Source organism: Gloeothece verrucosa PCC 7822 (assembly GCF_000147335.1).
GTDB classification, from domain to species: Bacteria; Cyanobacteriota; Cyanobacteriia; order Cyanobacteriales; family Microcystaceae; genus Gloeothece; species Gloeothece verrucosa.
Genome location: NC_014501.1, coordinates 4,757,843 through 4,815,513, shown reverse-complemented (window position 1 = coordinate 4,815,513; position 57,671 = coordinate 4,757,843). Strand labels below are relative to the sequence as shown.

The following is a 57,671-nucleotide window of genomic DNA, read 5'->3' as shown; positions in this document are numbered from 1 at the left end:
TTAGGCTACCTTTTCTTCAGAAGCCGAAATTTTATAAAACTCCCGTCCTTCTTTTGAGGGTAAAGGTAACTCATGACTCTGATGAAAATCTTTTTGAACTTTTAAGGTCAGACGAGGAGAAATCTGGCGCACAATTTCCGTTAAAACCCGATCACCCGTTTTTTGAATCACAGACACAGGTAACTTATAAATAAACTTAGGAAATCTCACGGAAACTTTTAAATGAAGCTGCCATTTTACCCGGGTGATGACTTGTGGAACTTCACTCATGCCCTGTTTTTTAAAAATCTGTTCTATTCCCTTAGCCGCTTGATCCACAGAAATTTCATCGAGTCGCATCGACGCTTGATAATCTACCTCATAGCCCATATAAGGCTCATCAGGAATAGCCACACTATACATATCATAAGTGTTATCCACCGCAGGCGCTAAAATAACCGCCATTTTCGGCTCCACATCAAAACCAAAAGCCCCATACCGCCCTATCGCTAAAATATAACCATTCTCTCCAAAAGATTGAGTCTTCATCGGTTCAGCGCAGCGACAAAACCATCCTTCGTGAGCGGCTAAATAGTGAGCTACCGTTTGAGCATCGCTATACATCTCCATACAACCGGCAAAATGGGTTTGAAAATCCACAGGAGTTGCAGATGCTAGTTCCAATTGTTCTGTAGACTCGTCAATAACTGAATACATTGAGGATGATTCAGACAAATCTAGAGCTTGTTGGTTAAAGTAATGGGACTGCATAATCTCCTCCCCAAACAAAATTGACGGTAAACTTTTATTAAGCACTGTTTTATATTTTAAAGACGAATCTAGTTTTTAGATGTTCAGATAGTGATAAGTCGCTCAAAAATCACTCTTAAGGAGAAATCGATGAAAGCATTTGTAGCAGGAAGCACGGGGCAGACCGGACAAAGAATCGTCAAAGAATTACTCAGTAGAAATATTCCTGTGCGGGCCCTAGTGAGAGACTTAGAACCCGCAAAAAAGATCTTGCCTCCCGAAACAGAATTGGTAGTTGGTGATGTTCTCAACTCAGAAGGACTAAAAGGAGCCATTGGAAACAGCACCGTACTACTTTGCGCGACAGGAGCTAGACCAAGTTTTGATCCTACCGGGCCTTACCAAGTGGATTATTTAGGAACGAAAAATTTAGTAGACGCAGCCAAAGCCAAAGGAATAGAGCATTTTGTGTTAGTGACCTCTTTATGCGTTTCTCAATTTTTCCATCCCTTAAACCTGTTTTGGTTAATCCTCTATTGGAAGAAACAGGCGGAAATCTATCTGACCAACAGTGGCCTAACTTATACAATTGTCCGTCCAGGTGGTCTTAATAATGAAGATAACCGAGATTCCCTAGTGATGTCATCCGCAGATACCCTGTTTGAAGGCAGAATTCCTCGCGAGCAAGTGGCCCAAGTTTGCGTAGAATCTCTGTTTTATCCCGAATCTCGTAATAAAATCTTAGAAATTGTTACAAACAGTGAGGCAACTCCCAAAAGTTGGCAAGAGCTATTTGCTAGAATTGCTTAAGATACTGCTTGTGATTGAGTTAATCAAACAGGAGTGAACAATTGCCGCGCTCTACTCGCTCTCGCACTCGCCAAAAACTCAAACCGTTTAAAATTCTTAGTTTATTGAGTTTTTCGGTTCTGGCGATTTTATTGCTCAATTTATTGACTACAGAGCTTAAAAAGTCATCGTCACTGACTCGCTTTTTTAATAACTACGAACCTCAACCCCTAGTGATGACTGGAGGTGATCCCTATATTCGCGCTTTGATGCGAACCATTACCGCCAGTGAGTCTAATGTCGAACAACCCTATAATGTGCTTTATGGGGGCCAATATGTGTCAGATTTAAGTCAACATCCGAGTGAATGTGTTCCGATTGTGACAGGGCCTAATGTGGGTAATTGTAGTACCGCAGCCGGACGTTATCAATTTCTCAACACCACTTGGTATGAAAAAGCCCAACGCTATCACCCTCATCCTTCTGGCTTTTTGTGGTGGAAATCCTACAGTTTTGAACCTGAGTATCAAGACCGGGTGATTTACGCTTGGTTAAATGACCCGTTAGCTTGGGGTGTGAATATTTCTCAGTTGTTAAAAGAGGGCAAAATAGAAGAGGTTTTGCGTCTGTTGTCGGGAACTTGGACGAGTTTAGGCTATGGCATAGAAAATAATTCTATGAGTCCTCATTTACCGAAAATTTACGAGAAAATGTTACAAGAAGAATTAGGCCATCACGTGGGATAAAATTGATTTTTTCTTGGCTATGAACAAGGGCTGGATTTATGAGGAACAAGTCAGCAAAACTGAGGCGGGATTGACGCTTATAGAATACTATACACAAAAATATTCTCATTCAGGTCCATCTGAGTGGCTTGAGAGAATTCAATCAGGGCAAATCTTGATTGACGGATGTTCTCAAGACCCTCAAACCCTCTTGCAACCTGGGCAAAAGCTCACTTATCATCGTCCTCCTTGGGAAGAACCGGAGGTTCCTTTGTCTTTTGAGGTTTTCTATGAAGATGATGAGGTGTTAGTGGTGGCTAAACCCTCTTTATTGCCTGTATTACCCGGTGGGGGTTTTCTAGAACATACTTTGCTATCTTTACTGCAACAGCAATACCCACAGCGCACTCCTATACCGGTTCATCGTTTGGGTAGAGGGACATCGGGGTTAGTTTTATTAGCTCGTTCACCCCATGCTAGAGCAAATCTCACTGAGCAAATGCGCTCTCATCAAGTGGGGAAAATTTACCGCGCTTTGGTGGGGAGCGGCAATATACCTGACCATTTCGTGATTACTCATCCCATCGGTAAAATTCCTCATCCAGTTTTGGGCTATGTCTTCGGTGCGACTGCTGACGGAATGAAAGCTTATAGCGAGTGTCATGTTTTAAAACGTAATCCTACCACGACCTTAGTGGAAGTTAAAATTCTGACCGGACGACCTCATCAAATCCGCATTCATTTAGCTGTGGCGGGATATCCTTTAATTGGCGACCCTCTTTATCAAATTGGTGGGGTTCCTCGTATTCCGGAGCCAATAGCAGGGGAAAAATTACCGGTTCCAGGGGATGGCGGCTATCATCTGCACGCTTATGGTTTATCTTTTTTTCATCCAGTAACCGGTAAATTAATAGAATTAATTTGTCCTCCTCCAACGCCATTAATTTAACAGTTCCGAGCGGGAAATCCCCGAACGAAACGTAGTGGAGTTCGAGGGATGAGAGCGAGGGCAGGATTTAGGACGGAGTTGATTGATTCTGGATATACTTCTTGAGAACTTCTAATGGCGCACCTCCTGCCGAAATAACGCTGCGGAGAACTAGACCATAATACCGGCTTCGAGTAGGTCTTAGATAATTCTAGCTCAAATTCTTTGCGGAGTAAGCGAGAAGAAGATGATTTTAGGTTTTTGACAAACACCGATATATTGTTGTTTGGGTGCACGGAACTATCATAGATAATCCTAAATTTCTAGCTAAAAACCAAGAAAAATCAAAAAAGCTTCTAAGCAATTAAGACGCAAGCGTTGCCCTAACTGGAAGAAAAAGATTAAAGCCTCAAAAAGATGGCGCAAAGCCAAGAAAAAGGTCAGTAAACTCCAAACCAAAGTGGCTAATCAGAGAAGAGATTGGCAACATAAAATAGCTGCACGTGCGACCCGTTCTCCAGAGGTCAAAATCTGGAGGTTAGAATCAAGTATCCTAGAAAGATTCTTAATAACTGATTGGATGATGGGGGTTAAATTCCCTCCTATATGTGGCTATATGAAAGCATCCTAGGCGGGCATGAGACTGGTTATCAAGTGTCCGAAGCCCTAGGAAATACACCCAAGCTCCAAAGCCCTAAGCGAGTGTAAGTGTTAGCAAAGTTACCCAAGACCAAGAACATGAATCCTATTAAAATCTCGTGAATTTTAAGCTGCGAAACAGGGCTGATTAGCAGCAGACAAATAGTCAGCAATTGGAAGGTTATGAATGTGTGCGGGTTCATAACGCCACCAAACGAAACCAATTCGGGATATTTAGGAGGTCTAAAGGTAACGTGAAATCACCAATCGGAACGGGGAAAGCCTCATAAGATTCTTAAAGGCAGGTCGAGCCAATAAGTAGTAACCAGCGCAAGTCTTATGAGGCAAGGATGTTAACCGAAGCAAACGTCTTAACGTAACGTTAAGGATAAGCCCAAAGTTAACCGATTACTCGAAAGGTATAGTCTTAAGTAGCAGACGAATAAAGCATGAACAAGGAACAAACCGAGTATAGCGACTGGCAGTCTATCAACTGGAAACAGATTGAGAAAACTGTCTGGAAGCTGCAAAAGAGAATATACCGAGCCAAAGTAGAGGGAAACCAAAAGCTAGTCAAGAAACTGCAACGGTTGTTAGTTAATAGTCGTAGTGCCAAAGCCCTAGCAATCAGAAAGGTAACACAAGATAACAGAGGGAAGCGAACAGCAGGAATAGACGGCAAAAAAGCCCTAAAACCCAAAGAACGCTTTACACTACTTAGTGAACTTAAAATCTCCGGGAAATCTAAACCATTAAGAAGGATATACATCCCAAAACCCAACGGAGAAAAACGCCCTCTGTCAATACCAACCATTAAAGATAGAGCAACACAAATGCTCGTCACACTGGCTTTAGAGCCAGAATGGGAGGCAGTCTTTGAACCAAATTCCTACGGATTCCGAAAAGGTCGGTCATGTCACGACGCAATATCAGCTATCTTTAATCAAATAAGATTTAAAAACAAATGGGTTTTAGATGCTGATATAGCCAAATGTTTTGACAAAATAAACCACAATTACCTATTAGAAAAACTAGGAGACACACTAATAGGTTTCAAACGTCAAATCAGGGCATGGTTAAAATCGGGATATAGGGAAGGAAAAGAACTATTTCCAAGTACCGAAGGAACGCCACAAGGAGGCGTAATCAGTCCTCTATTGGCTAATATAACATTACATGGAATAGAAAACTACTTAAACGAATGGGTCAAAACCTGGAAAGGAAGTAAAGGTAGAGGAAAAAGAGACAATCTTAGGTCATTCGCCTTTATCAGATACGCAGATGATTTTGTCTGCATCCACGAGTCAAAAGAGGTTATAGAAAAAGCTAAAGAATTAATTAGCCAATACCTCAAACCAATCGGACTCGAACTCAAACCCGAAAAAACCCAAGTAGTACACACGCTAGAAGGCTTTGATTTCTTAGGATGCAACATCAGACATTACCCAAAAGGCAAACACCATTGTGGAAAACACAACAACAAGCTAATAGGGTTCAAAACACTTATCAAACCGTCTGATAAAGCAATCAAAAGGCACTACGACACAATAGCCAACCAAATCCGAGAAAATAAAAGTATAAGTCAAGAAGGACTTATAGGATTATTAAACCCAATTATCAGAGGATGGTGTAACTACTACCAACCCTATGTTAGTAAAAAAATCTTTAGCCACTTCAACGACCTAATATACCGAATACTAAAAAGATGGATGTTAAGGAGGCATCCTAACAAAAGTTTAAAGTGGATAAAAGAAAAATACTACAAAAAGGTTGAACTAAGAAACTGGGTATTCAAATCCGCCAAAGGACACGAACTAATCCAGCATAACCACACCAAAATTAGAAGACACATCAAAGTACAAGATGTAAAATCACCTTACGACGGAGATGTGGTCTATTGGGGAGAAAGGCTATCCAAATCATTAGAACTAACAACACGAGAACAAAAACTACTCAAAAAACAAAAGGGCGATTGTCCTATCTGTGGAGAAAAATTCAAAGCAGGGGATTTATGGGAGGTTGACCACATCATCCCAAAAAGCCTCGGTGGGAAAGACCGTTATGAAAATTTACAACTCATACACGCCCACTGTCACGACAAAAAGACTAGAACCGATGGAAGCCTAAAAACGAGGTATTCATGACAAGAATCGAGTAGTTGAGGAGCCGTATGAGGGGAAACCTTCAAGTACGGTTTTGAAGACGAGCCGAGGCGGTAACAAATCGGCTTAGTTTAACAGATAGTAAGCGATAATAGCATGGTAGCTACGGAAAAACTGAACTTAAAAGGGATGACTCGTAAAGCGAAGACGGGTAAAATAAAGCGACAAAAAACGGGGATGAATCGTAATTTGTTAGATGTAGGAATTGGGAATCTAATCTCTCTCATCAAATATAAATTAGATGAAGCTGACGGTCTTTTTGTCTATGTTCCCTTGTCGATTGCTCCTTCACAAACTTGCCCAAAATGTGGCAACAAAAAGAAAAAAGAGTTATCCGAGCGAGTGCATAATTGTGAATGTGGGCTAGTCGGTGACCGCGATGTGGCAGCAGCCCGTGTGATGCTCAATTATGCCCGCAAGGGGCTAGGAACTAGCCTCTCAAACGCCGATGCTGAGTCACTACCTAAAACCCCGCAGCATTGCGGAGGATTTAGGCAAATTCAGCAGAAGAAGCGTCAGAAACCCCGCCAATCGCGACAGCGAAAATCGAGGGTAGTTCATATATCCATCAGCTTACGAGGTGAGGTCATAAGTTGCTGAGTATTGTTCGTCGGTTGGGATAATAGCGAAAAGAAGAGTTTATCCAGAGAGATAGGCTTGACAAACATTCCATTTAAAGCCAAATAGAAATACAGTCCTAAAGTAATTGTGGCGGCTCCGAAAAATCGTTGAAACATTTGTTTTTCCCTCCCGAGACATTTCTGTATCGTTTGCGACTTTCTTTTTGATATAAGTTTCTTCATCAGTCTTATTGAAGATTCCGCAAACGCCGCTTAATTTTTTTCCCTACCCCCCACACCCCGTCAACTGCCTCCCCGATTTTGTATCCTAATGAACATTTTTTCCTTCTATGCCGAAAGGTCCATTGACTTTTTTCATCCATTGACGAGTGCCAAAAAATTGACAGGAATAAGCCGCCACTTCCGAAGCTTTTAAGAGGGCATTGGGAAAATTTTCTGATAGAATATAATGGCAAAATGCCCCATGAAAAATATCTCCTGCCCCAAGAGTATCTACAGCTTTAATACTAGGAACTAAAATTTCCTTAACTTGATTTTCAGAGCCATAAATAATCGGTTTTTCTCCTTGAGTAATGGCGATAAAAGGAATAGTAAAATCTTGTAAAAATTTTAAAATTTTCTCGACAGGTTGACAATCTGGGGGATAAAAATTAGCTGAACAAATGGCATAATCAACATAAGGTAAAACCTTTTCTAGACCGGTTTTCCAACTTCCACAATCAATAACTACAGGGATATGGCGGCTTTTAGCTTGTTGGGCGATAACTTCACTAATTGGCATCTGATGTCCATCAATTAAAACAATATCAACCCCTTCTAAAATATTCTCCGGTACTTGTTCGGGAGAAACTTGTATTTTACTGGCATTAATGGCAACCACTGCTCGATCGGCGCTCTTTTGGGTGACAATAATAGAAGAAACTGAGGGACTTTCTTGGTAGTTGGGATATAAATCTATTAACGTGAGGTTTTTTAAATCAGCGCGAATCAGTTCACTAATAGGATGTTGTCCCATCACACTGAGTAAAATGCTTTCATTGCCTAAATAATTGAACGTGACAGCCGCATTAGTAGCCGGACCCCCCGCCGCTATGGTTTGATCGAGAGCAACGATTTTTTGATTGGGAGATGGGATACTAGAAGTAAGGTAAATACAATCTAGGGTGGATAAACCGATAAAGAGTCCTTTCATGGCAAAAGTCCACAAAATGTAGCAGATGAACACAGATCAGTTGAAACGGGGATGTCTTTATGTTGTAGGAACGCCGATCGGAAATTTGGAAGATATGACATTTCGCGCGGTGAGAATTTTACAGCAGGTAGATGCGATCGCCGCCGAGGATACTCGTCATACGGGTAAGTTATTACAACATTTTCAAGTTACCACGCCTCAGATTAGTTATCACGACCATAACCGTTTTTCTCGCCAACAAGTCTTAATTGATCGCTTAATAGCCGGAGATACTATTGCTTTAGTGACGGATGCGGGAATGCCGGGTATTAGTGATCCGGGTTATGAGTTGGTAAAAGCGGCGCTTGAGGAGGGGATCTTGGTGATTCCTATTCCTGGGGTGACAGCAGGGGTAACGGCGTTGGCGGTTTCGGGTTTACCGACTGATAGATTTGTCTTTGAGGGGTTTTTACCCACTAAAGGTAAAGAAAGACGTGAGCGCCTGAACTGTCTCAAGGATGAAACTCGTACTCTCATTTTTTATGAAGCTCCCCACCGCTTACCCCAAACGTTACAAGATTTAGCCGAGGTTTTAGGAGAGTCTAGATTAATCGTTTTAGCGAGGGAATTGACGAAACTGCATGAGGAGGTTTGGCGCGGCACTTTAGCCGATGCGATCGCTTTCTATCAACAGCATTCTCCTAAAGGCGAATTTACTTTGGTGCTAGAGGGCGCAACATTAGCCGAAAAAGAGAGCTTATCAGAAGCCGAATTAAAGGCCGAATTACAACAACTTCTAAGCCAGGGAATGACGCGATCACAAGCAAGCCGCCATTTAGCACAATTAACCTCTCTTCCTCGTCGTCAGATTTATCAATTAGCTTTAGACATCGAAGATTAATCAAAGTAATAGCGGATTTGAGGTCAGGTTTTCTAAGAAACGGTAGAAATAGCCGTTACAATCGTCCAGCCATCAATTAACAACAGAAATAGGGTAAATAACAACAAAATTAAATACATCCAAGGCTGAGCAAGAGGACGAATATCTTTTGTATCAATCCCCGTTTTTTCCTCCACAAACTTGACTAAACGAGCAAAACCTACCACCCGCATCGGCAATAAATAAGCCCGCTCTCCTGAATGAGTAATAAAATAATAAACCAGTCCCCCTTGTCCCGTCGTTCTTAACTTTAAATCCTTAATTTCTGCCCAAGATAAAGACCATCCCTGACGAAAAAATTGGGGAACCCAACGCGGATAAGTGACCTCTATTTTCTCGTCATCTACTATTACCCTTTCACTCAGTACCCCATACAAAACTACTAACCCGATCACCAGTCCTCCCCATAACAGATTAGGCGAAACCGGCGCAGATGTTGCCCTAGCTAAAAAAGGTAGAGGAAGGGTTAGTGCAACATATAAACTCAACAAAGTTATCCGAATTAAAGGAGAAAGACGAAAAATCATACTAAAGGAAGTTTTATTCTCTCTCTCTGAATTATTGACTTTTTTATCTTTCTTGGGGTCTAAATTTACATTATTTGACATATTTTACCTCTTATGTATGTTATACCAAAAATAGATTTAATAAATTGTGATAACGGAGGGATATTTTATGTTTTTACAACACAAAGGAACTAACGAACTTGTAGAAATTCTCGATATGGCAACTCTTTATGATCCCTGTCAAAAAAGAGTCATGGGAAGGTCTCATGCCGGCGAAGAAATGCAAGAACCAGAATCCTACTTAAAATTTGAGATGGCTTTTCCTTCTGGTGAATCTCTTCCCCTGTGCTGGATCGATCCCGATTATCGAGTTAGAGAGAAATCAGGAAAAGAATTAACTTATAAAGGTTAGAATTTCTACCTATTGGGTGGGTTTTTCCCGCCCTGATCATTAATATTCTGATTTCCAGACAAGATCCTCTCCTTGGCCCCAAAAACCGTTATATTTTTTCACTTGAATATCCCCGGTCACTCGAATTTGACAGGCCAAACGGCGCTTTTTTGTAGGAGAATGAGGAGGAAGAGATAATCTGGCCTTCTCTTTCCAATTAGGGTCCGTCACTGCTCCTTCTATTTCTACCGCACAAGTGCCGCAACTGCCCAAGCCAAGACAGTTGATCACTTTGGCCTTTCCGTTATACAGAGCAACACCATGTTTTAACAACACTTGACGCAAATTCGCGCCGCTTTCACAGGTGATTGTTTGACCTTGAACTGATATTGTAGGCATTAGGGTTTATTTGACGACATCCTTTTTGTTCTTTATATAAGTTTACAATTATTGACGAATTTCATGGAAACTGCTAGAAAAATTTGGCTCTACGATACCACCCTCAGAGATGGCGCGCAACGAGAAGGACTTTCTCTGTCTCTAGAAGATAAAGTGAAAATAGCTCATCAGCTTGATAAAATGGGCATTCCTTTTATTGAGGGAGGATGGCCAGGTGCTAATCCTAGAGATGTCCAATTTTTCTGGAAAATGCAAGAAGAACCCCTGCAACAAGCAGAATTAGTGGCTTTTTGTTCCACCCGTCGCCCCGGTCAAATAGCGGCCGAAGATCAACTGTTACAAGCCATTTTAGCAGCCGGGACTCGTTGGGTAACCATCTTCGGAAAATCTTGGGACCTACACGTCACAGAAGGGCTAAAAACCCGCCTCGAGGAAAATCTAGCCATGATTCAAGATACCATTGAGTATCTACGCTCTCAGGGCAGACGGGTAATTTATGACGCAGAACACTGGTTTGATGGCTATAAGCATAACCCTCAGTATGCGATCTTAACCCTCAAAGCCGCTCTCAAGGCAGGGGCAGAATGGTTAGTTTTTTGTGATACCAATGGGGGAACGTTGCCCCATGAAATAGCTCAAATTGTGGGGGAAGTGGTAAACGCCCTCAAGATTAACCCTCAAGATGCTAACTCGCCTAAATTAGGCATTCACACCCATAATGATGCGGGTACAGCCGTAGCGAATGCTTTAGCCGCCGTCAGAGAAGGCGTAGAAATGGTGCAGGGAACTATCAACGGTTATGGGGAAAGATGCGGCAATGCGAATCTCTGTACAGTGGCCCCCAATTTACAATTAAAAATGGGCTATCATTGCTTAGAAAATGAGCAACTGAGTCAGTTAACCAACACCAGCCGCTTAATTAGTGAAATCGCCAATCTTGCACCGGATGACCATGCGCCTTTTGTGGGACGTTCAGCATTTGCTCATAAAGGAGGAATTCACGTCTCAGCCGTGGCCAAAAATCCCCTCACCTATGAACATATTACCCCCGAAACCATCGGCAATCAACGGAGAATAGTAGTTTCTGATCAATCAGGATTAAGTAATATTTTAGCCAAAGCGAAAAATTTTGGCATTGATTTAAATAAAGATGACCCCACCTGCCGCCAAATTTTAGAAAGATTGAAAGACTTAGAACATGAAGGCTATCAATTTGAAGCGGCAGAAGCCAGTTTTGAATTATTGATGCGAGAAGCTTTAGGACAACGAGAAGAATTATTTCAACTCAAAGGATTTCAAGTACATTGTGATATGTTACAGGGGATTGAAATGCCCTATAGTAACGCTCTAGCCACCATTAAAGTAACCGTCAATGGGCAAGATATGTTAGAAGTGGCAGAAGGAAATGGCCCCGTATCCGCATTAGACAAAGCCCTGCGAAAAGCCTTAATGAATTTTTATCCAGAAATAGCCGATTTTCATCTGGCAGATTATAAGGTTCGGATTTTAGATAGCGGTGCCGGCACTTCCGCTAAAACTCGCGTATTAGTTGAGTCGAGAAATAGCAAAGAACGCTGGACAACCGTAGGAGTATCTTCCAATATTTTAGAAGCTTCCTATCAGGCAGTAGTAGAAGGAATTGAATACGGCTTATTATTGCTAAAGTCATCCGTTAAGACGGCGGTAACGGTTTCGAGTTGAAGGTTTAACGCTCCTTTATTTTAAAATTTACTCAAGTTGAATACTCATCAATCACTATGAACATTAAATTTTTCAACGTTGAACATGGATTTTGTGCCACAGTTGACATGGATGACAGCCATACAATTTTAATTGACTGCGGCTATAATTTCAGTAAAGGTTTTAGTCCGGGAATGTATCTGGTTAAAACCCATCATACTAAAGTAGATTGTTTGATTTTACCCGCCTATAGTCAGCATCATTTAGAGGGGTTTTCTGACTTACTCACCCAGTTTATCGATCATTTCTTTACCCCAAAATTAATTGTCGCTAATCCCTCGATTACCTCTGAAGAGTTAGCTACCACGACTTTAAATGACCTGGGAATTGCCAATGTTCTCAAAGTATTCGCTAAAGAAAAACAAGGAAAAACAGCCTTTCAACATACCCTGAATTTTGATGACCTTCATTTAACTTTCTTTTGGAATAATGCTACAGAAACCGAAGATTTAGATGATCTAAGTTTAGTCACTTTTCTCTCTTACCAAGATGTAAAAATTATTTTTCCCAGTGATTTAACCGTGAGCGGATGGCGGCGGCTTTTAGAATATCCTGAGTTTGTCAATCAATTAAAACAAGTGAATTTCTTTGTCGCTTCTACTCACGGAGAAGCTAAAGGTTATTGTCCTGAAGTTTTTAACTATTGTCACCCACAATTAATTATTATTTCTACCAATGTAGATCACCCCATTTCTGAAGATACCTTAAAACGTTATGCCAGTCATGCTCGAGGAATAGAAGTTGGACAAGCAAATCGACAATTACTCACCACTCAACAAGATGGAAGAATTAACATTTCTCGTTATTTAGATCGACGCATACAGATTACTACAGAGCCGCTTTATAGTAGTAAACTTTCTCGATAAATCTGAGTAGGGACGTAAGAGCAACGTCTCTACTTTTAACCTTCTGCCGTTGGCTCACTGCTATCCTTGAATAATGTTAAGTCATGATGTATAATGTCTCAAGTTTTTTATTTCTTGAGCTAGATGAAATAACCAACACTTCTAGAGGATGATTCTTTAAGGAATCTTAACCTGAATAGACTCAAATTTTTGAGAAAAACAATAGGATAAGCCGGAAAGGTTAGGGAAGTCAAATTTCCAGCTTATTCTATATAATTAAAGTTACATTACTTAAAGTTTATACCATTAATAGTAAATTTTTAGTTAAGTTTAACACTTTTTTAGTTGAGGGGCCAACAACCCGAAAAATTGGGCAAATTTACCCTCAATTTGAGCAAAAATATTGACTAATAAACCCATTATCTGATCCCTCTCTGTAACTGTTGTTGTAACGGCTCATCTCGGTTAATCAATAAGCCTGAAAAATTCTCAGTCATGAGATGAGTAATTTTATCGCCTTCACTAGGAGCAAAGAAAACCCAACGACTATTGAGGGAAAGCCTATCTAGGGTTGAGGCATTTTGAGTCAACCAAACTAACGATACATTGGGAAGAGAATCTGTCAATTTTTCTTCCTCAGATTCTACCGTTGCTAAAGTTTCTAACACTAGCCGATTCCCATGAATCACGCCTGAACCAGCCGTCCAGAATTTAACATTCATTTGAGCGCGACTAGCATAAAAATATAAAGAGGCTGCGGCAATAACTGCTGATTCAAAAACCTCTTTATGCCAACTCGAAGCACTATCTAAGCAAATAATTAAATCTTGTCCCCCTGTAATCATTTCTAACTCGCGGACTTTAAACTCTCCCAAACGAGCGCTAGTACGCCAATGAATTAAACGCATCGGATCACCATAACGATAGGGGCGCAAAGTCCGAGTTACCCCTTCTGTAGCAGTCACATAGCGGTGATCGCTTTGAAGTTTAATACTTTCATCCTGTCCAATGGTATCGATGATAGGACATCGAAGTAATGGTAAAACTTGAGGATAAACTATCGCTTTAGCCGCCACTTCCAAAGAGCGACGATACCAACATAACCCCAAAGGAGTCGCTGTTCTTAAATTAACCTCATTCCATCGATAAACCCCTCGAACCGCAGTAGGGGCATAATAAACCCATTGATAGGTACTTCCAGGAGCAATGACTTCTATAGCGGTTTGCTGTTTTTGAGCTAAAACAAAGGGTAAAACCTCTTGAACTTGGAGTAGGGTACTGGCTTTAGCGGAAGGGTTGTCAATATCTAGTTTAATCGTTAAATCTTCTCCAGCACTAACCGGTTCAATGGGAGAACGACGAACCTGTAAACGGCCAAGAGCCGCCCTAGCCATCACAGTATTAATTCCCAACAGAGCCATAATTAAGCCGCATAGAACATATAACCATCCCGCCATTGTATTCGTTGCTGCCCCAAAAAAACAAAGCGCAAGAGCAATTAATAACCAGCCGCTATAGGCAGGGGTTACCCAGTGGGTTTCTAGCCAGTCAGCAAATCGGAGAGTAAATTTCATAGTATAAAGAAAAAATTTAAGATAACTGATAGAGCCATTTTTGGCTTATTGATAACTCAAAACGTTAAAAGTCCTCAATGATTCATCGTCCTGGTTGGTCACTCGAACAAAGAGACCCTAAAGTTATTGAATCCTTTCTCCCTTATTGGGATTGGTTCTACCACTACTATTTTCGCGTTAAAACCGATGGTTGGCAGTATATACCCGATGGAAAAGTTCTATTAGTAGGTTCTCATAATGGAGGATTAGCCGCTCCGGATATGTTTATGATGATTGATGATTGGTTTCGTCGCTTCGGAACAGAGCGCTTAGTATATGGGTTAATGCACCCCAAAGTCTGGCTAGTGAGTCCCCCAACCGGTAGAGCTATGGAAAAATTAGGGGCCATCGCGGCTCATCCCAAAATGGCGATGGCGGCCTTTGAGCGGGGAGCTAGTGTTTTAGTTTATCCAGGGGGGCCACAAGATGTTTTTCGTCCTCACTGGGAACGCAATAAAATTAATTTTGCCGAACGTAGAGGCTTTATTAAACTTGCTTTACGGGAAGAAGTGCCCATTATTCCCTTAATTTCCTACGGCGCTCATGATACGTTATTTGTGCTAGGAGATTGTTATGAACAAGCAAAACAATTACATGAATGGGGAATACCTTGGTTATTTAATCTAGACCCTGAAGTATTTCCGATTTATTTAGGGTTACCTTGGGGGTTAGGCATCGGCCCGCTACCGAATCTTCCTTTACCGGTGCCCATTTATACTCGGGTTTGTCCTCCGATTGTTTTTGAAAAGTATGGACAAAAAGCCTCTCGAAACCGTGCTTATGTTGAGGCTTGTTATCATCAAGTGGTTGAGCAAATGCAACAGCAGTTAGATGAATTAGTTAAGGCAATAGAAACCCAGACTGTTTCTTAAACTGCTTCATCGACAATTAACCCTCCGTGAAGCAACGCCTTAGATAAATCTAAAATACTCATCATTTTTTCCCCATAAGAAGTTATCCCAATTAAATACTCATCATTAACCGAATGAGTCACGGTTGGGACTTCTACCACTTCTTTAGGGTCTAAAAGTACCACGTCTCGCACTCCTTGCACCAAAATAGCCGCGACAATTCCTTCTACCTCAATCACCATTGCTTTTGAATTCGCATTGATGCCGCTCATGGGCAGATTGAGTAATCCTCGCAAATCTACCACAGTCAGTATTTCACCTCTAAGATTCATATTGCCCAGAATATGCGGCGGCGTACAAGCAATAGGAGTTAATTTACTAACTTTGATAAATTCCCTCACTAATTTTAAGTCAACCCCAAAAAATTCTTCTCCTAACATCACCACAGCTAAAGGTTTAGCGCCGCTTATTTCTTTGCGTTGAATAAACTCTTGAAGTTCTGCGGCTCTTTTGCGTAATATTTCCCGTTCTTTAGCAGTGGCATGAGCAAAAAAGATAGAGGGTTTAATGATGGGTTGCTCAGTTTCTTCTGTTTCGGGAGCTTCTTCTGAGAAAATATTTTGCTGTTCTACATAGCGTAATAGCCGCTCTAAATCTAGAATTATTGATAAATCTTTACCTGTGCGAGCAATGCCGGTGATAAATTTCTCTTGTTGTACGGGAATGATGCTTTGGTCGTGGGATAATTCTGTGGTAATTTCAGAGGGGAATATTTTTTTGATTTCGTGGACTTGATTGGTAATAATTCCTACTCGTAATTCTTTCCAGGTTAAGAGGATAATACTATCTGTTAGCTGGTAGTCGGTTGCTTGATAACCAAAACGAAGATTAAGGTCCATAATGGGGACAATTTTGCCCCGGTAATTAATGATTCCGACGATATCCGCAGGCGCTTCAGGAATGGGTGTTACTTCCGGCAGATAAAAAATTTCTTCTACTGCTAAGGCGTTTACTCCATAGCAGAGGTTATTTAATGTAAAGGTTAAATAGTAATTATTTTGCATGATTTTCTCCTGTATAATTTTTTAAAATGAAAGTCCCCAGATAAACACAGATAAGATTTGTCTGTTACTCTAATTGGGTTAAAAGCTCTTGTACAGTAATATTACCCAATTCGGGTACTTGGGTGTCATTGGGAAGTTTTTTGAGAATAGTTAGAGCGGTTTGCTGCATTTTCTCGCTTCGTTTTTGATCGCCTTCTTGCTGATATAAGTTAGCTAGATTGAGATAAGCTGAAACCGAACAGGGTTCTAGATAAATAATTTTTTTAAGTAGAGTTTTGGCTTCTTCTAAGTCTCCTTTTTCTTCGGAGATTTGGACTAATAAGTGATAAGGCGCAACGGAAAAAGAGTCGATTTCTATGGCTTTTTTACAGGCTTGTATAGCCGCTTCATGTTTGCCTAAGTTTGCCTGAATTTTTGCCAATAAATAATGTCCCGAAAATGAGCGAGGAGAAATCGATAAAAACTCTTCAATTTTTTTGTTGGCTAAATAATAAGATTTAGCAGCAATTAAACTTTCAGCTTCTTGAAGAAGCTCCTCGTCTTTGAGACTAGACTTAAGGGGGGTTGGTGGAATTGAAGGCTGGGGCTTAGATTCAAGATTTTGGACAATTTTATCTAGCGGTTTTGTGGCTTTTGGTAAAGCCGTTATTTCCGAGAATTGAGGGGGACGAATAACGGTATTATTCAACTGAGTTGACAATTTTTCTAAAGCCGTTTTTTGAGGGGGAGCCGGATGAGAAACTGAGGACTGACTGACCCATTTTTCTCGCTTCTGATAAATGACTGATTCGGGGAAAAGATGAACCTGAAACCCTCTTACCTGTTCGGGACTGAGTTCCGCGTGTCCGGTGAGTAAATACCCTCCTATTTGCAAAGTATTATAAAATTTTTCTATGACGTTAACGATAGCCGAATAAGTGAAATAAATAAAAACATTTCGGCAAATAATTAAATCCATATCCCTTAAATCTGTATCCATTTGAGGAAAAATATCTTTAGCTAAATTTATTCTTTCAAATTTAACTAGGCTTTTGATGGACTGATTTAATTCATATTGCTCATTAGTGAAATTAAAATATTTTTCTTTTATTTCCTCATCTACTTGTCGAAATGACCAAGCATTATAAACGCCTTTTCGAGCTTGAGTGATGGCATCCTGATTGATATCAATTCCTAAAATTTTGATGTGCCAACCGGCAAAATCAGGAATCATTTGCCGCAAAAGAATCGCTAAAGAATAAGGCTCTTGTCCGGTGGAACATCCAGCGCTTAAAATCCGTAGATGTTGACTTTTTTGTTTACGCTGAATGAGTTCGGGTAAAATTTTATTTCGTAATAGTATAAATTGTCCTTTGTCTCTAAAAAAATAACTTTCCTTATTGGTCATTAAGCAGACAAATTGCTGCCATTCTTGATCACTATTGTGATTGGGAGTTGCCAACAAATAATAATAGGCTTGAGGAGAGTCTAATTTCAGAGTTTTCAGGCGAGAGTAAATATTTTCACTCAAGCCTGCATAGTTTTGCTCTCTAATTTCTATGCCGGTTTGTTTGGCAATTAAGTCAATAAATTCTTGTTTAAGTTCTGAACTGAGAAATTCTGAGGTAGTCATGAGTTATACTGAACACGTTTAACAAGCAAAGGGGCAATGTCTTGAACGGGTAAAATTTGATGTGCGGCTCTTAACTTAATTGCTTCTTGAGGCATACCAAAAACCACACAGGTAGATTCATCCTGAGCGATAGTAAAGCCGCCTTTTTGGACAATGCTTAATAAACCGGCAGCCCCATCACGCCCCATCCCCGATAAGAGAATTCCAATCACTCCGGCTCCGTAAACCCGAGCAACAGATTGAAATAACACGGTGACTGAAGGACAATGACCATCTACAGGCGGTGCCTTACAACAATAAAAGCGACCCTGTTTATCGATCTCCATTTGTTCTTTTTCTGGCGGCAGATAAATCTTACCCGCTTGAGGAATCTTACCGGTTTTAGCAATTTCTATCGGCAAAGCGCAATTATTTTGCAACCAGTCTGTAAATCCCTGTAAAAACCCTTCACTAATATGCTGTACGCAGAGAATAGGAACCGGAAAATTACTGGGTAAATGACTAAAAATTTCTTGTAGTGCTTGAGGACCTCCTGTGGAAGCGCCTATCACTACCAATTTAACTGTCGCCGCAGGAGGAGAAGCGGGAGGAGAAGGCAGAGAAGGAGTCGCAACAAGCGGGCGAGGGGGTCTTTCATTGGGGCCATCGCTCAAATAAGAAGGCTTGCGGCGTTTGGTAAACACTTTTACGCCGGCGAGTACCTTAATCTTATTGAGCAATTGATCCTTGACTTGTTCATAGTCTTCTAGTTGTCCACTACGGGGTTTAGGAAATACATCCACTGCCCCGGCTTGTAGAAGTTTAAAGACTTTTTGTCTGTCCTCATCTTGTACGGAAATACTAATAACCAAAATCGGACGAGGAAAGCGTTCCATCACTTCTTGGGTTAATTCTAAACCATCCATTTTCGGCATATGGAGGTCAGTACAGATAACATCAGGCTTGATTTTGGGAATAAGTTCTAATGCTTCTATACCTGTGCGGGCTGTACCTACTACCTCTACTAGCGGCGGCTCATTTAAGATACGCTTGAGGACAGTGAGGGCAACGGGTGAATCTTCTACTAAAAGAACTTTGATAGTCATAGATCACGGATCTGGGGTTAGTGGTCAGTAGTCAATTGTCAAGGGTCGATGGTTAAAGGTCCTAATGACTCATCACTAATGACTAATGACTAAATTCAAATAATGGCTTGTAAGTCTGTTGCAGTTTGCTTAAGTTGGTGGGTTCCGGTTTTAATTTGAGTGATGCCGGTTGCGCTTTGTTGTGCCCCTTGGTTAATGCTATCCATAGCCGCTAAGACTTGTTGTACTGCCCGACTTTGTTGTCTGATATTGAGGGCAATTTGTTGAGAATTCATGGCGACATTATTGACCGCTTCCACAACGCCGCCAAAAGCTTGAGCCGTTCTTTCAGTGACATTCATGCCTGCATTAACGGTTTTAGTGCCTTCATCAGTAACCATCACCGTTGTGTTGATGGCGTTTTGAATATCAGACACCAGAGAACTAATTTTGCCGGCAGATTGTTTACTTTGATCGGCTAATTTGCGGATTTCTTCGGCGACAATAGCAAAACCTTGGCCATTTTCTCCCGCGCGGACGGCTTCTACGGAAGCATTGAGGGCTAACATATTGGTTTGTTGCGCTAAATCACTGACTAATTCAGATATATTACCGATTAAATTGGTTTGTTCACTAAGGCGAACTGTTTGATCAGCAATAGCGGCGACTTTACCTCTGAGGTCTATCATAGAGGCAACGGTTTCTTCTACGGCTTGATTGCCTCGGCGGGCTAATTCTAGCACCTCTTGAGCGGATTTAGAGGCGGCTTCGGCTTGTTCTTCAGAAGTTCTCGAAGATGCCCCTAATTCATCCATAGTCGTGGTGGTTTCATTAACCGACGCGGCTTGTTGATTAGCGGTGCGTTCTTGTTGTTCCATCGTGGTCGCAATTTCAGCCGAAGAAGAGGAGATTTCATGGGCGCTTTTTCGCAGTTGTTGACTAATTCCCGAGGAAATGATCCAACCTGCCGCCCCGGAAACCCCTATGGCTAAAACCGTTCCCCCAATGGTCACCCATGAGGTGATCGCACTAGCGAATTCTTCTCGATTAGTATCTGTTTCGATCAGTTTTTTCTGTTTTTCAACTAAGTCCTGATAAGCTTCATCAAAAGATGATACTTTTAGTTCAGCTACCATCGCTTTCGCTTGAGGAACTTTCCCGGCTTGTATATTATCCAGAACTTCTTGACCTTGCTTTTCTATGTTCTCAGCGCCGTCAAGGATCGCTTGCCAATCCCCTTGGTAATCAGTATTGGTTAAAAGTTTATCGCTTTGTTTGGCGGCTGCTTGGTAAATTTCTAGTCCTTTTTGAAAATTTTCTCGATAATAAACATCTTGGGGAAATAGCACTTGACCGCGAATAGCCCGCACCATCTTACCGGTTCCAATCACTAATTGATCTAAGGCTTGAATACTGGCATTAGAGTTTTCTACCTCTTTATTTAATTGGTTACGGTAGTTCATTGCGCCTAAAGTTGTTCCGCCTAAAACCAGCAAAATCACTAAAGGAATTCCATAGCCGGCGAAGATTCTATTTTGCAGTTTATTCATGTCGAAAATACTCATGCTTTTACTCCGAAATAAATCAGGGTGACTATTTATTTTTTCTTTGTAAATTCATTCACTCCTCATGTTTTAAAACTGCTATTAATTGCTCAATACTTTACAGGATAAACAGGAACCATTAGGTAATATTTTTAAAATTTACTAACCTTTTATTTGGCTGTTATCAATAGAAAATTTTTGAAACAATTAAAATCATCACCGGCAGGGTTTTATCCTCGTTAGTTGGGTTTAAAAATCGGAAAAATTAGACGAATTAAAATGATCAATAAGCAGCAGCCAGGAATCACTAGGGAATTTTACATTTTGTTAGATCATCGACATTAATGATGTCTAGGTCGTTAATGAGTGATGATTCATGGCTAAATTTAAACAATTTCTTGCAATTCTATGGCAGTTTTGTTTAGTTGATGGGTTCCGGTTTTAATTTGAGTGATGCCGGTTGCGCTTTGTTGTGCCCCTTGGTTAATGCTATCCATAGCCGCTAAGACTTGTTGCACTGCCCGACTTTGTTGTCTGATATTGAGGGCAATTTGTTGAGAATTCATGGCGACATTATTAACCGCTTCCACAACGCCGCTAAAAGCTTGAGCCGTTCTTTCAGTGACATTCATGCCTGCATTAACGGTTTTAGTGCCTTCATCAGTAACCATCACCGTTGTGTTGATGGCGTTTTGAATATCAGACACCAGAGAACTAATTTTGCCGGCAGATTGTTTACTTTGATCGGCTAATTTGCGGATTTCTTCGGCGACAATAGCAAAACCTTGACCATGTTCTCCCGCACGCACAGCTTCTACTGAAGCATTAAGGGCTAACATATTGGTTTGTTGTGCTAAATCACTGACTAATTCAGATATATTACCGATTAAATTGGTTTGTTCACTGAGGCGAACTGTTTGATCAGCAATAGCGGCGACTTTACCTCTGAGGTCCATCATAGAGGCAACGGTTTCTGCTACGGCTTGATTGCCTCGGCGGGCTAATTCTAGCACTTCTTGAGCCGCTTTAGCAGCAGATTCAGCTTGTTCTTCAGAAGTTCTCGAAGATGCCCCTAATTCATCCATAGTCGTGGTGGTTTCATTAACCGAAGCGGCTTGTTGATTAGCGGTGCGTTCTTGTTCTTCCATCGTGGTGGCGATTTCCGAGGAAGCGGTGGTAATTTCATGAGCCGATTTTCGGATTTGCCCGGTGGCGGCTTTAGAAATCCAAATAGCTAAAATTAAAGTCCCTACCGCAGCAATGATAGTGCCTAAAATTAAACTGGTGGCCACAACCATTTCTGCTGTACCTTGTTTCTTTTCTATATCTCCGATGATTTCCTCTTGGCGATCGCGGATTTTATCATACAATTTTGCCAAATCAACCATTCTCAGGTCTTGAGTTTTATTGATGGCATCTTTGACTTTTCCTTGAGAGAATAAAGCCACGATATCATCACTCAACTTGGCAATATTTTCGGCTTCGTTATGAAAATTGCTCCAGTTTTCTTTTTGTTGAGGGTCTTTAATGTCGCTTTCTACCTCATCAATGATATCTTTAAAATTTTGTTGTCCTTCGTTATAAGCATCCCGATAAGTTGGATCAGCCGGAAACAAAGCTTGACCTCTGACATTGCGAACCATGCGGTTAAGGGCCAAATCCGTTTGTTGAACGCCAATTAACACTTTGTTGGTGCGTGCCACATCATTACTTAAACTTTTTAAATTGATGACACTGACTCCAGTAATGGTTCCTACTAGCACCATAATAGCAATGGGGACAGTATAGCCTAAGAAAATGCGATTTTGTAGTTTTTTGGTATCTAAAATACTCATAATTTTTGTCCTCCTAGACAAGTCTTTCTAAAGTTTCTAGTAACATTTCTTGGTTGAATTGATCTTTGACAATATAGGCGTTTGCCCCGGCAGAAGCTCCCCGACGCTTATCGTCTTCGGATGCTAAAGAAGTCACGAGAATAACGGGAAGTTCTCGATATTCGGGATGCTGTCGAATTTTAGCGACAAATTCTAAGCCATCCATATTGGGCATTTGTACGTCAGAAATAACTGCATCAAAGTCCCGAGTTCTCAGCTTGTTGTAGCCATCCATACCATCCACAGCAACCACGACTTCATAACCGGCTTTTTCAAGAATGCGTTTTTCTTGAGTACGAACGGCGATGGAATCTTCGGTTAAGAGAATGACCGGTTTAACGACGCTTTCTGCTTCTTTTTCCGTTTCAGATTCGACTACAGCAATATCGGATTTGGCCACAGACTTGAGGATGTCAGGTGGATTAATAATCATACAAACATCCCCAGTCCCCAAAATGGTTGCGCCGATGATATTGCGTACCCGTTTTAAAATGTCGCTTTGGGGTTTAATGACTACATCGAGAACTTCTAATAAATCATCGATGATCAGTGCTAATTGGTCTGATTCGACTTTCAACACCACCAGGGAAATGAACCGTTCTTTTTTTAAAGACCGTTTTTTTGCACTGATTCCGGAAATCACCTCGGGTAATTCCAACACTTCCCCCATTTTGGCCACAGAAATGGCTTCATCTTTTAGGGAAATCGTGGGCCGTCCTTCTAAGGTATAGATATCTTCAGGACTCACTAATAAAGTTTGTCGAACGAATTCTAAAGGAATGGCGTGGATGATTCCATTAACGGTGACTAACATCACCTGTAAAGTTGCAACAGAACTTCGCATTTGCATCCGAAATGTGCAACCATGATCAGGAATTGACTCGAGTTGAATATTCCCTTTGAGTCGTTCGACATTAGTACGGACTACATCTAACCCGACTCCTCGGCCAGAGATTTCTGTGATAAAGGTTCGGGTAGAGAACCCTGGGGTAAAAATTAAATACTTTAATTGAGTTGGGGTTAAATTGGCTAATTCTTCAGGGCGGTAAAGTTTGCGCTTAATGGCCGTTTGTTTAATTTCTTCTACATCTAATCCCCGTCCATCATCGGCTACTTCGATGACAATATTACTTCCTCGTCTATAACCTCGCAGCCAGATTTTTCCTAACAGGGGTTTGGCCATCTGTTGGCGTTCTTCTGGGGTTTCAATGCCGTGATCTATAGCATTACGGAGCAAATGCAGGAGGGGGTCTTTGATTTCTTCGAGAATTTGTTTATCAACTTGAATGTCTCCCCCTTCTATGACTAACTCTACCTGTTTGCCCTGTTCTTTGCCTAAGTCTCTCACAAAGCGAGGGAATAGGTTAAAAACGGTGGATAAGGGTAATAATCTTAGGGTACGAACCCGATCATCTAATTCTCGAGAAATCAGGTCTAATCGCGTCTGGTTTTCAGGCGCAATCGCGGAAAGATGGTTAATAATGCCGTCTAAGCGTTCCCAAGAGCTTTGCAGTCTGCCTCCCCATTTGTGCCGCTCACGCTGTCCGAGTCGCGGTTTCCATTCTTCCCAGAGGGTCGTTAATTCGCGGATTTCCTCACTGGCATGGGCTAAACGGGTTTTGGTTACCGTTAATTCTCCCGCTTGGGTCATTAATGAGTCTAGGTGGCGCACATTAACCCGAAGGGTATCAATACGATAGGGTTCACTGGGTACTGTTATCCCTTGTACGGCCTGCAAGCTTTCTACCTCGGGTGCCGGTGCGGCTTTTTGTTGCGGCGGTTTTGAGGCAGGAGGAGAGGGCTGAGGTTTTTTGCCGGGTGTGAGTAGTGCGCTTAAGAGTTGTACTATGCCATTGGGGTCTATACCACTGGGTTCACCGGTGACGGCCTCTTTAACTAAAAGGGCGATGGCTTCTAATCCTTGGTTGAGACGGTTACTCGCGGCGGTAAAGGCAATTTCATGACCTTTGACTCGTTCTAGAACTTCCTCAACTTTGTGAATGAGGCTTTCTAAATCTTGTCGTCCGACTATGCGAGAATCTAACTCAAAGCTTTGTGCTTCTTGTAATAATGCTTCTATAGAGTTTTCATCAAAGGGATGTTTTTCTAATACCTGTAAGCCGGCTTTGAGTTTGCTCAAGTGTTCTTCACTCGATAGTTTATAGATATCCCGTAAATCTTCATCTTGAATAAACCAATTATTGCTGTTTTTTGAGCCATTTCCATTCCCGTTTCCGTTTGTGTGAGGAATAGGGGCTTGCTCTTGGGGTTTTGGGGATAAATGCGCTAGGAGTTGCTCTACATCGACTCCACTCGGTTCATCGGTGACGGCTTCATGGACTAATTTTCGCATTGCGTCCACAGTCCGATAGAGACTATCACTAATAGCTGGCGTTAGGGTTATGTCCTGGCTTTTAATACTTCCGAGAATTTCTTCGAGTTTATGGGAGAGCATTTCAACGCTTCTAACGCCGGTTACTCGAGAATCTCCTTTGAGACTGTGAGCTTCTCTGAGTAAGGTTTGTAGCACTACCTCAGAGTCGGGTTTTTTTTCTAATTCCAGCAAAAGAGCTTCTAGGTTTTGTAGATGCTCTTTACCGGAAATCTCATATACTTCGCGCAGTTCTTCGTCTTCAATCATAATCGTTTCTAGCCATTAGGTTATTAGTTATTGGTTATTAGTCATGGGTTCTGCCTTCACACCATTGCTTTGAGTTCATTGGCTTTCTCATTGAGTTTTTGGGTTCCTACTTTGGTTTGTGTGATGCCGCTTGCCGTTTGGGCAGCCGCTTGGTTGAGTAGGTTCATTTCATCAACCACTTGTTCAACCCCTACTGCTTGTTGTTTAGCATTGAGAGAAATTTGTTGTACACTAACGGCGACTTCGTCCACAGCATTAGCAACGCTGCTAAAGGTTGCAGCCATGTTTTGCAGCCCTGTTAATTCTTCTTCAACGGTTTGTGAACCGGATTGAGTGGCTTTTACAGTGTTCGTAAAGGCTCTTTGAATTTCAGCTACTAAATTATTAATTTTTTCGGCTGATTGTTTGCTGCCTTCGGCTAATTTACGAATTTCCGCCGCCACTACCCCAAAACCTTTGCCTTGTTCTCCGGCTCGCACGGCTTCTACAGAAGCGTTTAGGGCTAACATATTGGTTTGATCGGCTATTTCAGCAACCACTTGTTGATAGGTATCGATTTGGGAAAGTTGTTGATTGAGAAAGGCGATCGCACTGCTAATGCTGCCGACTTTTTCTTTTAAGTCTTCCATGCCGGCTAGGGTTTGGGCTACCGCTTGTCTGCCTTCATGAGAAAGTTGTAGCACTTGTTGGGCACCCTGAGCGGCAGTAAAAGCTTGTTGAGCCGATTGTTGGGATGATATTTTCAGTTCATCCATTGTGGTTGTGGTTTTGTTAACCGAGGAGGCTTGTCTTTCAGCGAGTCGTTCTTGTTCTTCGGTGGCTGTGGCGATTTCTGTGGAGGTTTGCGCGACGGTGTTAACTGTATCTCTTAATGTGGCGACGATTAAGCGATTGACGAAGAGTCTAATGGGTAGCAATACGATTACGATGGTAGCCACACTCAAAACAATGAGAACGCTAGTCATCAACAAAAAGATTCCTGTCGCTTTTGCTCGTTCTTCTTGGGCTACTTCTAGCTGTAGATCACTCAATTGTTGTATTTTTGCGCTGAGAGGATCGATATATTGGTACAGGGGACCGTCAAATTGAGCAACTTGAGCGGCATTTCCTGATGCTAAAGCGACGAGTATTTCGCTGATTTGTGCATTGGCGGCTTTAAACAGTTGTTCGGCTTGGGCGGCGAGTTTTTCTTCTTCTTCGGTGAGGTAAGTTTGTCGATAAGCTTTCCAGTTTTCCTCAATTTTTTTTTGCGCGGCTTTAATATTGCTAAGAGCCTGATTTAAGCTGATGGTTCCGGCATGAACTTTATTCACTTGATCGACCACATCCAAACCATATTCATCAGAAATAATTTTTAACTGTTTTAAAGGAACCACTCGATCATCATAAATCGTTGCTACTTGATGATTAATTTTCCAAAATCCCCAAGTTGACCACAATCCCACTACTACTAAAAAGCCTGCCGGAAAAGCAATTGCTAATTGTATTTTACTCATTAATTTCATTTTTTCTTCTCTCCTTGTGATCTTTTCAGGTTTTTGGAATTTGTTTGGGTGTAAACTTTTTTTTCATTTTTCGTAAATAAATGTAACTAATTTTGACAATTTATTGAGCTAGTAATATATATTCATTTATCACCGGTCTGATGAGTTAAGCTCATTTTTCCTTGACAATTATAGTATTCCCAAAAATTTCTCAAAACTAACAATCTTTTTTTTCGGGAAATCTAATTAAATTGTGAAGATTTAGTCGGCGTTATTTAGATAAAGATATAAGCGCTTCGCCCTCGTATCCCTGCACAAAAATGTCCTTCAGGATATGAAGAAAAGTTAAGCCGACAAGGCTCTCTTAAAAATAAAAAGAAAACTCGCTTTTTGGGTATCTAAAGGTAAATTCTCAGTAGGTCTTCACCAAGCTACATCTTGGCGGACTCTTTGCGCGAAACAAAAAAAATGAGGTGGACACAAAGGCCCACCTCCTCAGACTCTTCCTAATCTAAAACTTCAAACGATGTCACCTCTAATACAGGGCCTATCATGGCAATAGTCATGACATCATCTCGAACGTTTCCGGTCACCTGAACCTTAGCCTGATCTTTCTTCAATTGTGAAGGAGGGTCTTTTAATTCATAAGTCTTTCCTTCTTCAGTGACTAAGGCCCAAGCCCCCATTCCCAGGGACTTGCGTTCAATTTTCCCCCTTAGAGTAATACTCATGACAGTTTCAATTCTCCTCTACTGGCCAAAAAAGCTAACCCGAAGCAGAGTAAGGCATTAATGCCTAAAAAGATGCGAGCAATCTCTGGTGAGGCGATCCATTGTAAACCGGGATCGATAGCCGCACTGACTGCTAAACAAGAGGCAACCCCTAGAGTAGTCCCGATGGCAAACCATTTTAACTTTTCATGTCCTAAGAATAGAGCAATCAAGCCAAAAGGAATTAACACACTGGCAACAATCGGGTTTAATAGAGGACTTCCCTGAATAATACTGCCTAATTCAGGAATGGAACTTCCCATGAGTCGGAAAGGCCATTGAGGTAAATCAAACACATAAAATCCTCGTAAGAAAAACAAGCCTGTACTACCCATAATCAAACCGAAATTCAACGGCAAGGCGAAGGGTAAATAAGTGCGTAAAAACCAGGCCAATAAATAAGAACCCACGATCATCAAAATTTTGGGCATTAAGGCCACTGCGCCGCCATCGAACCAAAAACGGAGGCTTAGATAGCCATTATCCCGTAACCAACGGAAAAAGTGACGCAAGGAAATTTTGCCTTTGTGGGCTAATTCTACTGATGCGGCTGCATCTAATTGACCGGCACCATAATAGTTAAAGGGATCTTCAGTGATTTTACGAGAAGATTGTAAGAGAACCTCGAGGATTTCTTGGGGATCGGATATGCCTTCAGCTTTAATTAAGGCGGCTACGGCGGCTACGTGGGGAGAGGCCATACTGGTTCCGTGTAATCCTACCCAAGCGGCTTTGCCGGTTTGAGGGTCAATGGTTTCTTGTAAAATCTCTGCGAGTTCATCCCCTCCAGGAGCCGAAATATCAACCCCTGCGCCAAAATTAGAATAAGAGGCTTTATTGCCGGCGGCATCCAAAGCGGCTACGCTGATCACTTTAGGATAACGGGCAGGGTAGGATGAGGCATTGTCACCGGAGTTGCCGGCAGCCGCAATGATCACTACTCCTTTACTATAAGCATAATCAATGGCTTGCTCCATTAATTCGCTTTCGCCTCCGCCCCCTAAACTCATATTAATGACATCTGCCCCATGATCGGCGGCAAAACGGATCGCTTCGGCAATATCGGCCACGGTTCCTCCTCCGCCGGCCGATAAGACTTTTAGCGGCATGATTTTGGCTTTGTAAGCGATGCCGGCTACCCCATAATTATTATTGGTGGATTGGGCAATGGTTCCGGCTACATGAGTTCCGTGCCCATTGTCGTCTGTTGCATCGTTCTTGTCATTAACAAAGTCGTATCCTTCGACAAATTCTGTTTCTTCTAAGTCGGGTACTCGACTCACGCCTGTATCGATCACCGCAACGGTTATTCCTTCGCCTTGGGTTTCATCCCATGCCTTTTCTACATTAATACTGCGGAAGTTCCACTGTTTGCTGTAGTCTGGGTCGTTGGGCACTTCTAAGGCACTATATATATAGTTAGGTTCAATATACTCTACATATTCTTTCAAAGAAGAGTTGCGTAGAGCCGTTATAAAGGCTTTATCCCCACTGACAGTATAAACATTTCCGTCCACCGAAAATATACTGTTGAGGCTGGCTGTTTTTTTGTATTTTGACGCGAGTGCGTCTAATTGTTGACTAATAACAGCCGTCGGAATATCTTCTCGAAAATTTAGCACAACCGAGTCATATTCTCCCTTATTGGCTAATCCTTTAAAATTGAATAGGGCAAATCCTACTCCTATGATAAATAAGCACAGTAACAAAAACTTCTTCATCTTTAAGCTACCTACCCGGCTCAAATTCAGTGTTTAACTTTACTTTTGTTTCGTTAACATCTAGTGGCAAAGACTTATTTTCTTTACATTCCTCCTAGAGCATAATTTTATCTTTTGGTGCTAGTTTGACTACTAGCATAACCCATCCACCGTCAAATAGGAAACAAAAAAAACCCGTCATCAGCCATACTGTTAAGGGTTTGTCAAGTTTATATTTTTTAACATCATGTTTTTCAGTTACGTCTAAATACTGATAAGACCCCAAAAAAGTGTTAATTATTTTTTCGGTTGAATTCTCGAACAACTCCGATCACCTATCATTAAACCATCAAAGAAATTTGTCAAATTGAAAATAAAGAATTTCACCAAAAGTGTCAAAGCTTTTTCTGTCATCAGCAAAAATGGGTGAGATGCAAATTTAAATACTCTATCTTAAGTTATATTTTTGATTGTTAAATTTCCCCGAAAATTCTTCGGATTCTGCAATATAAATAAATATTGGATAGGGAACTTATTATTTGCTATAGTGAAGATATCAGTCAAGTGAAAATTGTATTCAAGAGTTATGGCATTAGAATTAAAAGTACCCAGTATTGCCTGTTCCGGTTGTGCAGATACCATTACTAAAGCGATCAAAACAGTGGAACCAGAAGCTAATGTAAAGGTTGATGTTGAGGCAAAAACCGTTGCAGTGGAAGCCAAAGCGTCAGAAGAATCTATCAAACAAGCCATTACAGCAACCGGTCACACAATAGAATAAATCAAGCGCCGAGTTTTTCCGGCAAAAAAATAGAGATGTTGCCGACAACGTCTCTATAGCAATTAAAGACAGTATTACATAAAAAGGAGGATTGCTATATAATTTTAGTGAACTTGTTAAGATCAGCTTTTGTACTCAGTGCTAATCAGTCATGAGGATTGAGCAACTTGGTTTATTCCCTGCTTCAGAATCAAACAATTCATATTTATCTATAGAAGGTAAATTACCCACGCACGTCGCTACGCTGTGTGCGGGGCTTTCAGTAGCCCTTCAGATATCGTACAAGACAATATTTGAGAACCTCTAGGCTGAGTTACTGAGCAGCCCCAAAGTCTAATCATTTCTGCACCGTTTCTATCTGCATCGCCTAACCATCCACAAACCTTATTGCTGCATTTAAAATTTTTGTTACTTCTAACACCAAATTCTCCTCTAAAAATTTACTCGCTCGGATTTCAACCAGCTAAATCTATTCCAGAAATTAGTCGCTGGTTTTTACATAAATATGGAACTCGTTCTTTTACTATTTTAGAACCTTTTGCAGGCTCGGGAACAACGATTCTTGAAAGTCTTCTTTATGGAGCATCGGTTTACTAGCTAGACTATCATCCTTTAAGTCGTTTAATTTGTCAGGTAAAAACCACGCCCATTGATGTACAAGAAGTTTTAGAAGCCGCTTCTAAAATTATAATTAAAGCGACTGCTCAACAGTATTCTCCCTGTACAATTAAGTTTAAAAATAAAGATTTTTGGTTTCAAAAACAGGTTCAAGAAGGTTTAGAAATTCTTCGAGAACAGATTTTAACAATCCCTGAATCATTACAGCCTATTCTTTGGTTGGCTTTGGCTTCAACGGTTAGAAAAACCTCAGATATGAATGATGGGATGATTTTAGCGGCAAAACGTTCTCATATAGAACAAATTCCCAAACGTTCTCGTCAAGATGTCTATCAATATTTTAAGTTTTATGTTGATAAAGCAATTGAAGCCATCAGCGAATGGCAGTATCGAGTTAAAAACTTAAACAAGGCTTATCAACTTCCTATTAATAATGCTAAAGATATACAAACTTCTCAATTATGCGATGCGGTCATTACTTCACCCCCTTATATTAATGCTATAGATTATGTGTGGGCTTCTAAATTTGAATTACATTGGCTAGGGATGGTCAAAAATGATCAGGATAGATTAAATTTATATTCTCAGGAAATTGGCACAGAGAGATTAGACAGAAAAGCCTGTCAAGAGTTAGGGATAACTGGAAATGCCTATCTTGATAAGTTAATAGAAAATATTTATTTTTGCAAAAATTATCAAGCTTCAAAAGGACAAAATCAACTGAGATCGAGAGTGGTTTATCAATATTTTTTAGATATGAAAAACCACTTAATGAAAAGCTTTAACTGTCTTAAATTTGGAGGATATTATTGCTTTTCTATAGGAGATGTCAATAAAATTTGTGGCGTTGATATTCCGGTAGCACAGCTATTAACTGAATTAGCCTGCGAAGTCGGATTTCGACAAAATTTTCAATTTCATCTATTGCTTAAAAATCGAAAATTAAATCTTCCTAGAAATGTGAATTGGGCAGGCACAATCAAACATGATACTATAGTGGTTTTAGAAAAATATAGCAATCGAAGTATAGATTAGGACATGAGCGTTGAAACTGTTCCCCCCTTATCAAGGGCAGGGCTGTTTCATATTCCCAAACGCTGCCACCCTGAAGGGTGCAGCTACACGAACGAAGCCCGCAGGAGCGGGCTAAATTATTTGTTATTAATAAATATTAAATATTGAAGCCTGCGTAGGCAGGCTTTGTCCGTATAGCCCGACCCTTCAGGGTCAGGGAATTTATCTATTTAACCTTTGTGCCGCTTAGGTTGGCGAAACTGATAAACATCTTTAATCACTTGAACCCATCCATTACTAACAGATTCGAGAAGACGATCCCCTTTTTCGCGGCTGGCGGCAGTAGCATCTCCCATCACGCCGCTTTGGCTTAACTCGGCTGTCAACCAAGCAAAAGGTAACTTTCCTTCCATAGAGAGCAAACTATCTGCCGGTAAACCTTGGGGATATTCCTTGACGGCCTGATCCATTTTGACTTGTTCCGGCAACAAAGAGAGCAAAATACTCGTTTCAGCATCTCCTGCATGGATACCATATTCTAACTCTTGAGGGGTGAGTAATTCTTTAGCAATATGAGGAACTCGCCAGGTAAACAGAGGAAAAACGCTAAAATCGGGATATTGCTGGTGTAGGTCTCTAGCGGCAATTTCCATAATTTGGGGTTGCCCCCCGTGAGAATTCATCAATACCAATTTACGGAAACCTGAACGATAGAGACTCTGGGCCATTTCTTGGATAACCGATAACAAGGTTTGGGCGCTGAGGGTAATAGTGCCTGGAAAATGCCAATGTTCGTTAGATTTTCCATAATATAAACAGGGTAAAGCATAAGCCGGAATTTCAGCATCTAATTTTAACAGTGCCTTTCCCAAGACTCCCATACTGATAGCCGAATCAACAATAATCGGTAAATGGGGCCCATGTTGTTCAATAGCACCCACAGGCTGAATAATCACCACATTTTCCTTATCTGGCATGGCCTGAATATCTGTCCAGGTTAGATAAGGAAAAAAACGCTTTGGAGGAATAAAACCGTGCATCATCGCCAAAGTTAGTCCAAAAAATAGTTAGTTATGCCTAGATTAAGGTGATAAACGCTCAATCACCCAAGTTCCCTCAACACTTAAACGATAGCGTAGACGATCATGTAAGCGGCTAGGCCGGCCACACCAAAATTCCATCAGGTCCGGAACCACTCTCAAACCTCCCCAATGGGGCGGGCGAGGGATTTCTTGGTCACGATATTTTTCTTTTAAGAGTTCTAAACGCTGTTCTAAAACCTCTCGACTTTCCACCACTTGACTTTGAGGGGAAGCTAAAGCACCGAGACGAGATAATAGAGGGCGAGAAGCAAAATAAGCATCTGAGTCTTGGGGAGAAACTTTTTCCACCTTTCCCTCGATGCGAACTTGACGTTCTAAAACATCCCACCAAAAAACTAACGCCGCCCAAGGATTTTGGGCTAATTGTTGTCCCTTAGCACTGTCATAGTTGGTAAAAAAAACAAAACCTCGCTCATCAAAATCTTTTAGTAATACCATTCTCGCCTTGGGTTTACCCTCAGCGTCAACCGTTGCTATAGTCATCGCATTAGGCTCAAGTAAACCGGCACAGAGGGCTTGGTCAAACCAGAGTCGAAACTGTAAAAATGGGTTAGGATTCGCATCGGCTAAGCTTAAGCCAGCAAGGGTATAATTTTGCCGTAAATCAGCGATTGATTGATCCATCGTTCACTCATCTTTATTAATCCATTTCTTTAATATTATGACCACAACACCGGCTCAAGCAGCGATTGCCACTTTAATCGAAATGGCACAACAAGGGGAAATAGACCCTTGGGATGTACAAGTTATTGATGTTATTGACCGTTTTTTAGTGGAGTTAGGATTGCCGGATGACCTAGATTCGGCTGATCAACAAGGCAATTTATCTCGTTCAGGACAAACTTTTTTATGGGCTTCGATGCTGGTATTACTCAAAGCAGATACCCTAGAAAGTTTAGAAAACGAAGAAGAACCAGAAAGCCTCATCGAACCTGAAGAATTAGAAAACGAAGCCCAAAAACGTCGTTTACCCCTCGATTTAGAACGGCACATCAAAAGACGTAAAAGTGCCCCTCCCTTACGTAAACGTCGAGTTACCCTCAGTGAGTTGATCGGACAATTAGAACAAATTGCCAGCCAATTAGAAAAAGCTTCACCTTCTCCTGTCTCGAAAAGCCATCGTTCTGTATCTCGACGCGAAGCACTTAGAGTCATTACCCAACTAGCACACCAAGAAAATTTAACCGAATTAGCCAACCAATTAGATCAATTTCTCCGCATAGAATTGCCTCTACTGACTGGAAATCAAAATTCTCTTGAGCTAGAAGAATTGTTACATTGTTGGAAGGTTGACCCAGATCAATCCGCCAAAAACCCGGATCGAGTGGGGGTTTTTTGGGCACTTTTATTACTGTCTTCTCAATCCAAGGTAGAGTTATCCCAAAGCGAATTTTATCAAGATTTACAAATTCGAGTCCTAGTGTAGAAACTTTGTTTGTCGAGATGCTAAACTGGTCTCATTATCATCAAATTTACTCTGGCATAACCAATATAAGGAAGAACTATTCATGAAAGCCATGATTCTGGCGGCTGGAAAAGGGACTCGTGTACGTCCTATCACCTATACAACTCCTAAACCGTTAATACCGATCTTACAAAAACCGGTCATGGAATTCCTGCTGGAATTACTACGTCAACATGGCTTTGACCAAATTATGGTGAATGTCAGTCATCTAGCAGAAGAAATAGAAAGCTATTTTCGAGATGGTCAGCGCTTCGGAGTTCAGATTGGCTATTCCTGTGAAGGATACATCGGCGAAGATGGCAAGTTAGTGGGAGAAGCTTTAGGATCAGCCGGGGGAATTAAACGTATTCAAGATTTTAATCCTTTCTTTGATGAAACCTTTGTGGTTCTTTGTGGAGATGCTTTAATCGATCTCGATTTAACCGCCGCCGTTAAATGGCACAAAGAAAAAGGCTCGATCGCTACAGTCATTACTAAAACTGTCTCTAAAGAAGAAGTCTCTAGTTATGGGGTAGTGGTGAGCGATCAAGAAGGACGTATTAAAAGTTTCCAAGAAAAACCCTCTGTAGAAGAAGCTCTTAGCACCGAGATCAACACCGGTATTTATATTTTTGAGCCTGAAGTGATCGATTTTATTCCGCCTAATCAAAAATATGATATAGGAGGTGAATTGTTCCCGAAATTAGTAGAAAAAGGGGCCCCTTTCTATGCCTTAAATATGGAATTTGAATGGGTGGATATTGGAAAGGTTCCTGACTATTGGCACGCTATCCGAGGGGTATTAAATCGAGAAATTAAAAATGTTGCTATTCCGGGTATTGAAGTTAAACCGGGCATTTTTACAGGGCTAAATATCGCCGTTAACTGGGATAAAGTGGAAGTCACCGGACCCGTCTATATTGGCAGTATGACCCGCATCGAAGACGGTGCTAAGATTATTGGACCTACCATGATAGGCCCTAATTGTTGGATTTGTAGTGGAGCCACTGTAGACAATAGCGTGATTTTTGAATATTCTCGTTTAGGCCCCGGAGTTCGCTTGGTGGATAAATTAGTCTTTGGGCGCTATTGTGTCGATAAAACCGGAGCCGCCATTGATGTACAAGCGGCTGCCTTAGATTGGTTAATTACCGACGCTCGTCAAGTTTTCTCTTCCGAAAATGGACAAAGACAAAAAGCGATTGCTGATTTACTCAATCAGGGAATTTAGTCAGTGCAGACGCTCCTTAAAATAACGTTGATACAATTGACAACTCACGCTTACCTCATTATTATGCAGTCGCACTAAACCCATACTTTTGAGTTTAAATTTTTGGCTTGGCTCGAGCATGACTGACTCTGATGAGCTTAAAACTTGGGCAAAAGCTCTCTGAAGTTCACTATGCTGTTGTAACTGCCCTAGCAGTCTATGTAAATGCTCTATATATATACTCGTATCTGTGTCAGCAGATTGAATCAATTCTTGGAGACTTGACTTTTTCCTCGCTATATGCTCTAGAGTTAAGCGCACTAAATAAGGATGTCCGCCCAATAAAGCCATCAGTCGGTCGCATTCAGTTACACTTAAGGTTAGCTCGTAAGCCTTGGCTAATTGTTGTACTTGTTGCACATTAAAAGGCCGTAAGTCGATCACTAATCCACCATAAAAAGGAGATTGATTAATATTAAGCGGCACATACACTTCGGTAGATTGCACCAGCACTAAACGGAGTTTTTGCCAAATACAACTAAATTTACTTTCTTCATGCCAAGAACGCAGCAGGGTGAGTAAGGTTCTAGCACTCGATAGATTTTCAAAAACTTCATTAACTTCTTCTAAAGCTAAAACCAAAGGCGTTTGCACTTGTTTGAGAAGATATTCCTGAAAAAACAACGAGCAACTCATTTTACTACCGAGATCGCTATCCCAATAATCATCGAGTTTAACCTCAAATTCAAATTGCCGGCAAATATTGGCGCATAACCAACGTAATAATTTATTAGAATCGCTCAAAATTTCTGCATCAGCTTTCTGAAAATCAATCAGAACAGTTTGATAGTTTCGAGAAGCGGCATAAGCTAAAATGCGATTTAATAAAGAGGTTTTTCCCATCTGTTTAGGCGCTTTAAGACTCACCATTGCCCCGGGTTTAGTAATCTCTTGATAACATCTCAATTCATCCGGATGACGCTCTACATAAAAGCGAGAATTTAAGGCGACACTTCCCTCGCTCAATTCCGCTTCCATCCAAGGACAAAATCCTGACAGGTTTTGAGTTAACTCCGGGTTCATCTCTAAATGGCGGCTGATATCTTTGAGCAGTTTGGCTGTATCAGATGAACTAGACCATAGCAATTGAGGAATCTGTAAAGAGTGATGTTTGAATTGCTCGTTCATAGGAGTAAGAGGAAAAAGGGGGAAAGCACTGATCCGAATCACTATCAAGGGCGGCTTTTGAGGGTTTCCTTTGCAGGTAATAGCCCATTGAATCACTTCTATCATAGATTGATCAACGATAGATTGATCAACCGGACAGGTTCCCTCTAAAAGTAGGAGGCAATAATCATAATCGTTGATCGTTGCTTTCTGTTGTGAGTCTTGCGCTTTCTCAAAGAGATTTTGCCAAGATTTGAGCGATAGTTCGTAGTTAGATAAAGCACTCTCCAAGGTTTGCACAAGGGTGACTACCGTTTCTCCATCAGGATAGAGAATTAATAATCTCTTTTTTTGAGGGGTGCTTTCTTCGCTTTTGACGGGTTGATGCGGCGGCTGAAATTCTCGGTTTTTTGAGAGATGCTGTGGACTCGATTGGGAGAGATTCCTTTCTAAAACCGAACGTACATTAGCTTTGGTGACTTTTTCGCCGATACCTTCGGTTAACAGTTTCCACAATTTTGTCGCCACTACTTGTTGGATGTAGTTTTCGGAATAGCCATGTTCGTTGGCGATTTGTTCATAGGTTTTTTTGGTGGCTAGTAATGATTCATAGAGAACCACTCGCTGTAAATCGTTGAGATGTTTTCCACTTTTGCGGTGAATCACTGTCTCAGCAAAGTTTAAGATATCATTAAGGTGCGGCTGTGAGAGGGTTTGCTCTCTGAAGGATTGAGCGGCGGTTAGTAACATAGCATTGGCGGTTGTTTTTTTGCTTTTTTACTTGTTATTAGTAATACCACTTCTGAAAAGCCGTGAGCAGTAATCTCTACCACCCCGCCTCTGTGATACTACTCACAGTATTTACCGCATGGTCTATGATTAAATCATACAAATGCCGTATTGAGGCAGCAAAACATGAATTATATAAAAATAATGCGCTTCTAGGGCATCATGAAATAGTTTCCAATTACTGTTTAAAAAATTAGTTTCATAAATATAAATTTCGTCTCCACTATCCTTTTCTTGCTCGTTTTTTAAAGCCTCATATTTCCAAGATCCTTTGCCTTTTGCTATATAATTAACTTCACTATTGCCAAAACTAAATTCTCCATTTTCTAAACTTTTTAACCAATATTTATGTCTTTTTTTACCACTTAATTCAGTGATATTTTGTAATTTTTGGGCAATAAGTTTTTGGTCAGATACCGACATAGCCGCCACTTCAGCCGCCGAATTTCCTAGGCGATAGCGTTGCATCCATTGATACATCTGTTGGGCAGCTTCTAAAAAGTCTTTTGAATTATCTCTATCGATGATTTCATTTAAGCCATTGATGTAACCCCACTTTAAAAAAGGTTTATCAGGATTTCCTAAGACTGCACCATGTCCAATGGGAAAGGCTTCACTCATAAAGGCATTAGCCATGCGTTCATAGATATTTTTTCGGAAATATTTTTTAATTTTCTCGGTTTTGGCGAGGTCGGGATTTCCTTGATCATCTAAGATTAATTTAGCTTCATTGACCTTATGATTAACGCCGGCAAACCCTTGATGTGCCCAAGTATCTGCATAGACGTGCATGGCAATTCCTAAGCGATGTAATCCATGCGGGAGATGACGCTGTTCGATACATTCTTTTAACATATCTTGGGCTACATGGCTATTAGGATAACAGATCAGTTTGTTAATAAATTTTCCTGGCGGATTTTCGTCCCGGGGTAATCCCCCATTGCCGGGCAGAAAATGAAAGGGTATCCAAACATGATGACTTGCCAGTTGCCTAAAATTCCGATAGTCTAGCCGCTTATGGGCTGAACTCCTGCGCCGAAATAAAGCACCGTTATTAAAGCGAATTACCCCTGAGTTGGTGGCATCATCGACATACTGAGCGCAATAGGCGATAATATCGGCCTGTTGATGGTTAAATCCTGCTAAACGAGCAACGGTATAAGTGACACCGTGATGGAAATCGATTTGCATAATCGCTGTTCTAAGTAGTTGGTTAACGAAGTCACAAGTCACAAGTCAAAACTCAGAAGTCGGTTTTTGTAACCCAGATTTGTGCTTAACATAGAATTTTATCCATAGTAAAGGCGACTACCAACATCAAGATGTGCCAAAAACCAAACTAAACATGATCAAAATGACCCCCCCCTGAGAAATGCTGTTAGATTGGTTGATGGTACAGTAGTTCAATTTGGTTAAAATTACCTACCCAAATCCTGTCCCCTGTCAAAATAACTCGATACAAAACCCGTCTAAGCACTTGTTTGGATTCAATGGCTAATTTCCCATGAATGTTGCTAATTTTCCTTGGTTAACTATCATTATTATTTTTCCCGTCGTTGCCTCACTGCTGATCTTTCTTTTTCCTAGTGAAGGTTCAGAGGCAGTTCAAGAAAAAACTGCCCGTACAGTGCGATGGTATGCCCTGATTGTGGGTTTAATTGATTTTGTTCTGATTGTCTATGCCTTCTATAGCGGCTATGATTTCAGTAATCCCAATCTACAACTGGTGGAAAGCTATAGTTGGATTCCTCAATTAGATTTAAAGTGGTCTGTAGGGGCTGATGGTCTCTCGATGCCTCTGATCCTTCTTACCGGCTTTATTACTACTCTAGCTATGTTAGCGGCTTGGCCAGTTACCCTCAAGCCTAGATTATTCTATTTCTTGATGCTGGCTATGTATGGCGGACAAATTGCTGTGTTTGCTGTGCAAGATATTCTTCTGTTCTTCCTGGTTTGGGAGTTGGAGTTAATTCCGGTCTATCTGTTGCTGGCAATTTGGGGCGGAAAACGCCGCCTTTATGCTTCGACGAAGTTTATTATCTATACCGCCGGCGGGTCTTTATTTATTCTCGTGGCGGGGCTAACGATGGCTTTTTATGGGGGTGATGTTACTTTTGATATGCGGGCCATTGCGGCTAAAGAGTACGCCCTGAATTTACAATTGTGGCTGTATGCGGCTTTCTTTATTGCATACGCGGTGAAGTTACCGATCTTTCCTCTCCATACTTGGTTACCGGATGCACACGGAGAAGCAACGGCACCGGTTCATATGTTACTCGCGGGTATCCTCTTAAAGATGGGAGGTTATGCCCTGGTGCGGATGAATGCGGGAATGTTACCCGATGCTCATGCGGTGTTTGCCCCCGTTTTGATTATTTTGGGGGTGGTGAATATTGTCTATGCCGCCTTGACCTCTTTTGCACAACGTAATCTCAAACGGAAAATTGCCTATTCTTCGATTTCCCACATGGGTTTTGTCTTGATAGGACTCGCTTCGTTTACCGATATAGGACTTAGTGGTGCTGTCCTACAAATGATTTCTCACGGACTGATCGGGGCAAGTTTATTCTTTATGGTGGGCGCTACCTATGACCGCACTCATACTCTGATGTTGGATGAGATGGGCGGCGTAGGTAAAAAAATGAAGAAGATGTTTGCCATGTGGACCACTTGTTCGATGGCTTCTCTGGCTTTGCCGGGTATGAGCGGCTTTGTGGCAGAATTAATGGTCTTTATTGGTTTTGCCACCAGTGATGCTTATAATTCTACTTTCCGCGTCATTATGATCTTTTTAGCGGCTATCGGGGTAATTATTACTCCGATTTATCTGCTGTCTATGCTGCGAGAAATGCTTTATGGTCCGGAAAATAAAGAGTTAGTTTCTCATCAAGCTTTGATCGATGCTGAACCCAGAGAAGTGTTTATTATTGCTTGTCTGTTGGTGCCGATTATTGGTATTGGGTTTTATCCGAAAATTGTTACTTCGATTTATGACGCAACCACTAATCAGTTAACGGCGCGGCTACGTCATTCTGTGCCGAGTTTGGTGACTGAAGCGGCTAATACTCCGATGGAACAAATGGCCTTTAAAGCGCCCGATATTCCGGTTTCTCATTAATTTTCGCTAGGGTGGGCCATGCCCACCTAATTTTTGTCCGAATATCGAGAGAGGAGTTGATCAGCGATCAATTTTGCCCAATGCCCCCCCAAAGGCAAAATCTTGCACCATTGAACTTTTTAAAAAGTCATGGGGAAACCCTAATTCTATGGCACTGACTTCATCGAGTCTTTTTAGATGTTCTGGCGATAATTCAAAGTCTAAACAGCCCAAATTCTCTTGTATATGAGATAGTTTTCTCGCCCCTATGATGGGAATAATATTGCCGGGTTGCTGACGTATCCAATTAAGCGCAACTTGAGAAGCCGCACGCCCAATTTCTTGAGCGATATTGACAACGGTTTCTGCAATTTTTAAGTCCCGTTCAGTGACTTGAATCGCCACTTGAGGGTTGCTTAAACGTCCTTCTACTGGAGTGGGTTGATTATATTTACCCGTTAGCACTCCACTGCCTAAAGGACTCCAGGCGGTAACCCCAATTCCCAAGGCTTTCGCCATCGGCAGTAAATCTCGTTCAGGAGTTCGTTCTCTGAGGGAATATTCAATCTGTAAGCCGATAAAACCTGTCCAACCCCTCCATTGTGCTAGGGTGTTGGCTTGAGCAATAATCCAAGCAGGTGTGTCTGAAACCCCTATATAAAGAACTTTTCCGGCTCTGACTAAATCGTCAAACGCCCGCATCACTTCTTCTACAGGTGTGGTAAAGTCCCAGGCATGAAGCCATAACAGATCAATATAGTCTAATTTCAGCCGCTTTAAAGAGGCGTTGACCGCTTGCACCATGTTTTTACGGTGATTGCCACCGGTATTGATTTCTCCGTTGCCTGTGTTGAGAGAATATTTAGTCGCTACTACCCAGCGATCACGCTCTCCTGCGACCAATTCCCCGACAAATTTCTCGCTCGTTCCATTGGTATATAAATTCGCTGTATCGATAAAATTCCCCCCGGCTTCGGCATAAGCTTCAAACATTTTTTGACTCTCGTCAAACGCCGCTCCCCATCCCCACTCCTCCCCAAAGGTCATGGTGCCAAGGCAGAGTTCAGATACCCTCAGTCCACTGTTACCCAAAAGTTTGTAACGCATAAATACTTATTCATTGAGTGGCAAAAAAATCATTTCATCTTGATCAATTATTGCATCCGTTTTTCGATTTAACTCAAATTGATTTGTCAACCCCTTTTTACAAATATTTACTTTACTTTATAGAACTTCATCAAAAAAAAAGCGAGCAAAATTCATAAACTTGACCCAATTGTCGAGGGAGCCAGTCTGAAACCTTTATTTGATAAGCCTTGAAAAGTAGTTTTACAAAAAAGGTTATACTTACCCTAATTATGATTTTACTATAAGCTCTGAAAAAGCGCAATTCCGTTATCTAACCGGCTTATTGAGAATCTTTTTCACACATTACGTTAGATTAAGTTGGCGATTTTTAATTTGAATTTTAAAATAAAATCAAAAAAGTAATTAATTTTACTTATAAAGAGGCAAAAATTTCAGTAGCCCCAAAAATGTGAAGACTTGTTAAAGTAAACATAAGCGAATATAACACGAAGAAAAAGGGAAACATGAAAAAAGCACTTCCCAATCTTGTCAATCGTCCTGCCTGGTGGCTACTGGCAGAGTGGATCATCGATCCGCTAAACTTGCTGCAAAAATGGGCGAAAAAATATCCAGACCTATTTACGATCAGTCTGGCGGGAATAGGAGATGAAGTGATTATTAGTAATCCCGAAATAATTGAAGAAATTTTTAATAAAGATGCAAAACAATTTCATATTGGTCGAGGCAATCAAATTATCGCTCCTTTAGTCGGACAAAATTCTCTATTGTTGATGGATGGTGAGCGGCATAAACGAGAACGAAAATTACTAATGCCATCTTTTCATGGAGAAAGATTACAAACTTATGCCCAACAGATTTGTGAAATTACTGAAGCCGTAGCGAGTCAATGGCAGGAAGGTAAGGGTTTTATTGCGCGGACGGCTATGCAGAAGATTACCCTAGAAGTGATCACACAAATAGTCTTCGGCTTGCGGGAGGGGGAAAGATATCAAAAGATTAAACCCTTATTGGCGGCGATGCTCAACTTAACCGATTCGCCCCTGCGCTCGAGTTTATTTTTTATCCCCTTTTTACAAAAAGACCTAGGGTACTGGAGTCCTGGCGGCATATTAAAACGCTATCAACTAGAAATAAGAGAACTGTTGCAAGCAGAAATAGAAGAAAAACGCCATCAAAAAGGCGAAATAGGTAAAGATATACTCAGTTTAATGATAGCGGCTAGGGATGAACAGGGAGAACCCATGAGCAACCTAGAATTAAAAGATGAACTGCTGACGCTATTATTTGTCGGTCATGAAACCACCGCCACCCTGTTAGCGTGGGCATTTTATCAAATTCACCGGCTCCCCCAGGTGCGGCAAAAAATCTTACAAGAACTCGATAGTTTAGGGGAAAATCCCAATCCCATGCAGATAACGCAACTGCCCTATTTAACCGCAGTTTGTCAAGAAACTTTGAGAATGTATCCAGTGATTCCCATTGTTTTCTCACGGATCACCAAAACAGCAATGGACATAGGAAATTATCACTTTGAACCTCAAACAATCCTAACACCGAGTATTTATCTAGTTCATTATCGAGAAGACCTTTATCCCCAACCCCAAGAATTTAAACCGGAAAGATTTTTAGAGCGTCAATATTCTCCTTCAGAATATTTTCCTTTTGGAGGAGGAAGCCGGCGCTGTTTAGGTTATGCTTTAGCTCTGCTAGAAATGAAGCTGGTGATTGCCAAAATTTTATCGGGTTATGAACTAGCTCTAGTAGATAATAAACCCGTCAAAATTACACGTAGAGGGCTGACCCTTGCTCCTTCAGGCGGCATACCCCTATTGTTGAAGTCTAAACGCCACCCTCAAGCATCATCCCCAGAAAAAACTGTTACTTTAGTGCCATAAAAATTATCTTAAATATTAATTATGACCACAGTTCTTCCCGGTTCCAAAACACCTGGTTTACTCCAGCAACTTCACTGGGCATTTGATCCCGTTGGCTATTTAGAAAGCAATCAGCAAAAATATCCCGATTTATTTTTAGCCAATGTAGCCGGTTGGAAACAACCCATTTTATTTGTCAGCCATCCCCAAGCCTTACAGTACATACTAACTAACGACCGAAAACAACTGAGTGCCCCTAAAAAGACTAATGAAATCGTGCGTCCCTTAGTGGGAGATTATTCGATACTGTTATTAGAAGGACAGCGCCATCAACAACGGCGACAATTGTTAGCCCCTCCTTTTCATGGAGAACGGATGTATAGCTATGGAGAATCTATTTGTCAGATCACTCATAAAGTGCTGAGTGAGCTACCCCTCAACAAACCATTTTCAGCCCGCCAAGTGACGCAAAGTATTACGATGCAAGTCATTTTAGAAGTTGTCTTCGGCCTTTATGAGGGAGAAAGATATCAACAACTGAAGAAACTGTTAAGCAAAATGTTAGATATATTCAATTCTCCTATCGCCTCAGCTTTACTGTTATTTCCGGCGCTGCAATTAGATTTAGGGACTTGGAGTCCTTGGAATAAATTTTTGCGTCAAAGAGAACAAATCGATCACTTACTTTATCAAGAGATAGCAGAACGCCGCGCCAACCCCAATCCAGAAGCGACAGACATTCTCTCGTTATTAATGTCAGTGCGCTATGAAGACGGGCAACCCCTCAGCGATCAAGAATTGCGTGATGAATTGATGACACTTTTGATGGCTGGACACGATACCACCGCTACGGCTATGGCTTGGGGTTTATACTGGATTCATCATCTTCCCCATGTTAAAGAAAAACTGCTGCAAGAACTAGCCACCTTAAAAGAAAAACCAGACCCAATGGAAATTGTGCGTCTTCCTTATCTGAGTGCTGTCTGCAATGAAACCTTACGCATCACCCCAGTGGCGATGTTAGCTTTGCCTAGAGTGGTGCAAGAACCCCTAGAAATCTTGGGATATGCTCTAGAACCCGGCACAGCCATTTTTGGTTGTATGTTTTTAACCCATCGACGCTCAGATTTATATCCTGACCCTAAACAATTTAAACCTGAACGTTTTCTAGAACGGAAATATTCGCCCTATGAATTTATTCCTTTTGGCGGCGGTACTCGTCGCTGTGTGGGTGATGCCTTAGCCCCCTTTGAGTTAAAGTTAGTCCTAGCCTCCATTGTGTCTGGTTATGACCTCTCCTTAGCAGATACTCGCCCCGAAAAACTGCAACGGCGCGGCTTAACTTTAGGTCCCGCCAGAGGAGTACTAATGATCCTAAAAGGACAGCGAACCCTGGAAAAACCCTCAGAAAATTTAGTCACCGTTTAATCAAGAGATTTCTCCTAGGGTATGGGGCAAAAAAAATGCCGCTTGATTTGGCGAACCTTTAGGGATAAACTAAATCGAACAAAATAAACCCTTCTATGAGAAAGCTGTACTTTTTAGTGCCTGGAACCACTCAGAAATTTGGCGGGGGTGGACTATGGGCGCAAATAAAAATACTAGATTTGGCTAAACAAATATGTGCCGCTCAATTGGTGACTTATCGCCAGCAAGAAGCGAATTTTCCCTTTTTAGACCACCTCCTCAAAAATTCAGAGCCAGACGAGGCGATTTTTATTATCAGTTGGGGCTTTGATATTCCGAAATTAATCGCCAAACTCAAGCATTATCATGTGATTTATCAGGCTCACTCCACAGGTTATAATTTTACTGTCCCGTCACGCATTCCCATTATTACAGTCAGTCGTAATACGATGGGTTACTGGGGACAAAAATCGCCTAATTCTCTGATTTATTATCTACCGAATCACATCTCAGATGAATTTTATAATCGTGGCGAAATACGCGATATAGATGTTCTCGTTCAAGTCCGTAAATCTTCTCAATATTTGCTCAAACAATTAGTTCCTGAACTTCGCCAGCACTGCCGCCTTGAACTATTGGAGGGTTATGTAGAAGATTTAGCCGCCTTATTTAATCGTAGCAAAATTTATCTTTATGACTCAGCCGAGTATTGGGCTGTTAATCACTTAACAGAGGGTTTCGGTTTGCCGCCATTAGAAGCTTTAGCTTGTGGTTGTCAAGTATTTTCCAGTGTCAATAGTGCCTTAGCTGATTATTTAGATCCAGGGTTTAATTGTTATAAAATTGCTCAATATTCTCTACAATATGATGTAAAAAAAATTCTCTCTGTCTTGCATTCAAATGAGAATTATGTTAGTTCGGAATCATTTTTAGCACCCTATCGGACGGAGAATTTATTAAAAAGATTACAAATAATTTTTACAGAAATTAATAGCTTTTTTGATCAGCAAAAATTCCTTCAAGCCGATATTGATGACTTAACTCAAACTCAACTGATCAAACTCTGGTTTCAACAACGACTCAGTAAGCTGACAACAAAACTCAAGTCAACTGTATGACAAGGGTAGCAAAAAGAGGTAGGATGCCTTCGGAAAACATCTTAACTCTCTTATTCCCTATGAAAAAAAACCCATTAGCCCTCTTATTACTCAGTCTCATTTGTCTGGGCAACTTCCCTGCACAAGTTGATGCAGAAACCGTCTTAGAAAAAATTCAACGTACAGGAGAACTCAACGCCGGTGCAAGAATAGACGCTATCCCCTTTGGTTACAAAACCGACAAAGGCGAATGGACAGGTTACTCAGTAGACTTACTCAAACTCATTCAGCAAGACTTAGAAAAAAAGTTCAACAAACCCATCAAACTAAATCTTAAAGAAGTGACTATCGATAGCCGCTTTCAAGCCATAGAAAAACAAGAAGTCGAGATCGTCTGCGGTGCCACCACTGTCACCCAACAGCGCCTAGAAAAAGTCGACTTCTCCCTCCCCTTTTTTATGACAGGTTCACAATTTTTAGTTAAGCTAGAAGATGCCGCCAATTTTGACATCAATGGGACATTAAAAGATGTTTCTATTGCTTATATTCCCCATACCACCACTGATGAAATTATCCGTCAGATATATCCCTTTGCCCGATGGCAACCCGTGAGAAACCGAGAGGAAGGGGTAAAAAAGTTAAAACAGGGGGCAGTAACAGCAGTGGTTAGTGATGGTATCTTGTTAGTGGGGGAAATAGTCAGACAAGGCAACGAGCCGAGAGATTTTGAAATTATGCCTAATGTTCCTATGACTACTGAACTTTACGCCTGTATTCTTCCTAAAAATAACCCAGAATGGCAGGAATTTGTTGATCAAACCATTAGCAGTCAAAATAATGCCCAACTTCAACAACGATGGTTTAATTTAGAAACAGGTCCCTTCCCTTATATTATCCACACTAACCCTTAATATTATTGATAAGGGACTTGTCCTCACCCCCCCCACTGATCCTCTCTATCCCCTCTGAATAAGGGGGGTAAAATAGAGGAGAATTAAAGCTGAATTTTGAAGATTAAACTTTAAATTAATTATGTCTTTTGTTGGTTTACACATCCATAGTGATTATAGTCTTCTTGACGGCGCTTCTCAACTTCCCGCCTTAATTGATCGGGCGATCGAATTAGGAATGCCGGCTATCGCGCTGACAGATCATGGCGTAATGTATGGGGCGATCGAATTAATTAAAATCTGTCGCGGCAAAAATATTAAACCCATTATTGGCAATGAAATGTATATCATTAATGCCGATCTTGATGACCGGACAAAAAAGCAGCGCAAATATCATCAAGTGGTTTTAGCTAAAAATAATCAAGGCTATAAAAATTTAGTTAAACTGACGACTATTTCGAGTCTTCATGGTATGCATGGAAAAGGAATTTTTGCCCGTCCTTGTATTAATAAAAAACTGCTAGAACAATATCATGAAGGATTAATTGTCACCAGTGCTTGTTTAGGGGGTGAAGTTCCTCAAGCGATTTTAGCCGGCAACTTAGAAGAAGCGAAAAAAGTCGCTAAATGGTATCAAGATTTATTCGGCGATGATTACTATTTAGAAATACAAGATCACGGTTCAAAAGAAGACAGAATTGTCAATCTAGGAATCGTTAAAATCGCCAAAGAATTAGGCATTAAAATCGTTGCAACCAATGACTCTCACTTTATTTCTTGTTATGACGTAGAAGCCCACGATGCTTTATTATGTATCCAAACCGGTCAATTAATTTCCGAAGAAAAGCGGATGCGCTATAGCGGCACAGAATATCTCAAATCAGCCGAGGAAATGCGGCAATTATTCCGCGATCATTTAGAAGATGAAATTATTGAAGAAGCGATTAAAAATACCTTAGAAGTTGCCGAGAAAGTTGTTCAAGATTATAAAATTTTAGGGGAGCCGCGTATACCGGATTATCCTGTTCCTGCCGGTCATACCCCTGACACTTATGTAGAAGAAAAAGCTTGGCAGGGATTACTAGAACGTCTTAAATGCCACTCCATTACTGAACTGAATCCCCTCTATAAAAAACGGCTAGAATATGAACTAAAAATGATTCAGCAGATGGGATTTTCTACTTATTTTCTAGTGGTTTGGGATTATATCAAATATGCCAGAGATAATGGAATTCCCGTTGGCCCAGGACGAGGTTCAGCCGCCGGTTCTTTAGTAGCTTATTCCCTCAAAATTACGAATATCGATCCCGTTCATCATGGTTTATTATTTGAAAGATTTCTTAACCCTGAACGGAAATCTATGCCTGATATTGATACCGATTTCTGTATAGAAAGACGGGACGATATGATTAAATATGTAACGAAAAAATATGGAGAGGGAAATGTTGCTCAAATTATTACCTTTAACCGTCTCACCTCTAAAGCTGTCTTAAAAGATGTGGCCAGAGTATTAGATATTCCCTACGCTGAGTCAGATAAAATGGCTAAATTAATTCCCGTTTCTCGAGGAAAACCAACGAAATTAAAGGTCATGATTTCTGATGAAACCCCCGAACCCGAATTTAAAGCCAAATATGATAATGACCCTAACGTAAAACGTTGGGTAGACATGGCTATCCGCATTGAGGGAACAAACAAAACCTTTGGGGTTCATGCCGCAGGCGTGGTAATTTCTTCTCAACCGTTAGATGAAATAGTGCCGCTACAAAAAAATAATGATGGGGCAGTAATCACTCAGTATTACATGGAAGATTTAGAGTCTTTAGGACTGCTAAAAATGGACTTTCTCGGCTTAAAAAATTTAACCACTCTTCAAAAAACGGCTGAATTAATTAAGCAGAATAAACAGGAAGACATCGATGTAGAAACCTTACCTTTAGACGAAAGAAAAGCTTTAGAAATCATCGCTAAAGGAGTCTATAAAAAGTTACCGAAAGATATAGAAGCCACCCATAAGCTTTTAGAAAGAGGAGATTTAGAAGGAATCTTTCAATTAGAATCTTCGGGAATGCGTCAAATTGTTAGAGATTTAAAACCGTCGGGTATTGAAGATATTTCTTCGATTTTAGCACTCTACCGACCTGGGCCTCTTGATGCCGGACTGATTCCTAAATTTATTGACCGTAAACATGGACGAGTACCGATTAAATACGATCATCCTCTACTAGAACCTATTTTAAAAGAAACCTATGCGGTTCTTGTCTATCAAGAACAAATCATGAAAATGGCGCAAGATTTAGCGGGTTATTCTTTAGGAGAAGCTGACTTATTGCGTCGCGCGATGGGGAAAAAGAAAATCTCAGAAATGCAGAAGCACAAGGAGATTTTTATTGATGGTTCAACTAAAAATGGAGTGCCGCAAGAAATCGCCGAAAACTTATTTGATCAGATGGTAAAATTTGCTGAATATTGCCTCAGCTATGACACAGAAATTTTAACCGTTGAATATGGGCCCATGCCCATTGGTAAAATTGTCGAAGAACAAATAGAATGCACCGTTTACACGGTTGACAAAAATGGATTAGTCTATACTCAACCTATAGCCCAATGGCATCATCGAGGACAGCAAGAAGTCTTTGAATATTGTCTAGAAGATGGGTCAATTATTCGAGCCACCAAAGACCATAAATTCATGACAGATGACGGTCAAATGTTACCCATTGAGGAAATTTTTGAAAAAGGACTAGAATTAAAACAAATAATCTTATAATAGTTCTAATAACTAAATTTATGTCACAAGCTACCACTCCCACCCAACAACCTTCTATTACAGAAGAAGAACAATTTATCGAACCCGATATCAGCAATATAACGATCGAAGATGATACGCCTGTGGATAGTTGGTTCTCTGAAAAACAGCAAAGATTATTAACGGCAAGTGCCTACAGTAGCTTAAAGCGAGAAACTCCCTTTGTCGTATTAGCGAATGTCGGCTTATTCTATGCCGAAAAACATCCGCCCTTAGTTCCTGATGTTATGCTTAGTTTTGGGGTAAGTGTTCCCGAAGACTGGAGTCAAAAGAAAAACCGCTCCTATTTTGTTTGGAATATGGGAAAACCCCCAGAGGTAGCCATAGAGATAGTCTCTAATACCGTAGGCAATGAATTAGGCTCGAAATTAGAAGATTATGCACGAGCAAGAGTCGCTTATTATGTGGTTTTTGATCCTTTACGCTGCTTAAAAGGTGAGGTCCTCTCGGTTTATCAATTACAAGCCTTGCGTTATCGTCGGCGGGATGACTATTGGATGGAGGATATTGACTTAGGTTTAACTTTATGGGAGGGAGTATTTGAAGGTCAACCGTATAACTGGTTACGTTGGTGCGACAGTCAGGGGAATCTACTTTTAACAGGAGATGAGATAGCCCAACAAGAGCGGCAACGCGCCGAACAAGAGCGGCAACGCGCCGATCGCCTAGCCGAGTTACTCAGAGAACGCGGAATAGATCCAGAGCAATTAAGTAGCTAGGATAAGTTAAAATTTTTACAACCTAAAATATATAAATATTTTTTTAATATTTGGCACAATGGAAGTGTTATCAAGCTACTCATCCATCTACGTCAAATTATGCCTAGTACATTTAGTCAGACTACCTCTGTTCCCTTAACCGCAAATTGGATACAACAACAAACCATCTATCGGCGTTGGCATCGTCATCAATCTAAATGTCAAATTTTACGCTCTCAGTTAGGATTTAATCAGGTTGCCTCATCTCGTCCTACCGTTTGTCAGGGATGTACTCACTATCATGGTAAAGCTTATGGTCAAACTCGCACCACTCGCACCCGTTTAATTTGTGGGTTTCATCCCTATGGATGGACAACCGACGATCATTGTCCGGACTGGAAAGGCCTTTAAATTTATCCTACTACTCAATGATTATTCTCAACTCAAAGCTTTATCCCACTCTAATTGATGAGCTAAACCATACTTAATAAAATCTTCTTCTAGAGCGCGATCACTTTTGCCAAAAACACCCAAACTATAGGGATTATCCTGCATACGTTCTCTAACTTGTTCTTGTTCAAACCGTCTCAGTTGCTCTCTAGGTTCATCGGGTTTAAAAAAGTCTATCACCAAAACAGTTCTATCATAATTGGTGTAATTATGTGGGCAGTGTGGATAGCTGTGATCTAAAACCATAAATTTTCCTTCCTGCCAATAAAGCTTATCGTGGCATATTTTCATCGCCACATCCCCTTCAGGTACGATTAATCCTAAATAGCCGCGATTCATGTGGGGATTATAATTGACATGGAGTTTGATATCTAAGCCTGGATGAAATGTGCCAAAATAGACATTTCTAATCAGGTCCTCAAAATCAATGTTTACTTGTTCTATCACCTTAGCCAAATGAGGGAAATATTTTTGTCTTAATGCCAGTGCTTTAGCTGAAGCCTCATCTGTGTCATAATCGGGATAGCGAATTTGATGCAATTGAATATATTCTTCAATAAACAAACCTTGAAATAAAATCCCAAAAGCACTATATTTTGAATTGCCTTTAGTTTTAATGGTTTTACTTTTCGGGCCTAAAATATCATAAGTAATTTTCAACTCCTGATCAGATGCCTGTTTCATAAAGCCTGTAAACTCATCTCTAATCTCTTGCCAACTCGCTTGAAAACTTTTTAGAAAAGGGAATTGCTCGGGATTAAGATGATATTCATTAAAACTTGACATTGGCTTTGCTCCTAAAGATGATTTAATACTAATAGGACTTGGTTAGAATTTCGGGACAATATTGCAATTGCTGACCAAACCAGAACTTTTACTACTGTACTCATTTTAGTGTAAGGTTTACTGTGTCTGAAACTCCCCTATTAGATCTAATTATCAAAAATGTGCAGGTAGTTCGTCCCCATCAAGATAGAGCCGAAATTCTTGATTTAGGGATTAAAGACGGCAAATTTGCCAAGATGGCTCCTAATATTAACCCAGAAGAAAGCCGAGAGTTATTTGATGCCCAAAATTTGTTAGGATTTCCTGGGATAGTGGATGCTCATATGCACATCGGCATCTATCAACCCCTCGATCAAGATGCGATCACTGAAAGCAAAGCGGCTGCAAGCGGAGGAGTAACCACCAGCCTAAATTACATCCGTACCGGGCAATATTATCTCAACAAAGGCGGCTCTTACCAAGATTTTTTTCCCGAAGTTTTAACCCTATCCCAAGGAAATTTTTTTGTAGATTACGGTTATCATATTGCCCCCATTAGTGCCGCTCATATTGATGAGATGCCAATGCTATTTGAAAAATATGGGATTGGGTCATTTAAAATATTTATGTTTTACGGCGGCTATGGTTTACATGGTCTTTCCGACCACCAAAACCTCTTTTTAATGATTAACAAAGAGGAAAGATATGATCTAGCGCATTTTGAATTTATTATGCGGGGTTTAACTCGGCTAAGAGAATTATATCCCCAACAGAGCGAGCGCATTAGTTTAAGTCTTCATTGTGAAGTGGCAGACATCCTCAACGCCTACACCAAAATTGTCCAGCAAGATACAACTTTAACCGGTTTAAAAGCTTACAGTGCCGCACGTCCCCCCCATTCTGAAGGTTTAGCCATCTGCATTGCTTCTTATTTAGCCAATGAAACCCATTGTCTGAATATTAACCTATTACATCTCAGTTCTCGTAAAGCCATAGAAGCCGCTTTAATGATGGAAACTATCTTTCCTCACATTAATTTTCGCCGAGAAGTCACTATCGGACATTTGTTATTAGATGTAGATACTCCGACAGGTAAATGGGCAAAAGTTAACCCCCCAATTCGTCCCCGAGAAGATGTAGAATATTTGTGGCAAGCTCTACTTAATAATCAAATTCATTGGATTGTTAGCGATCATGCCTGTTGTTCTGCCGAGAAGAAAGCGAGTTTGAAAGACCCTAATAATATTTGGCTGGCTAAATCGGGTTTTGGGGGGACAGAATATTTACTTTCTGGTGTATTTAGTGAAGGCAGTAAACGGGGAATGTCCTACAATAAAATGGCCCAGTTATTAAGTTGGAATCCTGCGCGAAGATTTGGGTTAGATTCCAAGGGTGATATTGCAGTTGGTTATGATGCTGATTTAGTATTATTAGACCCTAATGAAACTTTTGTAGTTCGTGCGGCCGAGTCAGAATCACAACAAGGTTATACCCCATTTGAAGGAATGGAATTAACCGGACGAGTTAAAACAACCTTCTTATGCGGAAATATGATCTATAATAACGGACAAGTTTTAGGTTCACCCAGTGGACGTTATTTAAAAAGATCTTCTCTGTAGATCCATAATAATCCATAATAAACTGAACAAATGACACAAAAGATTAAACGAGCATTTTTAGACACAGAGGATGGACAAATTCTCTACCGTATCGCTGGAGAAGGTGAACCCTTGCTGTTACTGCACATGGTCCCTCGCAGTAGCGATGAATTTAAAGAATTGATGACAATAGGAGTGCAAAATAGACAGCTAATTGCAATGGATTTAATGGGGTTAGGGGATTCTGACAAACCTCCTAGAGTTTATTCAGTGGCAGACTATGCTAAAACAGTCATTGCCCTTTTGGATGAATTAGGCATCAAAAAAAGCTCTATTTTTGGGAGTGTTACCGGGGGTTATATAGCCGGAGAAATAGCCGCCGCTTACCCAGAACGAGTTGAAAAGATCATCCTCTGCAATACACATGGATTTGACGCAGAAGAACAAGAGAAAGTCCTTAAAATGTACTCGCTTGGATCTACCGTTAAAGAAGATGGATCTCACCTGATGGAAAAATGGTTATCTCGTGTTAATTATGTGGGAAAAGGAGAATTAAATCACCGTTGTGTTTTGGATGATTTGAAGTGTTTGGGGGGGTCTGTCTATCCGGGTGTAGCTGTGGGAAATTATTGTCTTTCTGCTAAAGAAAGATTTCGTTTAATTCAGTGTCCTACTTTAATTTTGACCGGCACAAAAGCTTTAGAACCATTAGAAAAATTCGGTTTAGCTAAACCCGAGAATCAATTATGGCTCACAGAGGCAATTCCTCATAGTCAAATGATTGAACTCGAAGGAGGAACCCTCTGGATGCTCAATCAAATGGCTGAAGAAATATCAAAAATAATCGTAAATTTTCTGGACAATCAGTCAGCAATGGTATCAAATTAATGCTCGCGGCATACTAAAATTTTGCCGCTTATTTAAAAAAAACCATGAATAACGAATTACCCCTCATTATCGAATGTCGTTGTAACGAAATAACCCCTCGCGGCGACAATCCTGCGTTGCCCCACAGTCCAAAAGAGATCATCCGCGAAGCCATAAGGGCCTGGGAAGCAGGGGCTTCGATTTTCCATTGGCACGGGCGAGACCCAGATACGGGAAAACCGCGCAACGACGTTGAACTCTATCTCGAAGTGATACAGGGAATTCGAGAACACACAGATCTCCTAATCCATCCGACCCTTGGCTACATCACACAGCATCGGGTAGAAGACCGCGTCAAACACATTTTGGCAGTGAACGACGATCCCCTGCTGCGGGTTGATATGGTGCCGGTGGATTTCGGGTCGCTCAATGTAGACTTCTGGAATCCCCAGACGAAAGAGTTCACGACAACTGACCAAGTTTACATTAATACCCGTGCTAATCTTATGGCGGTGCTTGAAGTATTCAAGAAGCACAATCTCCACGTCAGTTCAGTCTGTTGGGACGTAGGACAAATGCGAACCGCGCGTTGCTTTCAGGAAATGGGACTTCTGCCACGAGAAACGCTTTGGGAATTGGTTTTTACCGGGGAAGTGATGCCGGCTGGCGCGGCGGCGACTATACCGGGTTTGCAGGCGTTCGTGGCTGAGGTTCCTGCGGATAACCAGTGGCTGGCACTTTGCTGGAATGGAGACGTGATGAGGGTAGCCGCCTGGGCAATTACAATGGGAGGTCACGTCGGTATTGGACTGGGAGATTATTCTTATACTCGCTTCGGCAAGCCGCACAACGGTGAGTTAGTGGAAAAAGTTGCTAAGATGGCCCATACCCTCGGCCGGGAAGTGGCAACACCAGCGCAAGCCCGCGAGATTCTCAAGATGCCGCCGCGAATTTCCCTCCCAAAAAAGCTACAGGCCACTGCTAACGAAAAATGATATAAAAAAAAATATAACTGCGATCGCTAAAGGAAAATGACACAAAAAATTAAACGAGCCTTTTTAGACACAGAAGATGGACAGATTCTCTATCGAATCGGCGGCGAAGGTGAACCTCTGCTTTTGCTACACATGAACCCCCGCAGTAGCGATGAATATCGGGAGTTGATGCCTATTTTTGCTCAAAATAGACGAGTAATAGCAATGGATTTGATGGGCTTTGGGGATTCTGATAAGCCGCCGAGAATGTACACAATGGCGGACTACGCCAAAACAGTGATCGCTCTTTTGGACGAATTAGGCATCGAAAAGGTGAGCATTTTCGGAAATCATACCGGTGCTTTTGTGGCGGGAGAGGTAACAGCCGCTTATGGAGATCGCGTTGAAAAATTGATTTTAGGTAATGTGGCTGGTTTTGGAGAAGGAGGACAAGCAGAGTTATTAAGACTGTTTGAGGAAGGTTTTAAAATCACTGAAGATGGTTCTCACCTCATGAAAAGATGGTTAGCCCGTTCTCGATACGTAGGCTCTGCCGAATTAAATCACCGTTGGGTTTTAGACGATTTAAAATGTTTTGGTCATCCTTTGTACGCAGTTTGGGCTGTAGGTCATTACTGTCTAGATGCACCCGAAAGATTTCGTTCTATCAAGTGTCCAACTCTCATTATCTGGGGAATAGATGATGTAAAAGAATTTGAAAGACTGAGTTTAGCAAAAGCCAACGATCGTTATTTTCTTTCTCAAGCCATTCCTCATGGCCAAGTCGTTGAATTTCCACAAGGAACAATTTGTATGATGAATCAGATCCCCGAAGAAGTATCACAGGTAGTCATCGACTTTCTGAATAATTGACAATAGTAAAATGCCTTCCCAACACATCAAAAACAGGAGTTTTATATCAATGAGGTACACCTCAATTTTATTTTTTATTACCTGTTCCCTGTTCCCTGTTCCCTGTTCCCTAAAATCAAAAAACTATGTACCTCACTAAAATGAGAAATGCTATATTTTTAAGAATTAGTCTAATTTTCTAGTCCTAGGATAGCTGTACACTTAATCTCTACGATTAATCCAGGTGTCGATAAAGCCGTTACACCAACACCCGTCCAAGTGGGAAATTTATTGGTGAAATAGCGATCTTTTACCTTAATAAACAGTGGCAAATGTGGAATGATAAGCGGCTGTTGCTCTGAAGCATTAGACGGCTGAACTGTCACATGATAAGTAATCATTTCTACCACATCATCAAAACTAGCTCCTGCTGCCCAAAGGACTTTTTTAACATTCTCGAAAGCCTGGATAAATTGGGCTTCGGTTTCCTCTACTACCTGTAAATTTTCATCCCGTCCCACCTGTCCTGAAATATATAAAGTATTCCCTACCTTAATACCCGGGCAGTAGTGATATTTTTCATATAAAATTTCCATCCCTTGGGGAATAATAACTTCACGAGTATTCACGATGAATTTTAACCTCTCATAGCAGTGATAATTGAGCGTGCCGCATCGGTCATCAACCATCCGTCAGCAGCAGGTGTCACGAAATCATAGCCCTTAGCGAACAGTTCTCGACCTCCGGCCACCGTGCGACTGACACCCCCAAGCCAACAATTAGGCGTAGAGCGAACTATCGCTTCAGCTTCCGTCATCAGCCGCTTAAATTCTGGATGATCATAAGTTCCTAACTTAGTCAGTGCAGCAAAATCGTCGACGATATCTGCCATCAGATCCCCGGGTCCTAAAAATACGATATCGATACCCTCAACTGCGGCAATTTCTTTTAGATTTTCAAAACCCCGACGAGTTTCAACGATAGCGCCTATCAGTAGGTTCTCCCGATAATTGGCAACATACTCTAGCTCTGTCAAACCCCAGTTGGCGGCGCGGCACTCCGGATAACCCACACCTCGGTTTCCCCCATGAGGTCGATAGCGAGTGGCGGCAACAATGGCTCGCGCTTCATCTGCTGATTCTACAGTCGGAACGAGCAAACCTTCCACGCCCATGTCCAAGACTCGCTTAATATAGACTGGATCGTGTGAAGCCACTCGCACAATGCAGGTAACATCTGTCGCCTGAGCCGCACGGAGTTGCTCTACTAGGACGCGCATATCAGTAGCAATATGTTCGTGGTCGAAGATAAAAGCATCGAACCCACACATAGAAAGAAGTTCGAGCGAGTCACCACCTGAGAAAAAAATCCAGCAACCGATGGGTTGAGAACCGGTTTGGAGCATTTTCTTGAGTCGATTAGGTCTGAACATAATTCTATTCGTTACACTATTATTGCTTTAAAATCTAACCACCACTTTACCCTGATTTTTCCCACCGATCAGCCATTCAACTGCATCAGCGATGGATTCTATTCCCCTAAACTCTCTCGGTTCAATGGCCACTTGAATTTGATGAGTTTCTAACAATTGTAAAAGCCGCTCTCGCGCTTCGGGCATATATTCTCTATACTGAGGCATCAAAAACCCCCTCACTGAAGCCGCTTTCCAAAACAGTTGATGATAAATCCGAGGCCCAGAAACGACTTCTATATCCTTAGCATATTCCGAGATAAATCCGACAACAACTAAACGCCCCCGAATCGCCAGATTATTGACACAAGTATCAAACATTCCTTTGCCAACACATTCAAAGACTAAATTAACGCCTTTGGGGTATTCTTTTTTAAGGACCTCATCCACATTTTCTTGACGGTAATTAATAACTCTATCACAACCCAATTGTTGCAAAAGTTGGGATTTTTCTGGACTTCCACAAACCCCTATGACATGATTTCCGGCCAGTTTTGCCAGTTGGACAGCAATATGTCCGGTTCCTCCGGCAGCCGCAGTAACTAACACCACCTCGCCGCTTTTCATCTCTCCTACTTGTTCGAGGGCGACTAAAGCTGATACACCAGTAGGCATTAAAGTTAAAATTTCGGGTGAGGCAAAAGGAACTTTAAAAGCTTCTTCTGCTTTAATGGTTTGATATTCTCGATAGCCTCCGCCTCTAGCAGTGGTTAATACAGCATCTCCTACCTCAAAGGCTCCCACTTTTTCTCCTTTGGCTATTACTTCTCCCACCACTTCTACCCCTAGATCAAAAGGAAGAGTCGGATTAACATAGGGGACTTTTCCTTGACATATTAAGGTAT

Annotated in this window: 52 protein-coding genes (1 of these 52 cut by a window edge); 27 read left to right on the top strand and 25 right to left on the bottom strand. The window is 41.2% G+C overall.

Features of this window, described 5'->3' with window-relative positions:
* Positions 1-750, bottom strand: a complete 750-nt coding sequence (locus CYAN7822_RS21435) for a DUF1997 domain-containing protein (RefSeq protein WP_013324346.1) — start codon at positions 748-750, stop codon at positions 1-3.
* A 129-nt stretch (positions 751-879) separates the two neighbouring features.
* Here CYAN7822_RS21435 and CYAN7822_RS21430 point away from each other — a divergent pair, with 129 nt between their 5' ends.
* From CYAN7822_RS21430 to CYAN7822_RS21420, 3 genes are read left to right on the top strand one after another with little or no spacing between them, the layout of a single operon-like run.
* Positions 880-1,539 (top strand): SDR family oxidoreductase, encoded by a 660-nt coding sequence (locus tag CYAN7822_RS21430; RefSeq protein ID WP_013324345.1) that lies wholly within the window; start codon positions 880-882, stop codon positions 1,537-1,539.
* 41 nt (positions 1,540-1,580) lie between these two features.
* Positions 1,581-2,264 carry a glycoside hydrolase family 24 protein gene (locus CYAN7822_RS21425; protein WP_013324344.1) on the top strand — a complete coding sequence of 228 codons (684 nt, stop codon included), beginning with the start codon at positions 1,581-1,583 and terminating at the stop codon, positions 2,262-2,264.
* 19 nt (positions 2,265-2,283) lie between these two features.
* A complete protein-coding gene (locus tag CYAN7822_RS21420) occupies positions 2,284-3,192 on the top strand; it encodes an RluA family pseudouridine synthase (protein WP_013324343.1) in 909 nt (302 codons plus the stop codon).
* Here CYAN7822_RS21420 and CYAN7822_RS40530 read toward each other — a convergent pair.
* Positions 3,189-3,443 (bottom strand): hypothetical protein, encoded by a 255-nt coding sequence (locus CYAN7822_RS40530; RefSeq protein WP_425365345.1) that lies wholly within the window; start codon positions 3,441-3,443, stop codon positions 3,189-3,191. The two genes, CYAN7822_RS21420 and CYAN7822_RS40530, sit on opposite strands and share 4 nt — an antisense overlap.
* 816 nt (positions 3,444-4,259) lie before the next feature.
* Here CYAN7822_RS40530 and ltrA point away from each other — a divergent pair.
* Both ltrA and CYAN7822_RS21410 read left to right on the top strand, forming a co-directional pair.
* Entirely contained in the window at positions 4,260-5,954 is a 1,695-nt protein-coding gene (gene ltrA, locus CYAN7822_RS21415) for a group II intron reverse transcriptase/maturase (protein ID WP_013324342.1), read from the top strand.
* Positions 5,955-6,101: 147 nt separating this feature from the next.
* Positions 6,102-6,572, top strand: coding sequence for a transposase (locus CYAN7822_RS21410; RefSeq protein ID WP_245602613.1), 471 nt, complete (start codon positions 6,102-6,104; stop codon positions 6,570-6,572).
* Here CYAN7822_RS21410 and CYAN7822_RS37840 read toward each other — a convergent pair.
* Both CYAN7822_RS37840 and CYAN7822_RS21405 read right to left on the bottom strand, forming a co-directional pair.
* Positions 6,530-6,709 (bottom strand): hypothetical protein, encoded by a 180-nt coding sequence (locus CYAN7822_RS37840; protein ID WP_013324341.1) that lies wholly within the window; start codon positions 6,707-6,709, stop codon positions 6,530-6,532. The two genes, CYAN7822_RS21410 and CYAN7822_RS37840, sit on opposite strands and share 43 nt — an antisense overlap.
* A 151-nt stretch (positions 6,710-6,860) precedes the next feature.
* Positions 6,861-7,745, bottom strand: coding sequence for a sugar kinase (locus tag CYAN7822_RS21405; RefSeq protein ID WP_013324340.1), 885 nt, complete (start codon positions 7,743-7,745; stop codon positions 6,861-6,863).
* A gap of 25 nt (positions 7,746-7,770) precedes the next feature.
* Between CYAN7822_RS21405 and rsmI the strand changes: the two genes are divergently transcribed.
* Positions 7,771-8,625, top strand: a complete 855-nt coding sequence (gene rsmI, locus CYAN7822_RS21400; protein WP_013324339.1) for a 16S rRNA (cytidine(1402)-2'-O)-methyltransferase — start codon at positions 7,771-7,773, stop codon at positions 8,623-8,625.
* A 32-nt stretch (positions 8,626-8,657) separates the two neighbouring features.
* Here the strand turns inward: rsmI and CYAN7822_RS21395 are convergent, their stop codons facing one another.
* Positions 8,658-9,191: a hypothetical protein gene (locus CYAN7822_RS21395; protein WP_041933912.1), complete on the bottom strand. Its 534-nt coding sequence runs from the start codon at positions 9,189-9,191 to the stop codon at positions 8,658-8,660.
* Positions 9,192-9,339: 148 nt separating this feature from the next.
* On the opposite strand from CYAN7822_RS21395, the gene CYAN7822_RS21390 reads away from it, so the two are divergent.
* Positions 9,340-9,582 carry a hypothetical protein gene (locus CYAN7822_RS21390; protein ID WP_013324337.1) on the top strand — a complete coding sequence of 81 codons (243 nt, stop codon included), beginning with the start codon at positions 9,340-9,342 and terminating at the stop codon, positions 9,580-9,582.
* A 39-nt stretch (positions 9,583-9,621) separates the two neighbouring features.
* Here the strand turns inward: CYAN7822_RS21390 and CYAN7822_RS21385 are convergent, their stop codons facing one another.
* Positions 9,622-9,960: a 2Fe-2S iron-sulfur cluster-binding protein gene (locus tag CYAN7822_RS21385; RefSeq protein WP_013324336.1), complete on the bottom strand. Its 339-nt coding sequence runs from the start codon at positions 9,958-9,960 to the stop codon at positions 9,622-9,624.
* 63 nt (positions 9,961-10,023) lie between these two features.
* Between CYAN7822_RS21385 and cimA the strand changes: the two genes are divergently transcribed.
* Positions 10,024-11,661 carry a citramalate synthase gene (cimA, locus tag CYAN7822_RS21380; RefSeq protein ID WP_013324335.1) on the top strand — a complete coding sequence of 546 codons (1,638 nt, stop codon included), beginning with the start codon at positions 10,024-10,026 and terminating at the stop codon, positions 11,659-11,661.
* A 56-nt stretch (positions 11,662-11,717) separates the two neighbouring features.
* Positions 11,718-12,566, top strand: a complete 849-nt coding sequence (locus tag CYAN7822_RS21375) for a ComEC/Rec2 family competence protein (protein WP_013324334.1) — start codon at positions 11,718-11,720, stop codon at positions 12,564-12,566.
* Between the two features lie 398 nt (positions 12,567-12,964).
* On the opposite strand, the gene CYAN7822_RS21370 is transcribed toward CYAN7822_RS21375, so the two are convergent.
* The gene (locus CYAN7822_RS21370; protein ID WP_013324333.1) at positions 12,965-14,119 is read right to left on the bottom strand and encodes a DUF58 domain-containing protein; all 1,155 of its coding nucleotides are present in this window, start codon (positions 14,117-14,119) and stop codon (positions 12,965-12,967) included.
* A gap of 77 nt (positions 14,120-14,196) precedes the next feature.
* Between CYAN7822_RS21370 and CYAN7822_RS21365 the strand changes: the two genes are divergently transcribed.
* Positions 14,197-15,030: a lysophospholipid acyltransferase family protein gene (locus tag CYAN7822_RS21365; protein ID WP_013324332.1), complete on the top strand. Its 834-nt coding sequence runs from the start codon at positions 14,197-14,199 to the stop codon at positions 15,028-15,030.
* Here the strand turns inward: CYAN7822_RS21365 and CYAN7822_RS21360 are convergent.
* The 9 genes from CYAN7822_RS21360 to CYAN7822_RS21320 form a co-directional block, all read right to left on the bottom strand.
* Positions 15,027-16,073, bottom strand: a complete 1,047-nt coding sequence (locus CYAN7822_RS21360; RefSeq protein ID WP_013324331.1) for a chemotaxis protein CheW — start codon at positions 16,071-16,073, stop codon at positions 15,027-15,029. The genes CYAN7822_RS21365 and CYAN7822_RS21360 overlap by 4 nt on opposite strands.
* A gap of 64 nt (positions 16,074-16,137) precedes the next feature.
* On the bottom strand, positions 16,138-17,685 hold the full coding sequence (locus tag CYAN7822_RS37835; protein WP_013324330.1) for a CheR family methyltransferase: 1,548 nt from the start codon (positions 17,683-17,685) through the stop codon (positions 16,138-16,140).
* Positions 17,682-18,770 carry a chemotaxis-specific protein-glutamate methyltransferase CheB gene (gene cheB, locus CYAN7822_RS21350; protein WP_013324329.1) on the bottom strand — a complete coding sequence of 363 codons (1,089 nt, stop codon included), beginning with the start codon at positions 18,768-18,770 and terminating at the stop codon, positions 17,682-17,684. Before cheB ends, CYAN7822_RS37835 begins: the two co-directional genes overlap by 4 nt.
* Positions 18,771-18,865: 95 nt before the next feature.
* Positions 18,866-20,314: a methyl-accepting chemotaxis protein gene (locus CYAN7822_RS21345; RefSeq protein ID WP_013324328.1), complete on the bottom strand. Its 1,449-nt coding sequence runs from the start codon at positions 20,312-20,314 to the stop codon at positions 18,866-18,868.
* A 365-nt stretch (positions 20,315-20,679) separates the two neighbouring features.
* Positions 20,680-22,128, bottom strand: a complete 1,449-nt coding sequence (locus CYAN7822_RS21340; RefSeq protein ID WP_013324327.1) for a methyl-accepting chemotaxis protein — start codon at positions 22,126-22,128, stop codon at positions 20,680-20,682.
* 13 nt (positions 22,129-22,141) lie between these two features.
* Positions 22,142-24,808, bottom strand: a complete 2,667-nt coding sequence (locus tag CYAN7822_RS21335; protein WP_013324326.1) for a hybrid sensor histidine kinase/response regulator — start codon at positions 24,806-24,808, stop codon at positions 22,142-22,144.
* A gap of 56 nt (positions 24,809-24,864) precedes the next feature.
* On the bottom strand, positions 24,865-26,313 hold the full coding sequence (locus CYAN7822_RS21330; RefSeq protein ID WP_013324325.1) for a HAMP domain-containing methyl-accepting chemotaxis protein: 1,449 nt from the start codon (positions 26,311-26,313) through the stop codon (positions 24,865-24,867).
* A gap of 485 nt (positions 26,314-26,798) precedes the next feature.
* Complete coding sequence (locus tag CYAN7822_RS21325) at positions 26,799-27,023, bottom strand: hypothetical protein (protein WP_013324324.1); 225 nt, start codon at positions 27,021-27,023, stop codon at positions 26,799-26,801.
* Positions 27,020-28,783 (bottom strand): S8 family peptidase, encoded by a 1,764-nt coding sequence (locus CYAN7822_RS21320; protein ID WP_013324323.1) that lies wholly within the window; start codon positions 28,781-28,783, stop codon positions 27,020-27,022. Before CYAN7822_RS21320 ends, CYAN7822_RS21325 begins: the two co-directional genes overlap by 4 nt.
* Positions 28,784-29,348: 565 nt before the next feature.
* On the opposite strand from CYAN7822_RS21320, the gene CYAN7822_RS21310 reads away from it, so the two are divergent.
* The 3 genes from CYAN7822_RS21310 to CYAN7822_RS34765 all read left to right on the top strand — a co-directional run bounded on the left by CYAN7822_RS21310 (position 29,349) and on the right by CYAN7822_RS34765 (position 31,196).
* Positions 29,349-29,543 carry a heavy-metal-associated domain-containing protein gene (locus tag CYAN7822_RS21310; RefSeq protein WP_013324322.1) on the top strand — a complete coding sequence of 65 codons (195 nt, stop codon included), beginning with the start codon at positions 29,349-29,351 and terminating at the stop codon, positions 29,541-29,543.
* 405 nt (positions 29,544-29,948) lie between these two features.
* A complete protein-coding gene (locus CYAN7822_RS34770) occupies positions 29,949-30,140 on the top strand; it encodes a TRM11 family methyltransferase (RefSeq protein ID WP_157871834.1) in 192 nt (63 codons plus the stop codon).
* Between the two features lie 246 nt (positions 30,141-30,386).
* A complete protein-coding gene (locus tag CYAN7822_RS34765) occupies positions 30,387-31,196 on the top strand; it encodes a hypothetical protein (protein ID WP_157871833.1) in 810 nt (269 codons plus the stop codon).
* Positions 31,197-31,405: 209 nt separating this feature from the next.
* On the opposite strand, the gene CYAN7822_RS21300 is transcribed toward CYAN7822_RS34765, so the two are convergent.
* Both CYAN7822_RS21300 and pdxH read right to left on the bottom strand, forming a co-directional pair.
* On the bottom strand, positions 31,406-32,218 hold the full coding sequence (locus CYAN7822_RS21300; protein ID WP_013324321.1) for a creatininase family protein: 813 nt from the start codon (positions 32,216-32,218) through the stop codon (positions 31,406-31,408).
* A 39-nt stretch (positions 32,219-32,257) separates the two neighbouring features.
* Complete coding sequence (pdxH, locus tag CYAN7822_RS21295) at positions 32,258-32,902, bottom strand: pyridoxamine 5'-phosphate oxidase (protein ID WP_013324320.1); 645 nt, start codon at positions 32,900-32,902, stop codon at positions 32,258-32,260.
* 37 nt (positions 32,903-32,939) lie between these two features.
* Between pdxH and CYAN7822_RS21290 the strand changes: the two genes are divergently transcribed.
* Entirely contained in the window at positions 32,940-33,704 is a 765-nt protein-coding gene (locus tag CYAN7822_RS21290) for a segregation/condensation protein A (RefSeq protein ID WP_013324319.1), read from the top strand.
* Positions 33,705-33,786: 82 nt separating this feature from the next.
* Positions 33,787-34,953, top strand: coding sequence for a nucleotidyltransferase family protein (locus CYAN7822_RS21285; protein WP_013324318.1), 1,167 nt, complete (start codon positions 33,787-33,789; stop codon positions 34,951-34,953).
* Here the strand turns inward: CYAN7822_RS21285 and CYAN7822_RS21280 are convergent, their stop codons facing one another.
* A complete protein-coding gene (locus tag CYAN7822_RS21280) occupies positions 34,954-36,849 on the bottom strand; it encodes an AAA-like domain-containing protein (RefSeq protein WP_013324317.1) in 1,896 nt (631 codons plus the stop codon).
* Positions 36,850-36,978: 129 nt separating this feature from the next.
* Positions 36,979-38,079 (bottom strand): DUF6765 family protein, encoded by a 1,101-nt coding sequence (locus tag CYAN7822_RS21275; RefSeq protein WP_013324316.1) that lies wholly within the window; start codon positions 38,077-38,079, stop codon positions 36,979-36,981.
* 313 nt (positions 38,080-38,392) lie between these two features.
* On the opposite strand from CYAN7822_RS21275, the gene CYAN7822_RS21270 reads away from it, so the two are divergent.
* A complete protein-coding gene (locus tag CYAN7822_RS21270) occupies positions 38,393-40,006 on the top strand; it encodes an NAD(P)H-quinone oxidoreductase subunit 4 (protein ID WP_013324315.1) in 1,614 nt (537 codons plus the stop codon).
* Between the two features lie 60 nt (positions 40,007-40,066).
* Here the strand turns inward: CYAN7822_RS21270 and CYAN7822_RS21265 are convergent, their stop codons facing one another.
* Positions 40,067-41,092: an aldo/keto reductase gene (locus CYAN7822_RS21265; protein WP_013324314.1), complete on the bottom strand. Its 1,026-nt coding sequence runs from the start codon at positions 41,090-41,092 to the stop codon at positions 40,067-40,069.
* A 485-nt stretch (positions 41,093-41,577) separates the two neighbouring features.
* Between CYAN7822_RS21265 and CYAN7822_RS21260 the strand changes: the two genes are divergently transcribed.
* The 7 genes from CYAN7822_RS21260 to CYAN7822_RS21230 all read left to right on the top strand — a co-directional run bounded on the left by CYAN7822_RS21260 (position 41,578) and on the right by CYAN7822_RS21230 (position 50,260).
* Positions 41,578-42,969 (top strand): cytochrome P450, encoded by a 1,392-nt coding sequence (locus CYAN7822_RS21260; protein WP_013324313.1) that lies wholly within the window; start codon positions 41,578-41,580, stop codon positions 42,967-42,969.
* Positions 42,970-42,990: 21 nt separating this feature from the next.
* The gene (locus tag CYAN7822_RS21255) at positions 42,991-44,376 is read left to right on the top strand and encodes a cytochrome P450 (RefSeq protein ID WP_013324312.1); all 1,386 of its coding nucleotides are present in this window, start codon (positions 42,991-42,993) and stop codon (positions 44,374-44,376) included.
* Between the two features lie 95 nt (positions 44,377-44,471).
* Entirely contained in the window at positions 44,472-45,473 is a 1,002-nt protein-coding gene (locus CYAN7822_RS21250; protein ID WP_013324311.1) for a glycosyltransferase, read from the top strand.
* A 59-nt stretch (positions 45,474-45,532) separates the two neighbouring features.
* A complete protein-coding gene (locus CYAN7822_RS21245) occupies positions 45,533-46,363 on the top strand; it encodes an amino acid ABC transporter substrate-binding protein (protein WP_041933908.1) in 831 nt (276 codons plus the stop codon).
* A gap of 121 nt (positions 46,364-46,484) precedes the next feature.
* On the top strand, positions 46,485-49,112 hold the full coding sequence (locus tag CYAN7822_RS21240) for a trans-splicing intein-formed DNA polymerase III subunit alpha N-terminal partner DnaE-N (RefSeq protein ID WP_013324309.1): 2,628 nt from the start codon (positions 46,485-46,487) through the stop codon (positions 49,110-49,112).
* Positions 49,113-49,132: 20 nt separating this feature from the next.
* Positions 49,133-49,870 carry a Uma2 family endonuclease gene (locus tag CYAN7822_RS21235; protein ID WP_013324308.1) on the top strand — a complete coding sequence of 246 codons (738 nt, stop codon included), beginning with the start codon at positions 49,133-49,135 and terminating at the stop codon, positions 49,868-49,870.
* 99 nt (positions 49,871-49,969) lie between these two features.
* A complete protein-coding gene (locus CYAN7822_RS21230; protein ID WP_013324307.1) occupies positions 49,970-50,260 on the top strand; it encodes a hypothetical protein in 291 nt (96 codons plus the stop codon).
* 27 nt (positions 50,261-50,287) lie between these two features.
* On the opposite strand, the gene CYAN7822_RS21225 is transcribed toward CYAN7822_RS21230, so the two are convergent.
* Positions 50,288-51,085, bottom strand: coding sequence for an aspartyl/asparaginyl beta-hydroxylase domain-containing protein (locus tag CYAN7822_RS21225; RefSeq protein ID WP_013324306.1), 798 nt, complete (start codon positions 51,083-51,085; stop codon positions 50,288-50,290).
* A 122-nt stretch (positions 51,086-51,207) separates the two neighbouring features.
* Here CYAN7822_RS21225 and CYAN7822_RS21220 point away from each other — a divergent pair, with 122 nt between their 5' ends.
* Genes CYAN7822_RS21220 through CYAN7822_RS21205 form a run of 4 tightly spaced genes read left to right on the top strand, consistent with a single transcriptional unit; the run spans position 51,208 to position 55,376 of the window.
* A complete protein-coding gene (locus CYAN7822_RS21220) occupies positions 51,208-52,683 on the top strand; it encodes a dihydroorotase (protein WP_013324305.1) in 1,476 nt (491 codons plus the stop codon).
* A gap of 30 nt (positions 52,684-52,713) precedes the next feature.
* A complete protein-coding gene (locus CYAN7822_RS21215; protein WP_013324304.1) occupies positions 52,714-53,550 on the top strand; it encodes an alpha/beta fold hydrolase in 837 nt (278 codons plus the stop codon).
* A 44-nt stretch (positions 53,551-53,594) separates the two neighbouring features.
* A complete protein-coding gene (locus tag CYAN7822_RS21210; RefSeq protein WP_013324303.1) occupies positions 53,595-54,524 on the top strand; it encodes a beta-keto acid cleavage family enzyme in 930 nt (309 codons plus the stop codon).
* Between the two features lie 36 nt (positions 54,525-54,560).
* Positions 54,561-55,376: an alpha/beta fold hydrolase gene (locus CYAN7822_RS21205; RefSeq protein ID WP_013324302.1), complete on the top strand. Its 816-nt coding sequence runs from the start codon at positions 54,561-54,563 to the stop codon at positions 55,374-55,376.
* 170 nt (positions 55,377-55,546) lie between these two features.
* Here CYAN7822_RS21205 and CYAN7822_RS21200 read toward each other — a convergent pair whose 3' ends face one another.
* The 3 genes in view from CYAN7822_RS21200 to CYAN7822_RS21190 are tightly spaced (at most 27 nt apart) and all read right to left on the bottom strand, a layout consistent with a single transcriptional unit that may run on beyond the window.
* Entirely contained in the window at positions 55,547-55,984 is a 438-nt protein-coding gene (locus tag CYAN7822_RS21200; protein ID WP_013324301.1) for a RidA family protein, read from the bottom strand.
* A gap of 8 nt (positions 55,985-55,992) precedes the next feature.
* Positions 55,993-56,787 (bottom strand): HpcH/HpaI aldolase family protein, encoded by a 795-nt coding sequence (locus CYAN7822_RS21195; protein ID WP_013324300.1) that lies wholly within the window; start codon positions 56,785-56,787, stop codon positions 55,993-55,995.
* Positions 56,788-56,814: 27 nt separating this feature from the next.
* Positions 56,815-57,671: the 3' portion of a zinc-binding dehydrogenase gene (locus CYAN7822_RS21190; protein ID WP_013324299.1), read on the bottom strand. Its footprint extends 151 nt past the window's final position; the window shows 857 of its 1,008 coding nt (coding positions 152-1,008); its start codon lies beyond the right edge, outside the window — the gene reads right to left on this strand; its stop codon occupies positions 56,815-56,817.

What these genes read in the sequence shown, in the direction of transcription:
- CYAN7822_RS21435 (WP_013324346.1), bottom strand. Translation starts at nt 750, where the DNA reads ATGCAGTCCCATTACTTTAACCAACAAGCTCTAGATTTGTCTGAATCA.
- CYAN7822_RS21430 (WP_013324345.1), top strand. Translation starts at nt 880, where the DNA reads ATGAAAGCATTTGTAGCAGGAAGCACGGGGCAGACCGGACAAAGAATC.
- CYAN7822_RS21420 (WP_013324343.1), top strand. Translation starts at nt 2,284, where the DNA reads ATGAACAAGGGCTGGATTTATGAGGAACAAGTCAGCAAAACTGAGGCG.
- ltrA (WP_013324342.1), top strand. Translation starts at nt 4,260, where the DNA reads ATGAACAAGGAACAAACCGAGTATAGCGACTGGCAGTCTATCAACTGG.
- CYAN7822_RS21410 (WP_245602613.1), top strand. Translation starts at nt 6,102, where the DNA reads ATGACTCGTAAAGCGAAGACGGGTAAAATAAAGCGACAAAAAACGGGG.
- CYAN7822_RS37840 (WP_013324341.1), bottom strand. Translation starts at nt 6,709, where the DNA reads ATGTTTCAACGATTTTTCGGAGCCGCCACAATTACTTTAGGACTGTAT.
- CYAN7822_RS21405 (WP_013324340.1), bottom strand. Translation starts at nt 7,745, where the DNA reads ATGAAAGGACTCTTTATCGGTTTATCCACCCTAGATTGTATTTACCTT.
- rsmI (WP_013324339.1), top strand. Translation starts at nt 7,771, where the DNA reads ATGAACACAGATCAGTTGAAACGGGGATGTCTTTATGTTGTAGGAACG.
- CYAN7822_RS21395 (WP_041933912.1), bottom strand. Translation starts at nt 9,191, where the DNA reads ATGATTTTTCGTCTTTCTCCTTTAATTCGGATAACTTTGTTGAGTTTA.
- CYAN7822_RS21390 (WP_013324337.1), top strand. Translation starts at nt 9,340, where the DNA reads ATGTTTTTACAACACAAAGGAACTAACGAACTTGTAGAAATTCTCGAT.
- CYAN7822_RS21385 (WP_013324336.1), bottom strand. Translation starts at nt 9,960, where the DNA reads ATGCCTACAATATCAGTTCAAGGTCAAACAATCACCTGTGAAAGCGGC.
- cimA (WP_013324335.1), top strand. Translation starts at nt 10,024, where the DNA reads ATGGAAACTGCTAGAAAAATTTGGCTCTACGATACCACCCTCAGAGAT.
- CYAN7822_RS21375 (WP_013324334.1), top strand. Translation starts at nt 11,718, where the DNA reads ATGAACATTAAATTTTTCAACGTTGAACATGGATTTTGTGCCACAGTT.
- CYAN7822_RS21370 (WP_013324333.1), bottom strand. Translation starts at nt 14,119, where the DNA reads ATGAAATTTACTCTCCGATTTGCTGACTGGCTAGAAACCCACTGGGTA.
- CYAN7822_RS21365 (WP_013324332.1), top strand. Translation starts at nt 14,197, where the DNA reads ATGATTCATCGTCCTGGTTGGTCACTCGAACAAAGAGACCCTAAAGTT.
- CYAN7822_RS21360 (WP_013324331.1), bottom strand. Translation starts at nt 16,073, where the DNA reads ATGCAAAATAATTACTATTTAACCTTTACATTAAATAACCTCTGCTAT.
- CYAN7822_RS37835 (WP_013324330.1), bottom strand. Translation starts at nt 17,685, where the DNA reads ATGACTACCTCAGAATTTCTCAGTTCAGAACTTAAACAAGAATTTATT.
- cheB (WP_013324329.1), bottom strand. Translation starts at nt 18,770, where the DNA reads ATGACTATCAAAGTTCTTTTAGTAGAAGATTCACCCGTTGCCCTCACT.
- CYAN7822_RS21345 (WP_013324328.1), bottom strand. Translation starts at nt 20,314, where the DNA reads ATGAGTATTTTCGACATGAATAAACTGCAAAATAGAATCTTCGCCGGC.
- CYAN7822_RS21340 (WP_013324327.1), bottom strand. Translation starts at nt 22,128, where the DNA reads ATGAGTATTTTAGATACCAAAAAACTACAAAATCGCATTTTCTTAGGC.
- CYAN7822_RS21335 (WP_013324326.1), bottom strand. Translation starts at nt 24,808, where the DNA reads ATGATTGAAGACGAAGAACTGCGCGAAGTATATGAGATTTCCGGTAAA.
- CYAN7822_RS21330 (WP_013324325.1), bottom strand. Translation starts at nt 26,313, where the DNA reads ATGAAATTAATGAGTAAAATACAATTAGCAATTGCTTTTCCGGCAGGC.
- CYAN7822_RS21325 (WP_013324324.1), bottom strand. Translation starts at nt 27,023, where the DNA reads ATGAGTATTACTCTAAGGGGGAAAATTGAACGCAAGTCCCTGGGAATG.
- CYAN7822_RS21320 (WP_013324323.1), bottom strand. Translation starts at nt 28,783, where the DNA reads ATGAAGAAGTTTTTGTTACTGTGCTTATTTATCATAGGAGTAGGATTT.
- CYAN7822_RS21310 (WP_013324322.1), top strand. Translation starts at nt 29,349, where the DNA reads ATGGCATTAGAATTAAAAGTACCCAGTATTGCCTGTTCCGGTTGTGCA.
- CYAN7822_RS21300 (WP_013324321.1), bottom strand. Translation starts at nt 32,218, where the DNA reads ATGATGCACGGTTTTATTCCTCCAAAGCGTTTTTTTCCTTATCTAACC.
- pdxH (WP_013324320.1), bottom strand. Translation starts at nt 32,902, where the DNA reads ATGGATCAATCAATCGCTGATTTACGGCAAAATTATACCCTTGCTGGC.
- CYAN7822_RS21290 (WP_013324319.1), top strand. Translation starts at nt 32,940, where the DNA reads ATGACCACAACACCGGCTCAAGCAGCGATTGCCACTTTAATCGAAATG.
- CYAN7822_RS21285 (WP_013324318.1), top strand. Translation starts at nt 33,787, where the DNA reads ATGAAAGCCATGATTCTGGCGGCTGGAAAAGGGACTCGTGTACGTCCT.
- CYAN7822_RS21280 (WP_013324317.1), bottom strand. Translation starts at nt 36,849, where the DNA reads ATGTTACTAACCGCCGCTCAATCCTTCAGAGAGCAAACCCTCTCACAG.
- CYAN7822_RS21275 (WP_013324316.1), bottom strand. Translation starts at nt 38,079, where the DNA reads ATGCAAATCGATTTCCATCACGGTGTCACTTATACCGTTGCTCGTTTA.
- CYAN7822_RS21270 (WP_013324315.1), top strand. Translation starts at nt 38,393, where the DNA reads ATGAATGTTGCTAATTTTCCTTGGTTAACTATCATTATTATTTTTCCC.
- CYAN7822_RS21265 (WP_013324314.1), bottom strand. Translation starts at nt 41,092, where the DNA reads ATGCGTTACAAACTTTTGGGTAACAGTGGACTGAGGGTATCTGAACTC.
- CYAN7822_RS21260 (WP_013324313.1), top strand. Translation starts at nt 41,578, where the DNA reads ATGAAAAAAGCACTTCCCAATCTTGTCAATCGTCCTGCCTGGTGGCTA.
- CYAN7822_RS21255 (WP_013324312.1), top strand. Translation starts at nt 42,991, where the DNA reads ATGACCACAGTTCTTCCCGGTTCCAAAACACCTGGTTTACTCCAGCAA.
- CYAN7822_RS21250 (WP_013324311.1), top strand. Translation starts at nt 44,472, where the DNA reads ATGAGAAAGCTGTACTTTTTAGTGCCTGGAACCACTCAGAAATTTGGC.
- CYAN7822_RS21245 (WP_041933908.1), top strand. Translation starts at nt 45,533, where the DNA reads ATGAAAAAAAACCCATTAGCCCTCTTATTACTCAGTCTCATTTGTCTG.
- CYAN7822_RS21240 (WP_013324309.1), top strand. Translation starts at nt 46,485, where the DNA reads ATGTCTTTTGTTGGTTTACACATCCATAGTGATTATAGTCTTCTTGAC.
- CYAN7822_RS21235 (WP_013324308.1), top strand. Translation starts at nt 49,133, where the DNA reads ATGTCACAAGCTACCACTCCCACCCAACAACCTTCTATTACAGAAGAA.
- CYAN7822_RS21230 (WP_013324307.1), top strand. Translation starts at nt 49,970, where the DNA reads ATGCCTAGTACATTTAGTCAGACTACCTCTGTTCCCTTAACCGCAAAT.
- CYAN7822_RS21225 (WP_013324306.1), bottom strand. Translation starts at nt 51,085, where the DNA reads ATGTCAAGTTTTAATGAATATCATCTTAATCCCGAGCAATTCCCTTTT.
- CYAN7822_RS21215 (WP_013324304.1), top strand. Translation starts at nt 52,714, where the DNA reads ATGACACAAAAGATTAAACGAGCATTTTTAGACACAGAGGATGGACAA.
- CYAN7822_RS21210 (WP_013324303.1), top strand. Translation starts at nt 53,595, where the DNA reads ATGAATAACGAATTACCCCTCATTATCGAATGTCGTTGTAACGAAATA.
- CYAN7822_RS21205 (WP_013324302.1), top strand. Translation starts at nt 54,561, where the DNA reads ATGACACAAAAAATTAAACGAGCCTTTTTAGACACAGAAGATGGACAG.
- CYAN7822_RS21195 (WP_013324300.1), bottom strand. Translation starts at nt 56,787, where the DNA reads ATGTTCAGACCTAATCGACTCAAGAAAATGCTCCAAACCGGTTCTCAA.